The organism is Kitasatospora sp. NPDC048239 (genome assembly GCF_043202015.1).
In the GTDB taxonomy this organism is placed as follows: Bacteria; Actinomycetota; Actinomycetes; order Streptomycetales; family Streptomycetaceae; genus Kitasatospora.
Genome location: NZ_JBICZP010000011.1, coordinates 57,172 through 114,842 on the forward strand (window position 1 = coordinate 57,172; position 57,671 = coordinate 114,842).

At 74.7% G+C, this 57,671-nt stretch carries 25 protein-coding genes (2 of these 25 only partly in view); 12 read left to right on the plus strand and 13 right to left on the minus strand.

Features of this window, described 5'->3' with window-relative positions; genetic code table 11:
* The 3 genes from ACGFZP_RS26800 to ileS all read left to right on the plus strand — a co-directional run.
* Positions 1-865, plus strand: partial view of an ABC transporter ATP-binding protein gene (locus tag ACGFZP_RS26800; protein ID WP_392937764.1) — the end only. 1,016 nt of this gene lie to the left of the window's left edge; only the last 865 of its 1,881 coding nucleotides appear in the window; its start codon lies off the left edge, out of view; it ends in the stop codon at positions 863-865.
* Positions 862-2,640 (plus strand): ABC transporter ATP-binding protein, encoded by a 1,779-nt coding sequence (locus ACGFZP_RS26805; protein ID WP_392937766.1) that lies wholly within the window; start codon positions 862-864, stop codon positions 2,638-2,640. The genes ACGFZP_RS26800 and ACGFZP_RS26805 overlap by 4 nt, the downstream gene beginning before the upstream one ends.
* Before the next feature lie 421 nt (positions 2,641-3,061).
* Positions 3,062-6,289 carry an isoleucine--tRNA ligase gene (ileS, locus tag ACGFZP_RS26810; RefSeq protein WP_392937769.1) on the plus strand — a complete coding sequence of 1,076 codons (3,228 nt, stop codon included), beginning with the start codon at positions 3,062-3,064 and terminating at the stop codon, positions 6,287-6,289.
* Between the two features lie 100 nt (positions 6,290-6,389).
* Here the strand turns inward: ileS and ACGFZP_RS26815 are convergent, their stop codons facing one another.
* From ACGFZP_RS26815 to ACGFZP_RS26850, 8 genes are all read right to left on the minus strand, one after another.
* A complete protein-coding gene (locus ACGFZP_RS26815) occupies positions 6,390-7,178 on the minus strand; it encodes a JmjC domain-containing protein (protein WP_392937771.1) in 789 nt (262 codons plus the stop codon).
* A complete protein-coding gene (locus ACGFZP_RS26820; RefSeq protein WP_392937774.1) occupies positions 7,175-7,969 on the minus strand; it encodes a CmcI family methyltransferase in 795 nt (264 codons plus the stop codon). The genes ACGFZP_RS26815 and ACGFZP_RS26820 overlap by 4 nt, the downstream gene beginning before the upstream one ends.
* Positions 7,969-9,012: a DUF2817 domain-containing protein gene (locus ACGFZP_RS26825; protein ID WP_392937777.1), complete on the minus strand. Its 1,044-nt coding sequence runs from the start codon at positions 9,010-9,012 to the stop codon at positions 7,969-7,971. Before ACGFZP_RS26825 ends, ACGFZP_RS26820 begins: the two co-directional genes overlap by 1 nt.
* Positions 9,009-20,201 (minus strand): amino acid adenylation domain-containing protein, encoded by an 11,193-nt coding sequence (locus tag ACGFZP_RS26830; RefSeq protein WP_392937779.1) that lies wholly within the window; start codon positions 20,199-20,201, stop codon positions 9,009-9,011. The genes ACGFZP_RS26825 and ACGFZP_RS26830 overlap by 4 nt, the downstream gene beginning before the upstream one ends.
* Positions 20,194-29,259 carry an amino acid adenylation domain-containing protein gene (locus tag ACGFZP_RS26835; protein ID WP_392937781.1) on the minus strand — a complete coding sequence of 3,022 codons (9,066 nt, stop codon included), beginning with the start codon at positions 29,257-29,259 and terminating at the stop codon, positions 20,194-20,196. Before ACGFZP_RS26835 ends, ACGFZP_RS26830 begins: the two co-directional genes overlap by 8 nt.
* On the minus strand, positions 29,256-29,987 hold the full coding sequence (locus ACGFZP_RS26840; protein ID WP_392937784.1) for a thioesterase II family protein: 732 nt from the start codon (positions 29,985-29,987) through the stop codon (positions 29,256-29,258). Before ACGFZP_RS26840 ends, ACGFZP_RS26835 begins: the two co-directional genes overlap by 4 nt.
* Positions 29,984-31,915 (minus strand): hypothetical protein, encoded by a 1,932-nt coding sequence (locus tag ACGFZP_RS26845; RefSeq protein WP_392937786.1) that lies wholly within the window; start codon positions 31,913-31,915, stop codon positions 29,984-29,986. The genes ACGFZP_RS26840 and ACGFZP_RS26845 overlap by 4 nt, the downstream gene beginning before the upstream one ends.
* 594 nt (positions 31,916-32,509) lie before the next feature.
* The gene (locus ACGFZP_RS26850; protein ID WP_392937789.1) at positions 32,510-34,234 is read right to left on the minus strand and encodes a glycoside hydrolase family 36 protein; all 1,725 of its coding nucleotides are present in this window, start codon (positions 34,232-34,234) and stop codon (positions 32,510-32,512) included.
* A 181-nt stretch (positions 34,235-34,415) separates the two neighbouring features.
* On the opposite strand from ACGFZP_RS26850, the gene ACGFZP_RS26855 reads away from it, so the two are divergent.
* The 3 genes from ACGFZP_RS26855 to ACGFZP_RS26865 all read left to right on the plus strand — a co-directional run bounded on the left by ACGFZP_RS26855 (position 34,416) and on the right by ACGFZP_RS26865 (position 39,578).
* Complete coding sequence (locus ACGFZP_RS26855) at positions 34,416-35,426, plus strand: LacI family DNA-binding transcriptional regulator (protein ID WP_392937792.1); 1,011 nt, start codon at positions 34,416-34,418, stop codon at positions 35,424-35,426.
* Between the two features lie 97 nt (positions 35,427-35,523).
* A complete protein-coding gene (locus ACGFZP_RS26860; protein ID WP_392937795.1) occupies positions 35,524-36,408 on the plus strand; it encodes a helix-turn-helix domain-containing protein in 885 nt (294 codons plus the stop codon).
* A gap of 113 nt (positions 36,409-36,521) precedes the next feature.
* Positions 36,522-39,578, plus strand: a complete 3,057-nt coding sequence (locus ACGFZP_RS26865; RefSeq protein WP_392937797.1) for a BTAD domain-containing putative transcriptional regulator — start codon at positions 36,522-36,524, stop codon at positions 39,576-39,578.
* 63 nt (positions 39,579-39,641) lie between these two features.
* On the opposite strand, the gene ACGFZP_RS26870 is transcribed toward ACGFZP_RS26865, so the two are convergent.
* Positions 39,642-41,558 (minus strand): protein kinase, encoded by a 1,917-nt coding sequence (locus tag ACGFZP_RS26870; protein WP_392937799.1) that lies wholly within the window; start codon positions 41,556-41,558, stop codon positions 39,642-39,644.
* A gap of 296 nt (positions 41,559-41,854) precedes the next feature.
* Positions 41,855-47,779: an RICIN domain-containing protein gene (locus ACGFZP_RS26875; RefSeq protein WP_392938128.1), complete on the minus strand. Its 5,925-nt coding sequence runs from the start codon at positions 47,777-47,779 to the stop codon at positions 41,855-41,857.
* A gap of 661 nt (positions 47,780-48,440) precedes the next feature.
* Between ACGFZP_RS26875 and rph the strand changes: the two genes are divergently transcribed.
* From rph to ACGFZP_RS26895, 4 genes are all read left to right on the plus strand, one after another.
* Positions 48,441-51,107: a rifamycin-inactivating phosphotransferase gene (gene rph, locus ACGFZP_RS26880; protein ID WP_392937801.1), complete on the plus strand. Its 2,667-nt coding sequence runs from the start codon at positions 48,441-48,443 to the stop codon at positions 51,105-51,107.
* Positions 51,108-51,248: 141 nt separating this feature from the next.
* On the plus strand, positions 51,249-52,136 hold the full coding sequence (locus ACGFZP_RS26885; RefSeq protein ID WP_392937804.1) for a LysR family transcriptional regulator: 888 nt from the start codon (positions 51,249-51,251) through the stop codon (positions 52,134-52,136).
* Positions 52,137-52,296: 160 nt separating this feature from the next.
* Positions 52,297-52,677 carry a VOC family protein gene (locus ACGFZP_RS26890; RefSeq protein WP_392937807.1) on the plus strand — a complete coding sequence of 127 codons (381 nt, stop codon included), beginning with the start codon at positions 52,297-52,299 and terminating at the stop codon, positions 52,675-52,677.
* A gap of 81 nt (positions 52,678-52,758) precedes the next feature.
* Positions 52,759-53,640, plus strand: a complete 882-nt coding sequence (locus tag ACGFZP_RS26895; RefSeq protein ID WP_392937810.1) for a GNAT family N-acetyltransferase — start codon at positions 52,759-52,761, stop codon at positions 53,638-53,640.
* A 132-nt stretch (positions 53,641-53,772) separates the two neighbouring features.
* On the opposite strand, the gene ACGFZP_RS26900 is transcribed toward ACGFZP_RS26895, so the two are convergent.
* Together ACGFZP_RS26900 and ACGFZP_RS26905 are read right to left on the minus strand one after the other, a co-directional pair.
* A complete protein-coding gene (locus ACGFZP_RS26900; RefSeq protein ID WP_392937812.1) occupies positions 53,773-54,177 on the minus strand; it encodes a TipAS antibiotic-recognition domain-containing protein in 405 nt (134 codons plus the stop codon).
* A 283-nt stretch (positions 54,178-54,460) separates the two neighbouring features.
* Positions 54,461-55,093, minus strand: a complete 633-nt coding sequence (locus ACGFZP_RS26905) for a DJ-1/PfpI family protein (RefSeq protein ID WP_392937815.1) — start codon at positions 55,091-55,093, stop codon at positions 54,461-54,463.
* A 96-nt stretch (positions 55,094-55,189) separates the two neighbouring features.
* Between ACGFZP_RS26905 and ACGFZP_RS26910 the strand changes: the two genes are divergently transcribed.
* Together ACGFZP_RS26910 and ACGFZP_RS26915 are read left to right on the plus strand one after the other, a co-directional pair.
* Positions 55,190-56,143 (plus strand): helix-turn-helix domain-containing protein, encoded by a 954-nt coding sequence (locus ACGFZP_RS26910; RefSeq protein ID WP_392937818.1) that lies wholly within the window; start codon positions 55,190-55,192, stop codon positions 56,141-56,143.
* A 7-nt stretch (positions 56,144-56,150) separates the two neighbouring features.
* A complete protein-coding gene (locus ACGFZP_RS26915; RefSeq protein ID WP_392937821.1) occupies positions 56,151-56,726 on the plus strand; it encodes a DUF4232 domain-containing protein in 576 nt (191 codons plus the stop codon).
* A gap of 137 nt (positions 56,727-56,863) precedes the next feature.
* Here the strand turns inward: ACGFZP_RS26915 and ACGFZP_RS26920 are convergent, their stop codons facing one another.
* A protein-coding gene (locus tag ACGFZP_RS26920; protein ID WP_392937823.1) for an SDR family NAD(P)-dependent oxidoreductase crosses the window boundary here: on the minus strand, positions 56,864-57,671 show its 3' portion. Its footprint extends 32 nt past the window's final position; 808 of the gene's 840 nt are visible here — the last part of the coding sequence; the start codon falls outside the window, past its right edge — the gene reads right to left on this strand; the stop codon is at positions 56,864-56,866.

Sequence of the window (57,671 nt, forward strand, 5' to 3'; positions counted from 1 at the left end):
CCTCGGCGCCGTCCGGGCCCTGGACCGGCTGGAGCACGCCCGCCCGGCGCCCCGCCGGGACGCGGCGCCCGCGGTCGGACCGGTCGCGGGCGCCGTCCGCTTCGAGGACGTCTCCTTCGGCTACCCGGGTACCTCCCGGAAGATCCTCGACGGCCTGGACCTGGAGATCCGCCCGGGCGAGGTGCTGGCCGTGGTCGGGGCCAACGGCGAGGGCAAGACCACCCTGATCAAGCTCCTGGCCGGCCTGCACACCCCGACCCGCGGCCGGATCACGGTGGCCGGCACCGATCTGACGGAGCTGGACATCGAGGACTGGCGCCGCCGGATCGCCGTGGTCTTCCAGGACTTCCTGCGGTACCCGGCGTCGCTGCGCGACAACGTCGCGCTGGCCGCGCCCGAGCGGCCCGCTGACGATGCCGCCGTCCTGCGGGCGCTCGACCGGGCCGGCGCCGGGCCGCTGGTGCAGACCCTCCCGGACGGGCTCGACACCGTGCTGTGGCGCGGCGGGGAGGCCGGCCGGGACCTCTCCGGCGGCCAGTGGCAGAGCCTGGTGATCGCCCGCGCCCTGTACGGGGTGGCGCACGGGCGCCGCCTGGTCGTCTTCGACGAGCCGACCGCCAATCTCGACGTCCGGGCCGAGACGGAGTTCTTCCAGCGGGTCGTCACCGCCATCGGGGACGCCTCCGCCGTGCTGATCTCGCACCGGCTCTCCACGCTCCGGCACGCCGACCGGATCGTCGTCCTCCGTGACGGGAGGATCGTGGAGTCCGGCCGCCACACCGACCTCCTGGACCGCGACGGCGTCTACGCGGCCCTCTTCCGGCTCCAGTCGGAGCACTTCGACACCGGGGCGGCCGCGTCATGACCAAGCGACTGCGCACCGCGCGGCACCTGTTCCTACTCGGGCTGCGCGCCGACCGCGGCGGCGTGTTCCTGGTCGCCCTGCTGATCCTGGCGGCCTCGGCCTCGCTGGCCGGCACGGCGGCGGCGCAGCGCTGGATCGTGCAGGGCGCCGGGCGGGGTTCGACCTCGGCCGTCCTGGCGGCCGCCGCACTCGGCGTCGCGGTGATGACCGCGCAGAGCGCGCTCACCAGGCTGCGCCAGCTGCGCTGCGCGGACCTGGGCGAGCTGGTCGCCCGCGACCTCGACCAGGAGGTGCTGGCCGCGGCGGCGGACGTGCCGACCATCGCGCACCTCGAACACCCGGAGTACGCCAACCGGTTGACCCGGCTGCGGCAGGGCACCCGGGACATGGCCGAGACCTGCTGGTTCGCCGCCGAGACGGCCGGGGCGGTCCTGGGGCTGGCGCTCGGGGTCTGGCTGCTGGCCCAGGTCGATCCGCTCCTCCCCGCGGTGATGCTCGCGGCCGCGCCGATGCTCTACTGCACCTCCCGGGCCCGGCGGCTGGTCCGGGAGGCCCGGGACGCCTCGGCCCCGGCGGCCCGGCTGGAGCGGGAGCTGCACGAACTCTGCACCCGGCCGGCGCCCGCGGGCGACGTCCGGGTGGCCGGCAGCGCGGCCGAGCTGGACCGGCGTGCCGCGGAGCTCTGGACGGGGGCCGGGCAGGCCGAGTCACGGGCCCGGATCCGCGGCCTGCGGTGGGAACTGACCGGCTGGGTCTGCTTCTTCGCCGCCATGGCGGCCGCCTTCGCGGCCCTGGTCCGGCTCCGCGAGGAGGGCCGGGCCACGCCCGCGGACATCGTCATGCTGATCTCGCTGATGGGCCAGCTCACCCAGCAGGTGGCCATCGCCGTGTACGGGGCCGGTCGGCTCACCGAGAGCGCCCGCACGATCGACCACTACGTCTGGTTCACCGAGTACGCGGCCCGGGCCCGCCGGGGCTCCGCGGCGCCGCCGGACCGGCTGACCCGGGGCATCGAGCTCCGGGGCGTCACCTTCGGCTACCCCGGGTCCGACCGCCCGGTACTGGACGGTGTCGACCTGCGGATCGCCCCGGGCACGGTGGTGGGTCTGGTCGGCCTCAACGGCGCCGGGAAGACCAGCCTGGTCAAGCTGCTGACCGGGCTGGCCGAACCGACGTCCGGCCGGATCCTGGTCGACGGGACGGCGCTGTCGGAGCTGGACCCGGTGCAGTGGTCCGCGCGGTGCACGGCGGTGTTCCAGGACTTCGCCCGGTTCCAGACCGTGGTCCGGGAGGCCGTCGGCCTCGGCGACCTGCCGCGGATCGACGATCCGTCGGCGGTCCGCGCCGCCATCGACCGGGCCGGCGCCACGGCGCTGGTCGCCAGGCTCGCCGACGGTCCGGACACGCGGTTGGGCCCGGTGTTCGACGGCGTCGAGCTGTCCGGGGGCGAGGGGCAGAAGCTCGCCGTCGCCCGCGGACTGATGCGGCGCGACCCGCTCCTGTTCGTCCTGGACGAGCCGACCGCCGCGATCGATCCGGCGGCCGAACACGAACTCTTCCAGCGGTTCGCCCGGCAGGTACGGGAAATGATCGCGGACCGCGGCGGAATAGCGATTCTCATTTCGCACAGGTTCTCCACCGTCCGCATGACCGACCGGATAGTCGTGCTCGACGGCGGCACCATTGTCGAGGAGGGCTCCCATGACGAACTCATGAACGCATCGGGTCGTTATGCCGAGCTCTACCGGCGGCAGGCGAACGCCTACGCGGTCTGAGGCGGGCCCAAAAGCCCCAGCTCAAAGCAGTCCTGTCGGCTCGTCAGCAGGAAAATCGCGACGCCGGGCCCCGGCCATGGGGTAGCCTGTGCGCAGGAATTCCGGGATTCGATCCGGCCGATCCGAGCGGTCGGCGGCGGCCTCCCGAAAGGCCCGGCCGGGTAATTCCGGCCCCCTGGAACCGCAGGGTTCCACGACAACCGAAAAGTCCCACTGGCGTCGATCCGGCCATCACCGGGGAGCCTCCGGAAGAAACGGGCCCGAAGGCCCGGACTAGAACCGGACGGGTGCGGCCCGTCACAGCCGCCTACGAGAGGTCGCCCACCCGTGGGCGGCAAGCGGGGTGGTACCGCGGCGTCCCGGACCGGGCCGTCGTCCCCGTGCCAGCAAGGTTCGATCCCGCTGCACGAGGAGCAACACCATGGACGACCGTCCCGGCACCGCCTACCCCGCCGTCCCGGCCCATCCCTCCTTCCCCGCACTCGAACGCGAGGTGCTCGACTTCTGGGCGGCCGACGACACGTTCACGGCATCGGTCGAGGCGCGCCCGGCCGGCGAGAACGGGAGCAACGAGTACGTCGTCTACGACGGCCCGCCGTTCGCCAACGGCCTGCCGCACTACGGCCATCTGCTGACCGGGTACGTCAAGGACGCGGTGCCGCGCTACCGGACGATGCGCGGCAGGCGCGTCGAGCGCCGGTTCGGCTGGGACACCCACGGGCTGCCTGCGGAGGTCGAGGCGGAGCGCCGGCTCGGCATCAAGCACAAGTCCGAGATCGACACGATGGGCGTCGCGGCCTTCAACGACGCCTGCCGCTCCTCGGTGCTGCGGTACACGGCGGAGTGGCGCGACTACGTGACCCGCCAGGCCCGCTGGGTCGACTTCGACCACGGCTACAAGACCCTCGACCTCTCCTACATGGAGTCGGTCATGTGGGCGTTCAAGCAGCTCTGGGAGAAGGACCTGGTCTACTCGGGCTTCCGGGTGCTCTGGTACTGCTGGCGCTGCGAGACGCCGCTGTCGGCCACCGAGACCAAGATGGACGACGTCTACCTGGACCGGCAGGACCCGGCCGTCACGGTCGGGCTCCGGCTCTCCACGACCGGGACCGCAGCCGGGCCGGATGCCGGACCGGACAGCGGACCGGACAGCGGGCCCGTCGCCGGGTCGGACGACGCGCTCGACGGGGCCTACGCGCTGATCTGGACGACCACCCCGTGGACGCTGCCCGCGAACCTGGCCGTCGCCGTCCACCCCGACATCGACTACGTGCTGGTGGAGACCGACGCCGGGCACGGCGCGCGGCGCTACGTCCTCGCCGAGGCCCGAGTCCCGCACTACGCACGGGAGTTGGGCGAGGAGCCGACGGTCCTGCGCCGGCTGAAGGGAGCCGACCTGCTGGGGCTCTCCTACACCCCCCCGTTCGACTTCCTGACCGGCCGGGAGAACGCCCACCGGGTGCTGGCCGCCGACTACGTGACCGTCGAGGACGGCACCGGGCTGGTGCACCTCGCGCCGGCCTTCGGCGAGGAGGACAAGGCCGTCACCGACGAGGCCGGCATCGAGGTGGTGATCCCGGTCGACACCCGAGGCGAGTTCACCCCCGACGTGGCCCCGTACGCGGGCATGCAGATCTTCGACGCCAACAAGACCATCATCCGGGACCTCCGCGACGGGGCCCCGCACGCCTCCGGTGTGCTGCTCCGCCACGAGACCCACGACCACCCGTACCCGCACTGCTGGCGCTGCGCCAACCCGCTGATGCAGCGCGCCGTGGACTCCTGGTTCGTCCGGGTCACCACCGTCCGCGACCGGATGGTGGAGCTCAACCAGCAGATCGACTGGGTGCCTTCGAGCCTGCGCGACGGCCAGTTCGGCAGGTGGCTGGAAGGCGCCCGGGACTGGAACATCTCCCGCAACCGGTACTGGGGATCGCCGATCCCGGTCTGGGTCTCGGACGACCCGCGGTACCCGCGGACCGACGTCTACGGCTCGCTGGACGAGCTGGAGCGCGACTTCGGCGTGCGCCCCACCGACCTGCACCGGCCGCACATCGACGGGCTGACCCGGCCCAACCCTGACGACCCCACCGGGCGTTCGACGATGCGCCGGGTCCCCGAGGTGCTGGACTGCTGGTTCGAGTCGGGGGCGATGCCCTTCGCCCAGGTGCACTACCCGTTCGAGAACACCGAGTGGTTCGAGGACCACTACCCCGGCGACTTCATCGTGGAGTACAACGGGCAGACCCGCGGCTGGTTCTACACCCTGCACGTGCTGGCGACGGCCCTGTTCGACCGGCCGGCGTTCTCCTCCGCGCTCGCCCACGGCATCGTGCTGGGCGACGACGGCCAGAAGATGTCGAAGTCCCGGCGCAACTACCCGGACGTCAACGAGGTGTTCGACCGCGACGGCTCCGACGCGATGCGCTGGTTCCTGTTCGTCTCGCCGATCCTGCGCGGCGGCAACCTGGTGGTCACCGACCAGGGCATCCGGGAGGGCGTGCGCCAGGCGATCCTGCCGCTGTGGAACACCTGGTCCTTCCTCTCCCTCTACGCCGGGGCGGCGGGCCGGCGCGGCGTGCGGCGCACGGACAGCCCCGACGTGCTGGACCGGTACGTGCTGGCGCGCACGGCCTCGCTGGTCGACGACGTCACCACCGCGATGGAGGCGCTCGACCTCGCCGGCGCCTGCGAGCGGATCCGCGACCACGCCGAGGTGCTGACCAACTGGTACGTCCGGCGCTCCCGGAAGCGGTTCTGGGACGCGGACCCGGACGCCATCGACACCCTGCACACCGTGCTGGAGGTCACCGCCCGGGTGGCCGCGCCCGTCCTGCCGCTCACCACCGAGCAGCTCTGGCGGGGGCTCACCGGCGGGCGCTCGGTGCACCTCACGGACTGGCCCACCGCCGACGAGCTGCCGCACGACCCCGAGCTGGTCGCGGCGATGGACCGGGTGCGCCAGGCCGCGTCGGCCGCGCTGTCGCTGCGCAAGGCCCGCGGCCTGCGGGTCCGCCTGCCGCTGGCGCGGCTGACCGTCGCGGCCGCCGACGCCGCCCGGCTGGAGCCGTTCGCCGACATCCTGCGCGACGAGATCAACGTCAAGGAGGTGCTCTTCACCACCGACGTCGACACCCACGGCCGGTTCGAGCTGGCGGTCAACGCCTCGGCCTGCGGACCGCGGCTCGGCCGGGACACCCAGAAGGTGATCCGCGCGGTCAAGGCGGGCGAGTGGACCCAGGACGGTGAGGGCCGGGTGACGGCGGCCGGGATCGAGCTGCTGCCGGGCGAGTTCACCGAGCGCCTGGTCGCCTCCGACCCGGACGAGAGCGCCGCCCTGCCGAACAGCACCGGGCTGGTCGTGCTGGACACCGCGGTGACGGCGGAGCTCGCCGCCGAGGGCCTCGCCAAGGACGTCGTCCGGCTGGTGCAGCAGGCCCGCCGCGACGCCGGCCTCGACGTGTCCGAGCGGATCGCGCTCACCCTGGACGCCTCGGACGACGTGCTGGCGGCGGTGCAGGCCCACGAGGCGTTCCTGGCCGCGGAGGTGCTGGCCACCTCCGTCGCCTACGCCGAGGCCCCGGAGCCGACGCTGGTCGGCGCGGTGGCGGACGGCGGCCAGGTGAAGGTCCGGGTCCACCGGAGCTGACGGCCGGGCGGCCCGGGGGGCGGGGCACCACGCACCCGCTCCCCGGGCCGCCTCCGGACCGGGCGCGGCCGCACCCCGGCCACCCGCACCGGCCCAGCCGCTACGCGGGCGGCAGGGGCCGGAGCCCGTCCGGCAGCCGGATCGTCCCGGGCTCCCGGAAGGCCGTGCCGGGGGCCGCGTAGGCGCAGGCGAGGTGCAGGGTCGGCTCCCCCACCGGAACCACCTCGTGGAACCAGCCCGGCGGGACGTACAGCACGTCGCCCGCCGTCAGGTCGCCCTCCCAGTACAGCCCCGCCCGCACCTCGCGCAGACCCCGGTGATCGCCCGACTCCTCGCCGCGCGCGGCCGCCTGGAGGCCCTCCTTGTAGGCCGACGACTCCGGCCCCCGCACCGCCGGACGGGTCGGCCGGTAGACCCGCCAGTGCTTGCGCCCTTCGAGCTGCAGCACCAGGTTGTCGGTGTAGTCGTAGTGGAGCGCCAGGCCCTTGTTGTCGCTCCAGGCCGCGTAGGCGTTGATGTAGACGGCCCCGCCGGCGCTCGACAGCTCGGCCGCGACGGCGGCCAGCGGCGGATGGACCTCTTCGAGGGCCTCGACCCGCAGCGTCGCCCCCGGCAGCCGGGTGCGGAGGTCGGCGAGCGCCGTCGCACGCGGCGCCCGCCAGATCGACTCGCCGTTCGTCAGCACGCAGACCCGGCTGAGGCCAGGCCCGGGCAGGTCCAGCGCGTCCCGGATGGCCTCGCTCCCGGCGCCTTCGAAGCACGAGGTCGCGAGGATCCGCTCCAGGTCGCCCCAGGTCAGCAGGGCGGCGAGGCCGGGCACCGCGGCCCGGACCGGCTCCGCGCCGCGGATCGGCAGTCCGGCCGGGAACACCGGCAGCAGTGAGGTCACGCCATCCTCCGCATGATCGAGTCGACACAACTGGTGGTGTTGCGGCCGAAGAAGTCGGTGTAGCCGGTGTCCACGGCGTACTCCCCCGGGTGCGCCGCGTCGAAGGCGGCCAGCTGCTCCGCCTTGCCCACGCTGTCCTCGACCACGAGGTAGTCGCCCTCCCGCAGCCTCGGGTGGACGTACCCGAGGACCTCCGCCACCCCGACGTGGGCGTCCTCGAACACCAGCCGCGGCCCGGCCGCCAGCACGTCCGAGGCCAGCACCTCGCCGATCCTTCGGGCGTCCCCGACCACGAACTCCACCGCCGGGTGCGAGACTTCGACCGGCTTGAGGTCGAGCGAGACGATCCGGCACGGGAAGCCGATCGACGCGGCGAGGTCGGCCAGCCAGAGCGCGCTCGTCCCGGTGCCCGAGCCGATCTCCAGGATGGCGGCCGGCCGGAGCTCCTCCAGCAGCATGGTGGTGAGCGCGAAGTCGTAGACGCTCTTGAACAGGTGGCCGCCGCGCCAGCGCATCGGCTGCGCCGTCCCCTGGCTCATGATCAGGGTCTCGTCCGGGAGTTCGCTCCGGCGGTGCGGGTCGAGCCCCTCCCGCCGGACGCCCGCCCGGACCGTCCACGGCACGAACCGCCCCTCCCGCCGGTCCGCGAGGTGGTGCTCCAACCGCGCCCGCCACGCCGGGTCGTGCTCCTCCTCCTGCCGGATCACCCTCCGGTCGTAGTAGGTCGGGACACCCTGCTGGGTGTCCGCGACGCGGGCGTGCGTCTGCCGGATCAAGCGGTCGATCGTCATCAGCCCTCCAGGGCCTGGTCGATGAGGTGGATCCCGCGCTCCAGCACCCGTCGGCGCCAGCTCTGCGAGAGGGGTGCGAAGGCGTGCGAGAGCCGGTCCCGCGCCCACGCGGACGGCCGGTCCCCGCGCCCGCCCCAGAACCAGGCGCGATTCTCCTGGTGCAGCGCGGACAGCACGGCGGTCGAGGACACCGACCCGAACTCCGCCGCGCACAGGGTGTACCGGACGTCCGGCAGCAGGGCCTCGCACCACGGGCCCAGCCCGCCCTGCACCCGGTAGTGCCGGACCGCAGCCAGCGCCGGCCGGGCGTCCGGGCCGAACCTGGCGACCAGCTCGTCCGCCGCCGGGGTGCCCTGGAGGCGCGGCAGCAGCAGTTGCAGCTCTCCGCTGCGGCCCAGGCCGGTGTGGATGTCCAGGTGCAGCACCTCCGCCGCGCCCTTCGTCCACGCCGGGAGGGCCTCGCGGAGCAGCGGCTGGAGCGAGGCCGGCCCGGACCCGCCGTAGAACAGGCCGCGCTCGTTCTCGTACTGCCCGCCGCCGACGGCCTGCAGCAGGGGCCGGCGTCCCATCCGGGCCAGCGCCACGAGCGCCTTGGGCAGCAGCGGGTCCAGCCGGCTGGCCGGCCGTTCGGGGGCCAGCCAGCCGCCGACCCGGTCCCACTGCGGCGGCGCGCCCCGGTACGGCTCCCCGGCCGGCAGGAAGTTCCGGTTCAGGTCGATGTTGTCCTGCTCCACCCGGCGCTGCCAGGCGAAGCCGAACGGGTTGAGCAGGTGCACCATCACCAGCCGGGTGTCGCCGCCGCGGTACGCCTCCAGCCAGGCCCGCTGGATCGCGGAGCCGGCGACGCCCTCGACGCCGTGCAGGCCGGAGGAGACGACGACGCAGCGCCGGGCGTCGGCGGGGCCGATCAGGGCGACGTCGACCGAGAGCTGCTCGCCGCCCGGTCCCAGCCCGCCGTGCGGGATCCGGTGCAGTTCGCCGTGGCGTTCCGCGAGCGCACGGAACGCCCCGGCGGCCGACGGCCAGTCGTACAGCCAGGTCATAGGAGCTCCCGAAGCAGGGTGTCGAGGTCGTGGTCGGGCCGGACGCCGAGTTCGGCCAGGCGGCGCCGGCTCTCCGTGCTGTCGAGCCGGCCGCCGCGCGGCCCGAGCGGCCCGAGCGCTCCGGCTCCCAGCGAGCCGCGCAGGTGGTCCAGGTACCGCGCCAGGGGGTGCTCCGGTTGGTCGGCGACGGCCGACTCGACGCGCCGCAGCCACTCCTCGGGGGCGGCCGCGGTCAACGCCCCCGGCTCCGCCCCCGCCGCGGCCGCCAGCTCGGCGAGGGTCGGCGCGGCCTCCTGGTGGTGCCAGGTGCGCGGCGGCGTGCCCAGGGTCGCGGCGATCGCCGCGGCGGCCACCCGGCGCCGGACCACCGGCACGACGAGGTCCGCCGATTCCGGGTAAGCGCCGACCGCCAGGCAGCCCCGCACCAGGGCCCCGAAGTAGTCGTCGGCGCCCGGGCGGGCGTCGGGCACCAGGGCGACCCGGTGGACGTGGGCCCGGCCGCCTGCCGCCGCGAAGGACCTCACCAGGCTCTCCCCGACCCACTTGCTCTGTGCGTAGCCGGAGCGGCCCGGCGGGTCCGCGGGCGGGGGCGTGTCCTCCTGCAGCGCAGCCCGACCGTGCTCGCTGAAGACGGACAGGCTGGACACGTAGTGGAGTTCGGCCCCCCGGGCGCACAGGTCGAGCACCCGGCGGGTGCCCTCGACGTTCACCGGCGCCAGCGCGGCGTAGTCCTTCGCGAAGGAGACGTCGGCCGCCGCGTGCACCACCGTGCCAACGTGCTCCCGGGCGCCGCGGCCGAGCGAGTCCAGCCCGCCGGGCCAGGCGAACGCCCGGTCCGCGTGCGCCTCCAGGCCCTCCGCGCGCAGCACGGCGGCCAGCCGGGAGTCGGCGTCGCCCCGCAGGAGGCAGTGCACCTCGTGCCCGCGGTCCAGGAGTTCGGCCAGCAGGGCCGTTCCGAGTACTCCGGTGGCGCCGGTCAGCAGCACCGGGCCGGGCGAGGGCTCGGCGACCGCCCCGCGCCAGACCGCGTCGGCGCGGAGCCGGTCGGTCAGCGGCGCAGGCCGCGCGCCTGGATCGGCCCGGCCTGCGGGCCCGGCAGGATCCGCGGGTTCGGGCCGCAGGAGCGCGGAGAGGCCCCGGGGGGTCGGGTCCGCGAAGAACCGGCGGACCGGCACCCGCCGGCCGAGCTCCCGCTCGACCCGGCCGAGCAGCCTGATGGCGAGGACGCTGTCGCCGCCGAGGGCGAAGAAGTCGTCGTCCGGGCCGATCCCGTCCCGTTCCAGGACGGCACGGACCAGACCCAGCACCGCGTCCCCGACCGGGGTGCTCGCCACCGGGTCGGGCCCGGGATCCGGCTCGTGGTCGAGCGCCGGCCGGTCCACCTTCCCGTTGGCGGTGAGCGGGAGCGCCTCGATCAGCCGCAGCGTCCGCGGGACGTGGGCGTCCGGCAGCGACCGGGCCAGGTGGGCCCGCAGCTCGGCCCGGTCCAGCGTCGTCACCACGTGGGCGACCAGCTGCCGCTGTCCGGACCGGCCCTGCGGGGCGGTCACCGCGGCCTGGCGCACCTGCGGGTGCTCCAGCAGGACGGCCTCGATCTCGCCGAGCTCCACCCGGTGGCCGCGGACCTTCACCTGGCTGTCGCGCCGGCCGAGGAACTCGATCGTGCCGTCGGGGCGGTAGCGGCCCAGGTCCCCGGTGGCGTAGTACCGTTCGCCCGTCCCGGGGTGCCGCCAGAACGCGGCGCGGGTGCGGTCCTCGTCGCCCCGGTAGCCGAGGGCGACGCCGAGCCCGGAGAGGTGGATCTCGCCGGTGACCCAGTCCGGGCGCTCGTGGCGCCGGCCGTCGAGGACGTGCACGCCCTGGTTCCGCAGCGGGCGGCCGTACGGGACGCTGGCCCAGTCCGGGTCGTGCTCGCCGATCTCGTGGGCGATGGACCAGATCGAGGCCTCGGTGGCGCCGCCCAGGCTCACCACCCGGCAGCCGGGGGCGACGGCGCGCAGCCGGTCCGGCAGGGTGACCGGGATCCAGTCGCCGGAGAGCAGCACCAGGCGCAGCCCGGGCAGCCGTGTGCCGGTCGTCTCCAGGTGGCCGACCAGCATCTCCGCGAGGGCGGGGACGCTGTTCCACACCGTGATCCGCTCGCCGGTGAGCCGCTGCGTCCAGGCGGCCGGGTCGCGGGTGGAGTCCGGGTGGGCCACGGCGCCGCCGGCGAGCCAGCTGCCGAAGAGGTCGAACACCGACAGGTCGAAGTGGAGCCCGGAGACCCCGAGGACGCGGTCCCCGTCCAGCCCGAAGCGGTCGCACAGGTCCGCGATGGTGTTCGTGGCGCCGGCGTGTGTGATCTCGACGCCCTTGGGCTCCCCGGTGGATCCGGAGGTGAAGAGGACGTAGGCGAGGTCCTGCGGGCCCACCGGGACGTCCGGCAGCTCGCAGCGCCCCCACCGGTCGCCGTCGTCCAGGGCGACTGCGCGCAGGCCCGCTCCCCAGTCGCCCGGTGCGACGGCCAGTTCGGCGCCGGCGGTCCGCAGGACGGCGTCGATCCGACGCTGCGGCCAGGCCGGGTCCACCGGGACGAACGCGCCGCCCGCGGCGAGCACGCCGAGTGCGGCCGCGGCCTGCCGCCAGCCGTGGCGCGACTCGACCGCCACCGTGTCGCCGACCCGCAGCCCGGCGGCGACCAGGCGTGCGGCCACCGCCGATGCGGCCGAGGCGAGTTGACGCCTCGTCAGGACCTCTCCGTCGGGGGCCACCAGGGCCGGGGCGTCCGAGTCCGGGCGGCCGAGCAGGGTCTCGTGGAGCAGGGCCGGGCCGGTGCGCGTCCAGCGGGCGCCCTGGGCCGCGGGCCGCAGCCGCGCCTGTTCGGCGGGGACCTCGGGGGCGGGTGCCCGCCAGCCGTCCTCCGGCAGCGTGCGCAGGGTCGCCTCGAAGGCGGCCATCATCGCCTCGACCACGCCGGGCCGGAACAGGCCGTCCACGAAGTCCCAGGTGCTGACCAGTTCGCCGGCGTCCTCCCGCACCTTGTGGTCCAGCCACACCTGTGAGGTCTGGGTGAGCGCGTACACCACCTCGCCGAGGCTGCCGCGGGCCGGTACGTCGAGGCCGAGCGTGCTGGTGAAGACGACGGGGAAGGTGTGCGGCCGGCCGAGCCGCCGCAGTGCGCGCACGCAGCGGACGGCGTCGCGCGCCCGCCCGTCGAGCGCCTCCCAGAGCCGGCGCTGCACGCCGGTCGCGAACGTGCCCAGGTCCGCCGCCGGGGCCGCCCGGACGAGTCGGGCGCTGGTGAAGTCGCCGACCACGCGGTCCACTTCGGGGTGCAGCGGGGGCCGGTCGAAGAAGGTCACGCTGATCGCGAAGTCCGGGTCCTCCGCCCAGGCGCCGAGGATCCAGGCGTAGACCGCGAGCAGGGTGCCGGCCGGGGTGAGGCCGTGGGCCGCGCCGGCCTCCCGGACGGCGCGCCAGGTGTCGGCGTCCAGCCGCAGCTCGCGGCGGTCGAAGCGGACGGTGTCGAGCCCGGCCTGGTCGACCGCCAGGGGCAGCAGCGGGCCGGCCGGGAACGTCGGCGCCAGTTCGGCGAACGCGGCGTCGTCGGCGGTCCGGTCCTCGGCCGCCAGGGCCAGCGCCAGGTCGCGGTAGCTCGGCCCGGGCGGGGGCAGCGGCCGGTCCTCCAGGAGCGCGGTCAGCTCGCGGGCGAGGAGGTAGACGCTGTGCGCGTCGGCGACGAGGGCCGGCACGCTGAGGTGGATCCGGGTGCGCTCCCGCAGCCGGGACATCCAGACCCGCACCAGCGGCCAGTCGGCCGGGTCCTGCCGGTGGTGCGAGCGGGCCTCGCGGCGGGCCCGCAGTCCGGCATCGGGGGCGTCGCCGAGGTCCTCCACGAGGATCGGGAACTCGCCGGGGTCGGTGATCACCCGCTGGGTGCCGTCCGGCTCGAACACCGCGCGCAGCATGGCGTGGCGGGCCACCAGGGTGCGGATCGCGGCCGCCACGCGCTCGGCCGGGATCCCGGTGTCGATCTCCACGTAGCCCTGGGTGCCGACGCTGCCGAGCTCCAGGTCGTCCCGGCCGCCCACCCAGTAGGCCTGTTGGAGCTCGGTGAGCGGGAACGGCTCGGCGGCGGCCGCGGGGTCGGGCACCAGCACCGCGGCCGTGGCCGGGGCGGGTTCGGCGCCCCGCAGCGCCGCCTCCAGGGTGGCCACGGTGGGGTGGTCGAAGAGGGTGCGCAGCGGCACCCGGACGCCCAGTTCGTCCTCGATCCGGCGGCAGAGCGCGATGGCCAGCAGCGAGTGTCCGCCGAGGGTGAAGAAGTCGGCGTCGGCGTCGGGCACCGGCGTGCCCAGCACCTCCTCCCAGACCGCCGCGAGCCGGAGCTGGACCGGGCCGGTGAACGCGCCGGCGGGCAGCGGCGCCCAGCCGGTGGCGGCGAGGGCGGCGCGGTCGAGCTTTCCGTGCCGGGTCAGCGGCAGTTCGGGCAGCAGGATCCAGCGAGAGGGCAGCAGGTGGGCCGGGAGGGCGGCCGCCAGTTCGTCGGACCAGGCCCGGGCCCGCGCCTGGTCCGCCTGGGCGGCCCGGTCGCAGCCGGCGGCCGGGACGATCCAGGCCTCCAGGGTGTCGTCCTGGTGTCGGCAGGCGGCCGCGCGGACGCCGTCCAGGGCGTGGAGCGCCGTCTCGATCTCGCCGAGCCGGACCCGGTGGCCGCGGACCTTGATCTGGTCGTCGGAGCGGCCGAGGTAGACCGTCCGGCCGTCCGGGAGCAGCCGGGCGAGGTCGCCGGTGCGGTAGCCGTCGGCGGTGAAGGACGGGTGTCCCGGATCGCCGAGGTAGCCGGCGGCCAGTCCGGCGCCGGTGAGCACGAGCTCGCCCGGCTCGCCGACGGCGGCGCAGGCGCCGGTCGCGGGGTCGCGGATCCAGGCGCCGGTACCGGTGATCGGGCGGCCGATCGTCGGTTCCGCGGGTTCGGTGTACTCCTCGAAGAAGGCGTTGGAGGTGCTCTCGGTCGGGCCGTAGAGGTTGCACACCCGGTCGACCCGGTCGAGGAGGGCGGGCAGCAGGTCGGGCGCCAGCACCTCCCCGCCGAGGTTGACGGTGCGTACGGTGGCGGGGAGCGGGCCGGCGCCCAGCAGGGCCCGGAGGGCGGAGGGCACGGTGTAGACGAGGCTGACCGGGGCCGGCGGCGGGCCGTCCAGCAGGGCGGTCAGGTCGTCGACGACCACCACCGAGCCCGGGCCGGCCAGCGGCACGTAGAGGCCGAACACCGACATGTCGAAGCGGATGGGGGCGGTCAGCAGCGCACCGCTCAACTCCGCGTCGGAGTAGGCCGTGCGGGCCCAGCCGATGAGGGCGCGGACGCTGTCGTGGCCGACGGCGACCGGCTTGGGCACCCCGGTCGACCCGGAGGTGAAGATCACGTAGGCGAGGTGGCGGCCGGACGGCTGCTCCGTGCGGGGCGGGCCGCTCTGGTCTGGTGCCAGCCGGGGCACCTCCACCTCCGTGTCGGCCACCGCGAGTGCCACGTCGGCCAGTCGGAGCTCCAGTCGGCGCCGGGCCGCGGGGGTGCGCGGGTCGAGCGGGACGGCGGTGCAGTCGGCCCACAGGATGCCGTAGAGGGCGACCAGCATGTCCGTTCCCGGCCGCACCTGGACGCCCACCCGGGTGCCGGCCGGTACCCGCGAGCGGATCGCGCCGGCCAACCGCTGTGCGGCGTCCAGCAGTTCGGCCCGGGTGAGGCTGCCGTCCGGTCCGCTGACGGCCACCGCGTCCGGCGCCTCGGCGGCGTGCCCGGCGAACGCGGCCAGCAGGTGCGGGCCGGCCGAGTACCGCGGCCGGCCGGCCTCGATCCGGGCCGGCGGCCGAGCCTGCGGGCCTGCCAGCAGGGCGTCCAGGGCGGTCCGCAGGCCGTGCACCAGCCGCTCGGCCTCGGCCTCGCGGATCAGTCCGGCGTCCACCTCCAGCTGGAGCGAGAGGCCGTCCGGGTGCTCGGTCGCCACCAGCGTGAGCGGGAAGCGCGCCCGCCCGCCCGGCAGGTCGATCCTGGTCCAGCGCACCGGGCCGCCGGAGCTCACCTCGGGCAGGTTCTGGTGCAGCAGCGCCGCGTCCAGCAGCGGATCGGCGCCGGCCTGCCGTGCCCGCCCGTGCCGGGCCGCCAGCCGGGCGTACGGCACCGCGTGGTGCTCCAGCGTCTGCCGGACCTGTCGGCGCAGTCCGCTCAGGCCGCTCAGCCCGCCGTCCGCGCCCAGCCGGGCGCGGAACGGCAGCAGGTTCACCAACGGGCCGACGACGCCTTCGAGTTCGGGCCGGTCGCGGTTGGCGTGGTGCAGGCCGATCAGCAGGTCGTCCTGCCCGGACACCGCACCGAGCGCCTGGGCGAAGGCGGTCAGCACCACCTCGAACGCGGTCGAGCCGGAGCCCCGGCACAGGGCCCGCAGCGCGGCCGCGTCCGCGCCGTCGAACGGCACCGGGTGGACGGCGCGCCGGCCGTCCGGTACGCCGCCGCCCAGGCGCGGGCGCGGCGGCAGGTCGCGCAGGGCGGCGTCCCACCAGTCCTCCTGGTGCTTCAGCTCGCCGCGCTCCTCGCGCGCGGCCTGCCAGGCCGCCCAGTCGCCGGCTTGCAGCGGGGCCGGGCCGGACAGGCCGTTCAGCAGTTCGCCGGCCAGCACCACCGTGGAGCTGCCGTCGGCGACGGCGTGGTGGCAGGCGAGTAGCAGCACCCGGTGCCCGCCGGTCACCTCGAAGAGCACCGCCCGCACCAGCGGGGCCTTGGTGAGGTCCACGCCCTCGTCCAGGATCCGCCGGGCCTGGCGCAGCGCCTCGGCCTCGTCGGCCACCGGCCGCACCTCCAGGTCGACGGTGGCGTCCTGCTCCACCACCTGCACCACCCGACCGCGCCGCTCCTGGAGCGAGGTGCGCAGGGCCTCGTGCCGGGCGGCCACCTGCCGGAGCCGCTCCCGCAGCTCGGCCGGGTCGAGTGCGCCCTCCAGGCGGACCAGGGTGGGGATCATCCACGTCCCCGGTGTGTCGGAGAGCTGGTCGAGCACCCACAGCTGCGTCTGGAGCGGGGCGGCCGGGAGTTCGGCGGAGCGCGGTCCCGAGCGCCGCACCGGCGCCTCGACCAGCTCGCCCAGGAGTTCGACGCCCGCCAGCACCTTGTCCTCCGGTACCCCGAAGTCGATCAGGCAGGCGACCTCGTCGGCGCCGGCCTCGGCCAGCTCGGCCAGCCGCTCGCGGCACCGGTCGAGGTCGCCGACCAGCCCGCCGGAGCGCACCATCCGCTCGGCGGACCGCCGCGCCAGCGCCGTCACGTCGGCCTCGGCGGGCCGCAACCCGCGATCCTCACCGCGCGCGTGGGCCTGTTGCAGCACCAGGTTGCGGCGCGCGTAGGCCGTGTAGGCCTCGGTCGCGCACTCGCGAGCCTCCTGGTCGCGGGCGCCGACCAGGGTGTGGGTCATCACCGTGACCCGGCCGCCGCCACCGCCGGCCCGGCGGTAGCGCGCCGCCCGCTCGGCGAGTTCGTCCAGCGACTTGTAGTTGAGGTTGGTCAGGACGTGGTGCCCGGCGGCGCCCGCGAGTTCGAAGGTCTCCGCGGACTGCGCGGTGAGCCAGAGCGGTAGCCGGCCCTGGACCGGTCGCGGCCAGGTGCGGACGGTCAGGATCTCGCCGTCCGGGCCGGGGAGCTCCACCTGCTCGCCCGACCAGAGCCGGCCCAGCAGGTCGATCCGCTCGGCCAGCCGCTCCCTGCGGTCGTGGTAGGCGTCCGGGGCCAGCACGAAGTCCCGCTGGTGCCAGCCGGAGGCGATGGCCAGGTCCACCCGGCCGCCGGAGAGCTGGTCCACCACCGCCCACTCCTCGGCGACCCGGACGGGGTCGTGCAGCGGCAGCACCACGCTGCCGGCCCGGAGCCTGATCCGGCGGGTGCGGGCGGCCAGGAAGGCCGCGAGCACGGACGGGTTCGGGTAGACGCCGCCGAACTCGTCGAAGTGCCGTTCCGGGGTCCAGACCGCCTCCAGGCCGAGCTCGTCGGCGCGGACGGACGCCTCCAGCATCAGCCGGTAGGCGGCGGCCGGGTCCTCGGCCCGGCCGGCGAAGAAGAACAGGCTCAGGCCCGGCCACCGGCGGGCCGGCACGGCGGCCCGGTCGGGGCCGTCCGAGCGCCAGTCCCGCCGGGCCCGCGGGATCGGGCCGGCGGTCGCCGCGCCGGGGGCGGCCGCCAGCGCGGCGGCGAGGGCGCGGGCGGCGGGGTGCTCGAAGAGCAGCTGGAGCGGGACCCGGCGGGACAGCCGGGCCTCCAGGCGGCCCGCGATCCGCAGCGCGTCGAGGGAGTGGGCGCCGAGTTCGAACAGGGCCCGGTCGGGATCCACCGGGGATCCGACCACCTCCGCGAAGACGGCGAGCACCGTCTCCAGCACCGGCTCCAGCACCGGCTCCAACGCAGGTTCCAGCACCGGCTCCGGCTCCCGGGCCTGCACCGACACGGCGGACGGCTCCAGGGCGGGCTCCGCCGACCCGATGGCCGGCCCGGACCGCAGGGCGGCGCGGTCGACCTTGCCGTTCGCGAGCAGCGGCAGCCGGTCCAGGCAGTCGACCCGGCGCGGGAGGAACCCGGCCGGCAGCCGGGCCGCCAGCTCGCGCAGCAGCACGCCCGGGTCGAGCGTGCCGGGCGTCACCCAGGCGTGCAGCCGCACCTCGGCCCCGTCGCCCACCGCGAGCACCTCGGCCGCCGCCACCCCGGGCAGGGCGGCCAGCACGGCGCGCACCTCGCCCGGCTCCACCCGCACGGCGCCGATCTGCACCTGGTCGTCCCGGCGCCCCAGCACCTCGATGCAGCCGGACGGCCGGCGGCGGCCGAGGTCGCCGGTGGCGTAGCTGCGGCCCGCGGCCGTCTCGCGGAACGCCCCGGTGTCCTCGCCGAGGTAGCCGCGTGCGACCGCGTCGCTCGCCAGGACGATCTCGCCCCGGGCCCAGGGCGCGTCGTCGCGCCGCCCCTCGGCGTCGACGATCCAGGCCTCGGTGTCGGCCACCGGCAGGCCGGCCGGCACCGGGGCCGTGCGGGTGCCGCGGTCGGCGAACCACTGCAGCCCGGTGCTGCTCTCGCTCGGCCCGTAGCCGTTCACCAGGACGCAGCCGGCGGGGGCGGCGGCCTCGAAGAGGTCGAGGTCGGAGGGCAGCAGGCCCTCGCCGCCCAGCACCACCAGCCTGATCCCGGCGGGCAGCCGCTCCTCGGCCAGCAGCCGGAACAGGCTCGGCGTGGTGTGCAGGACGGTGGCGCGGGGCAGGATCCGCTCCCGCAGCTCCCGCAGGCCGTGGCGCCTGGGCGAGCCGAGGAGCAGTGTGGCGCCGACGGTCGCCGCCGCGAAGATGTCCATCACGGCGGCGTCGTAGGCGAAGGACGCGGTCATGCAGAGCCGGTCGCCCGGCCGCAGCCCGATGGCGGCGGCGTACCGCCGGGCGTGCGCGTACACCCCGGCGTGGGTCTGGACGACCGCCTTGGGGCGGCCCGTCGAGCCGGAGGTGTGGAGCAGGTAGGCGGTGGTGTCGGGCGCCGGCGGCGCGAGGTCCGCCGGGCCGGACGGCGCGTCCGCCGGCCTCGGGTCGACGGTCCGGGCGCCGGCGTGGGCGATCCGTTCCCGCCGGCGCGGGTCGGTGCCCTCCAGCGGTACGTAGGGCCGTCCGGCCAGGACGCAGCCGAGGATCCTGGCCACCGTCCGCGGGTCGGTGTCGCCGACCAGGGCGACGGGGCCGGGCTCCTCGGCCGCGACCGCGACCGCGCGGGCGAACTCCCGCGCGGTCGCCAGGACCCGCTCGGCGCTCCAGCCCTCGTCGCCGTCGTCCACGGCCGGGCCGGCGGCCAGGATCGCCTCGGCCAGGCTGTCGGCGTCCGGGGGCGCCGTGTGCACGCGGGCCCGCAGCCGCTGCTGGGTCAGCCGCTCCCGGCGGCCGAGCAGTTCGGCGGGCTCCTGGTCCATGCCCTCGGCGAGGTCGACCAGCCAGGCCGCCAGCCGCTCGCCCAGGGCGTCGAGCGCCGCGTCGGTGAGGCCTCCGGGCGGCGCGGCCAGCCGGAGTTCGATCCGCTCGCCGGGTACCACGGCCACCACCAGCGGGACGTCCGCCTGTTCGTGGACGGTGACGGCCCGGACGGCCAGCGGGGAGTCCTCGATCACCGCGCGGTCGAGCGGGTAGTTCTCGACCACCAGCACCGACTCGACCGGGCCGAGCCCGGTGGAGCGCGCGACCTCGTCGAGGGCCTGCCAGCCGTGCCGCCGGTCGAGGGCCAGCTCGCCCTGGAGCCGGGTGAGGAAGGCGTGGACCGTCTCGCCCGCGGCGAAGCGCACCCGGCAGGGGACGGTGTTGACGAGCATGCCGACGATCCGGTCGGCGCCGGGCAGGTCGGCGGGGCGGCCCGACACCAGGGAGGTGAAGGTGACGTCCTGGAGGCCCCCGGGCTCCGCCAGGCAGGCCGCCCAGGCGGCCGCCGCCAGCGTGCCCAGGGTGACCGCGCGGGGGCGGCACAGCTCCCGGACCAGCTCGGACTCCTCGGCGCCCAGCAGGATCCGGCGCTCTCCGCCGCCGCCCCCGCGCTCGCCGGCGACCGGGGCCGTGGCCGCACCCGCGAGCCGGGCGCTCCAGTGGGCGCGGGCGGGCTCCGGGTCGGCGGCCCGCAGCCAGCGGACGAAGTGCGAGAACGGCACCGCCGGCGCGGCGGGATCGGCCCGCCCGTCGAGCGCCGCCCGGTACCCCTGGTCGATCTCGGTCAGGATCCGGCCCAGGCTCCAGCCGTCCAGCAACAGGTGGTGGAAGGTCCACACCAGGACGGCGGAGTGCGGCAGCAGTACCAGGACCAGGCGGAACAGCGGCGGACGGGTGAGGTCGAAGCCGCGGGCGCGTTCGGCGGCGGCGAGCGCGTCGAGGTCGGCCTCACGGCCGTCGCGCCAGTCCTCGACCCGCCACGGCAGCGCCGCCTCGGCGTGCACGACCTGCTGCGGCTCGGAGAGGCCGGCGTGGTGGAACGAGCTGCGCAGCACCGGGTGGCGCCGCGTCAGTTCGGCCCACGCCCGGTGGAGCGCGTCCGGGTCGGGCACCGCCCCCAGGGCGATCCGCAGCTGTTCGACGTACGCCCCGGAGCCCGGCTCCAGTACCGCGCGCACCAGCATGGCCTGCTGCAGCGGGGCAAGCGCGTGAATGTCCTGAATCCTAGTCATCTGTCTTCTCCAGGCCGGCCAGCAGCCGCTGTAGTTCCTGATCGTCGAGCCCGCTGTCGGGGAAGTCGTGGGTGCTGGCGGCGGCCCGGCCGGTGGTGGCCAGCAGCTGTGTCAGCGCCTCGTCCAGTGCGGCCAGCCAGCTCTCGCCGTCGCCGCGGTGGCCGAGTTCCACCTGCAGCACGCCGTCGCGGTGGAAGAGCGTGCAGCGCCGTTCGTTGGGGCGGGGGAGGTCCGCCGAGCGCAGCGGGAGCCCGGCCGCCCGGACCAGTTCGAACCGGTCGGAGGCCTGGTCGTCCAGGCGGCCGAGCGGGTTGACGGCGAGGGCGGTGGAGCCGCCGGAGGCCGCGTGGGCGGCGCCCAGCGCGAGGCCGCCCTCGGGCATCGCCCGGAGCAGGCCCTTGACCTGGACGAGGACCTCGGCCGGCGTCCCCGGCCGCAGGGCGAGCGGCACCAGGGTGGTGAGCCAGCCGACGGTGCGGTTGAGGTCGACGCCCCGCAGGCTGCGGCCGTGGCGCTCCAGCTCCACCGACCAGTGCCCGGTGGAGGCGCCGTCGGCCCAGGCCGCGGCGGCGAGCAGCAGCTCCTCCCGGGTGCAGCGCAGGGTGCGCAGGGCCGCCGCCGTCTCCTCCTCGCCGGCCTTCGGGAAGGCCCTGGTGGTGACGAGGGCCTCGCCCTCGGTGCCCGCCGCGGGCGCCTGTGCCACACCGGGCAGCGCGGGGGCGGGCAGGGCGGCCACCGCGTGGCACCAGGCGGCGTACCCGGTGGCCTCCGGCGCCGGCTCCGGCCGCTCGCCCGCCTCCAGCGCGTCCAGCGCCTGTTCGAGGTCGGCGACCAGGACCCGCCAGGACTGCGCGTCGACGATCCAGTGGTGGGCGCAGAGCACGAGGCGTCCGGGGAGCAGGGTGGCGCGCAGCAGCGGCCCGTCCGGCGGGAACCCCCGGCAGGCGTCCGCGACGCTCCCGCCCTGCTCGACCAGGTGCCCGCCGCCGGTCTCCGCGCCGAGGGTCGAGGCGAGCACCGGGTGCGCCGCCACCACCGCGGCCAGCGCCCGGTCCAGCGCCCCGGCGTCGAGCGGCCGGAGCAGCCGCAGGACGACCGCCTGGTTGAAGTGCCCGGGCAGGCCCCTGGCCGTCAGCCAGGTCCGCATCGGTCCGGGCGGTGTGGGCCCCTCGGGCAGCGGCTGTTGCGGCTCGGCGGGGGCGAGTTCGGCGCCGATGCCGCCGAAGGTGGCGTCCCGGGCGATCGCCGCGACCGGCAGCCTCCAGCCGGCCCGGGAGACCTGCGCGCACAGGCGCAGCCAGGTCACCGAGTCGCCCCCGGCCATGAAGAAGTTGTCCTCCGGGCCGGTCGGCGGGGCGCCCAGCAGTTCGGTCCAGGCCTTGGCGAGCACCTCGGAGTCGGTGGGGAGCGCGGCGCGCACCGCCGGTTCCGCGGGTGCCCGCGGCAGCAGGGCGGCCCGGTCGACCTTGCCGTTGGCGGAGAGCGGGAGCGTGTCCAGCAGCCGCCAGGCGTACGGCACCATGTACGGCGGCAGCCGGTCGGACAGGCCCCGGTGCAGCTCCTCCTCGGTCGGGCCGCCGGGGGCCACCACGAAGCCCACCAGTCGGCGGTCCCGCTGCGGGTCGCCGACGGCGAGGACCACCGCCCTTTCCACGCCGGGCAGTTGCTCCACCGTGTGCTCGATCTCCCCCAGTTCGACCCGGTAGCCGCGGATCTTCACCTGGGAGTCGTCCCGGCCGAGGATCTCGATGGAGCCGTCGGGCAGCCGGCGCCCGAGGTCGCCGGTGCGGTAGCGGCGCACCGCGTCGTGGACGGGGAACCGTTCTGCGGTGCGGGCCTCGTCCTGCCAGTACCCGTCGGCGAGGCCGCGTCCGCCGATGAAGAGCGCGCCGGTGACGTGGACGGGGCACGGGCGGAGGTGTTCGTCGAGCACCTCGAAGGTCTGGTTGGTCAGCGGCCGGCCGTAGGGGATGCTCGACCAGGCGGGGTCGACCTTCTCGATCCGGTGGGCGATCGACCAGATCGAGGCCTCGGTGGCGCCGCCGAGCGACCACTGCCGGGCCTCGGGCGCGATGCCGCGCAGCCGGTCCGGGAGCTGGAGCGGTATCCAGTCGCCGGAGAGCATGACGGTGCGCAGCGCGGGGAGCGGGACGGCCGGGTCGGCCTCCCAGGTGTCGACCAGCATGCCCATGATCGAGGGCACCGAGTTCCACAGTCGCACCTGGTGGGTGTGCGCCGTGGCGGCCCAGTCGCGCGGGTCCGCGCGGTCGCCCGGGTAGACGACCGCCGCGCCGATCCGCCAGCTGCCGAAGAGGTCCCAGACCGACAGGTCGAACGCGAACGGGGAGACCGCGAGCACCCGGTCCCGGTCGGTGAGGTCCATCCGGTCCGCGATGTCGGCGAGGGTGTTCACCGCCGCCTCGTGGCGGATGACGACGCCCTTGGGGCGGCCGGTGGTACCGGAGGTGTAGATCAGGTAGGCGGTGTCGGCCGGCGCCGGCAGCCGGCGGGCGCGGCCGGCGGGCAGGGTCTCGAAGGCGATCGCGCCGGGGCGGGCGCCGTCGAGGTCCAGCACGCAGTCCGGCAGCGCGTCTTCGAGGATCCTGTCGACGCGCTCGGCGGGCTGTGCGGTGTCGACCGGGATGTAGGCCGCGCCGGCGAGCACGATGCCCAGGGCGGCGACGGCCTGGCGCCGGCCGTGCGGCAGCAGGACGGCCACCCGGCCGCCGGCCGGCACGCCCCGGGCGAGCACGGCGGCGGCGACCCGCTCGGCCTCCTCGACCAGCTGGGCGTAGGTCAGGGAGCGGTCGGTGTCGACCACCGCGAGGGCGCCGGGCGTCCGGGCGAGCGTCGCCAGCACGCCGTCCGCCAGGGTCTGCGCGAGCACCGGGCCGTCGGTCGCGTTCGCCTCGTCGATCAGTCGGCGCTGGTCCTCGGGCAGCAGCTCGGGGGCGGGCGTGCGCCAGGATCCGCCGGCCAGCTCGGCCAGCAGGGCGGTCCACGCCCCGAACATGCCGTCCAGCACCTCCGGCCGGAACATCTCCTCCACCGCGTCCCAGTTGAAGTGCAGTTCGCCGCGGTGCTCGTACACCTGGAGGTCCAGCCACACCTGCGGCGTCTGGGAGATGCCGTCGACCAGCTCGCCGAGCCAGGCCCAGTCGAAGGCGCGGCCGAACCCGGGGGCGGTCAGGGCGCTGGTGAACACCACGGGCAGGCCCGTCGCGTCGAGCCGCCCGGACCGGCGGGCCGACTCGCGGGCGAGGTCCACGCCGGAGACGGAGCCGTGTGCCAGCTCCTGCCAGAGCCGGGCCTGGACGTCGCGGGCGTGCCCCTGGAAGTCGTCCCACCGGCAGTCCATCGCGTGCGGCAGCACGGACGTGAAGTCGCCGAGGATGCGGTTCACGTCGGGGTGGACCGGCAGCCGGCGGAACACGGTGACGTTCAGCGCCAGCCGGTCCTGGGCCCCCCAGCGCGCGAGCACCCAGCCGAAGGCGGCCAGCAGCGCGGCCGACGGGGTGACGCCGCTGTCGGCGGCCCGCTGCCGGAACGCGGACCAGGCCGTGTCGTCCAGCCGGCCCTGGCGGCGGACGAAGCGCGAGCCGGTGCGCTGGGCCAGCGGCAGCCGGGGGGCCTCCGGCAGGCTCTCCAGCTCGCCCCGCCACCACTCCAGGTCGGCGTCCTTGACGACGGTGTCCACGCTGAGCACGTAGTCGCGGAAGGTCAGCCCGAGCTCCGGCAGCTCCTCCCCGGGCCGCTCGTAGAGCTCCCTGAGCTCGTCCACCAGGACCACCCGCGACCAGGCGTCGCACACCCAGGCGTCGATCCCGACGTGGAGCCGGACCTCGTCCGGGAGCAGGCTGGCCCGGACCTCGATCAGCGGCCACTCCTCCAGCGGGCGCACCCGGTGGCCGAGCTCCTCCCGCCACCGCCGCAGACCGGCCTCGGGGTCGGTCGGCGGGTCGGCCGGCGAATCGGTCAGTGGGTCGGCCAGCGGATCGGCCCGCGGGCGCAGGTCCTGGACCCGGATCCGGAACGGCGGCGTCTGCGCCAGCACGTACTGCCGTCCGTCCTCGGTGGCGACGGTGCGCAGCGACGGGTGCCGCTCCACGAGCCGTTGGAAGGCCTGCTCCAGCCGCTCCAGGTCGAGGCCGGCGGGGCAGCGCAACTCCCGGTAGGTCTGGGCGGCCGCGCCGCCGAGCTCCAGGAAGTCCCGTCGCCCGACCCAGTACGCCTCCTGGACCCTGGTCATCGGGAACGGCTGGTGGGCTTCGTCCGGCGCGCGGACCAGCTCGGGCAGGTCCGCCCCGGCCGGGCCGGAGGCCGAGGGCAGCCGGCGGACCAGTTCGCGCGGGGTCCGGGCGGCCAGGACGTCGGCGAGCGGGACGTCGCGGCCGAGCTCGCGGGCGAGCGCGGCCACCAGTTCGAGGGCCTTGAGCGAGTGGCCGCCGTGGACTAAGAAGTCGGCGTGCACGTCGAGTTCCGGCTCGCCGAGGACGGCCCGCCAGACCGTGAGCACGGCGGCCTCCAGCGCGTCCGCCGGCGGTTCAGCGGCGGCGGGCGCCGCGGGGCCGGGCGCGGGCAGGGAGCGCAGGTCGACCTTGCCGTTGGGGTGGACGGGCAGCCGCTCGCAGGCCACGGCGAGCTCGGGGACGAGGGCCCGGGGCAGCCGGTCGGCCAGGTCCGCGCGCAGGTCGTCCCAGCCCCGGTCGGCGGCGAACCAGGCGACCAGGCGGTGGTCCCCGTCCTCCCCCGGTTCGGCCCGGACGGCGGCCTGCCGGACTCCGGGCAGGCCGCCGAGGAGGTCCGCGACCTCCTGCGGGTCGACGGCCACGCCGTGGACCTTCACCTGGCGGTCGCCGCGTCCGAGGATCTCCAGCGTCCCGTCGAGCCGGGCCCGGCCCAGGTCGCCGGTGCGGTAGACGGTCTCCCCGCTGCCGAACCGGTCCCGGACGAACCGCTCCGCCTGGGCCTGCGGCGCGTTGGCGTACCCCCTGGTCGCGAAGGGCGTCCTGATCACGATCTCCCCGGACTCGCCCAGGCCGCACGCGGCGCCGGCCCGGTTGACCAGCGTGACCGCGGTCTGCGGCAGCGGCCGTCCGATCGGCTGCACGCCCAGCGGCGGCCGCTGCGGCACCCGGTGGAACACCTTGGTCTGGGTGGTCTCGGAGGGGCCGTAGAAGTTCAGCACCTCGTAGTCGCCGGGGAAGTGCCGCCGGAACCGCTCCACCAGCGCGCCGCTCAGCGGCTCGCCGGCCAGGAAGACGCTGCGCAGCGCGGGCAGCGGGGTGGGCTCCGCGGTCGCCAGCCAGGACCGGGCCAGCGTCGGCACCAGGTGCAGCCTGGTCACTGCGCGGGCGGCGAGCAGCGGCACCACGTGGTCGCCGCCGACCCGCTCCGGGTCCTCCAGCAGGTGCAGGACCCCGCCGGTGCCGAGCGGCAGCCAGAGGTCGCGCAGCGCCATGTCGAAGGCCAGGTTGGTGAGCAGCACGAAGCGGTCCCCGCCGTCGACGGCGAACTCCCGCCGCTGCCACTCCAGGAAGTGGCCGAGGCCGCGGTGCGTCCCGACGATCGCCTTGGGCGCGCTCGTCGTCCCGGTGCTGAAGACGACGTACGCGGGCGCGCCGGGGTCGACCGCCACGGCCCGGCCGGGCCGGGTGCCGATGTCCAGCACCCGCCCGAGCGCGGCGTCCCGGGCGTCCCGGCCCTGGGCGCGGAGCACCAGCGCGGCTCCGGACTCCCGCACCATGGTGCTCAGCCGTCCGGCCGGGAGCCGCCGGTCCAGGTGCAGCACGGCGCCGCCGGCGAGCATGGTGCCCAGCGCGGCGGCGACGGTGTCGAAGCCGGCGCTGCCGAGCACGCCGACCACGTCGCCGGGGCGCAGGCCCGCCTCCTGGAGCGTGCCCGCCGCCGCCAGGGCCCGGGCCTGCAGCTCTCCGTACGTCCAGGTCGACGCGCCGCGGCGCAGGGCGGTGCGGTCCGGGTCGACGGCCATCACCGACGCGGGCACCGAGGGGACGTCGGGCCGGGTCGACGGCGCCGTCAGCAGGGGGAGTTCCCGCTCGGCCCGGGCGGTGCGCAGGGACCAGCCCAGACACGGGGTGTCGGCCGCGGCGAGCAGGGCGTCCAGGGCGAGCTGCACCTGGTCGGCCAGCTCCTCGGCGGTCTCGTCGCCCAAGTAGGAGCGCCGGCGCAGCAGGTGCAGCCGCAGACCGCCGTCCTCCACCGCGGTGATCGTGAGCGGGGCCTTGGCCTGCGGCGGGCAGCTGTCCAGCGAGGTGCCGTGCACGGTGAGGGCGCCGACCCGCTCGGGTACGTGCAGGTGGTCGAAAACCACGTCGACCTGGGCCTGGTCCCCGGGCAGGCCGAGTCGGCCCGGCAGGGCCTCCAGCGGGACGGACGAGTGCCCGCGCAGCTCCTGGAGCTCCGCGGTCAGCCGGCGCACCAGTTCGGTGCCGGTGACGCCGTCGGGCAGCCGCGCCACCGCGCGCTGCACGGAGACCAGGCAGCCGACGGTGCGCGTCCACGGCGGGGTGCGGTTGGCGAAGGGGATGCCGACGACGACCTCCTGCTGGCCGCTCAGTCGGGCGAGGACGACCGTGACCGCGGCCAGCACCAGCACGGCGGGGGTGGTGTCGAGTTCGCGCGCCAGCCGGCCGAGGGCCTCGGCGCCGTGCAGGCGGCGGGAGGTCAGGGCGGCCTCGGCGCCGCCCGGTTCGGCCCAGGGCAGGGCGGTGCGGCCGGCGGAGAGCCGGTCGCGCCAGAAGTCCAGGTCGGCGCCGTCGTCACCGGCGGCCAGCGCCTCGCGCTGGGCCTGCGCCCAGGCGAGTGCGGACGGCGGGGCCGGCGGCAGCGGGCGGCCGGCCAGCAGTGCGTCCAGCTCCTCCAGGAGCACCCGGATCGACCAGCCGTCGACCACCCGGTGGTCCCAGGCCAGCTCCAGCCGGTCCCCGCGGAGTTCCGCCGTGAACGGGTGCCCCGCCTCCGGGTCGGGCCGCCCCGCCGGGGCGCTCCACGCCGTCCGGTGCTGGCGGCCGTGCTCGTCGGGGCCGGCCGTCGCGAGCCCGGGGTGACGGCGCACCAGCTCGGCCAGGGCCAGCTCGACGTCCGCGCCGGTCGGCACGCCCACGGTGATCCGGACCGCGGGCTGCGCGTCCGGGGACAGCTGGGAGAGCAGCCAGAGGCCCTCCTGCTGGAGCGAGAGCGGCGCGCTGTCCGGCTCGGGCGGGGCCGCGGCGCCCCGGGGGGCCGTCCCGATCAGCCCGGCCTGGGCGCGTAAGGTGCCGGCCGCGAGCAGTTCGGCCGGCGTGAGCCGCACGCCGAAGCGGTCGGCCACGCGCACCGACAGCTCCACGGCCAGGACGCTGGCCCCGCCGGCGGCGAAGAAGCTCTCGTCGGCGGAGCGGACCTCCGCGCCCAGCAGGTCCCGCCACAGCTCCGCCAGGGCCTCCTCGACCGGGCCGTCGAGACCCGCGCCCCGGGGTGCCGCACCGCCAGGGCCCGCGCTGCTCGCGGCCGCTCCCGGTGCGGCCGCGTCCACCGTCCACCGGTGGCGGACCGGCAGCTCCCCCGCCGCCCAGGCGTCCCGGCAGGCGGAGCGCTGGAGCTTGCCGCTGGTGGTCCGGGGCAGGGCGCGGCCGCGGACCACCAGCACCTCGTCGGGTTCGAGGGCGAGCCGCTCGCGGAAGGCCCGGCGGACCGGCTCGACGGCCTCCCCGGCGGCCCGGCGCACCTCCACCGCGACCACCATCCGCTCCCGGCCGTCGCCGCCCGGCGCGGCGAAGGCGCAGGCGGCCAGCACCCCCTCCGCGCCGGCCGCGATCTCCTCCAGGTCGGACGCGTGGTGGTTCTCGCCGCGCAGGATCACCACGTCCTTGGACCGGCCGCGGACGTACAGTTCGCCGTCCCGCAGCTCGCCCAGGTCACCGGTGCGCAGCCAGCCGCCGCGTCCGTCGGCCGTGCGCGCGTCGAACGACCCGTCCCCGGGCCGGCCGTGGTAGCCCCCGGCCACGCTGGGGCCGCGCACCCAGATCTCCCCGACGCCGTCGACCGGTGCGCCGTCGCCGTCGACGATCACGACCTCCTCCAGCGGGCGGCCGCAGCTCACCCCGGCCGCACCCGTCCGGGGGGCCGTGCCGACCGCGTGGGAGGCGACCAGCAGCGTGGACTCGGCGAGCCCGTAGCAGGGCGTCAGCGCCTCGGCCCGGAATCCGTGGCCGGCGAACGCGTCCGCGAACCGCTCCAGCGTGCGGGGCGAGATCGGCTCGGACCCGGTGAAGGCCACCCGCCAGCGGCTCAGGTCGACGCCGGCCAGCCGCGCCGGGTCCACCCGGTCGGCGCTCCAGGCGTACCCGAAGTCCGGCCCGCCGCTGGTCGTGACGCCGAAGTCGGAGACGGCCCGCAGCCAGCTCCCGGGCCGGCGCACGAAGTGCTCGGGGGCCATCAGCACGGTGTGCAGGCCCATCCGGAGCGGGTGCAGCAGCGTGCCCACCAGGCCCATGTCGTGGAAGAGCGGCAGCCAGCCCGCGACCACGTCGGTGTGCCGCTGGTCGAAGGCCCGCTCGATCGCGGAGAGGTTCGCCTCCAGGTTGGCCGTGCTCACCCGGACGCCCTTGGGGGCGGAGGTCGACCCCGAGGTGTACTGGAGTACCGCGAGGTCGGCGGGCTCCACCCGGAGGTCGGGCTCGCCCGCCAGGTCGGGCACCGCCGCGTCCGCGAGGTCGAGCCGGCTGAGGACCAGCCCGCACCCGGCGTCCGCGACGATGCCGCGCAGCCGGTTCCTGGTCCGGGTGCCCTGGTCCGCGGGGGCGGGCACCGCGACCCGGCCGGCCAGCAGGACGCCGATCAGCGCGGCGACCAGCTCCGGACCGGTCGGCAGGGCGACCAGGACCGGGTCGCCGGGCGCGGTGCGGCCGCGGACCTGTCGCGCCACACTGCCGGCCCGGTCCATCAGTTGACGGCGGGTCAGGGTGAGCGGTCCGGTGTCCGGCGACAGGAGGGTGGCCGCAGGCGCGTCCGGTGCCTGCTCGGCCAGGGCGACAGCCCGGTGGAGGAACGTCACGACAGTCTCCCAAGACAGGTGCGGGTGATCCGGTCGGCCACGGCCGGCACGTCGAGGACGGCCAGGTGCCCGCCCGGATGGCGGTGGAAGGCGGTGGCGCCGCGGGTGAGGGCGGCCCAGCCGCGCCATCCGTCCTCGTCGAGCGGGTCGTCCACTCCCACGAACACGTCGAACGGGATGTCCAGCGGCGGACCGGTCGGCGCCCGCACGCTCGCCGCCAGGGCCAGGTCGCCGCGCAGCGCGGGCAGGAAGAGCGCGAGCGCGCCCGGGTGGTCCAGGACCTCCGGCGGGACGCCGCCCCAGAGCCGGGAGGCCGCCCGGGCCAGCTCGGCGTCCCCCAGCGCCAGCAGGTCGTCGTAGCTGCGCGGGGTGCCGGGCGCCGTCTCCCCCGAGAGGACGAGCGCCCGCGCGGCGCCGGGCACCGCGGCGCACAGGCCGTGCGCCAGCGTGGCCCCCAGGCTGTGGCCCAGCACCACCAGGGGCATCGCGGGCAGCGACCGCAGGGCCCCGGCCAGGGCGTCGACCGCGTCCGCCGCCGACGCCGGCGCGGGCTCGGCCAGCCGGTTCTCCCGCCCTGGCAGCCTGGCCACCCGCACCTCCACGTCGGCGGGCAGGCCGGCGGCCCAGCGGAACCACACGGCCGTGCCGCTGCCCGCGTGCGGGAGGATCACCAGCCGCCTGGTCGCCCCGGGCCGGTCCGCGGCGGGCAGCCAGAGGTCCGGGTTCATCCGACGGCCCGGATCGTCCGGCGTCCGTCCAGCGGCCAGCCCGCCCGCAGACGGCTCGCCTCCAGCACGTCCCGGGCGACCAGCCGCCAGGCCTCGGCGCGCGGCACCCGGGCGATCGCCAGCCGCTCTCGCATCCGCTCGGTCTCGAAGGCCAGGACGTCCGGCGGCAGCGGCACCCCGCCGGGGTCGATGACGCGGACGGCGCCGTTCGTGTCCCGGCCGGTCAGCAGCCGGCCCGCGTTGTACCTGCTCGGCGAGAACGGCACGTCCAGCACGCCGGTGGCGAACGCATCCTCGACGCAGCCCCCGACGTCCCCCGGGCGCAGTGCGAGCACCGCCTCCAGCAGGTGCCGGGCGGTCCGCTCGATCCGGTGCGCCTCCATCCCGTCGAGGGATCCCTGGTCCGCGGCGGCCAGCTCCAGGCCGGCGGCCGCCAGGGCCAGTCCGCGCGCGTTGTCGCGGACGTCGGGGATCCGCAGCGCCTCGGCCGGGGTCTTCACCACCACCCGGTCCGCCCGGGCGAGCGCCGCCGTCCGGGCCGACTCCCGGATCAGCTGCTCGGCCTCCTCCCGGTCGGCCGGAAAGGCCCCCATGAACTGGTGGAACACGGTGGCGACCCGCACGCGGCCGCCCCGCCCCAGGTACTCCCGCCCGAGCCGTCCCATCACCTCGACGGCCGCCACGTCCTGGGCGCGGCTGCCCTGTTCCGCGTAGGCCAGCGACACCGAGCGCACCCCGGCCCCGACCGCGAGCAGGCCCTCCAGGATGTTGGTGCAGATCGCGAGCGCCGGGGGGATCAGGGTGGCGGTCAGGGTGCCGAAGAACTCGCGGTCGAGCACCACCCCGAGCTCCGCGTACCGGGCGGTGAGCTCGTCCACGTAGCGCCAGCGCGCCAGCGACACCGCGAGCGGGAGCTCCGCGTAGTACGGGATGTTGTAGCAGATCGGACCACCCTCGAAGGCCGTCACGCCGCCCGCGTAGCTCACCTCCGCCAGCAGCCGCGGATCGCGTGCGCTGTGGCGGGTCTGCAGCGGCACCGGGCAGGCCGCGCTGATCCTGCGCAGCGTGTCCACCCCGTGGTTGACGACCGGGAACCCGTTGAGCGCGCCGCCGTCCCGGGCGACCTGCTCGACCTCGGCGTAGCGCCCGTCCCGGGTCAGCGAGTCGACCTGGAAGGACAGCACCTCCGCGCCCGCCGCGTGCAGGTCGGCGAAGAGCTCCTGCTGGTCGCCGCTGCCGCGCACCCCCGAGCGCGGGTGCAGCAGCGTCCGGGCCGCGCCGCCCTGCAGCAGGGCGAGTGAGGGCCGCGCGGCGAGCACCTCGGCGTTGGCCTCAATGTCGCGCGCACCGGCGCCCGTCGGCCACTGGGCGAGGACCTCCGCCCGGCCCGCCGGGTCCGGGCCCGTACCGCGCCCCGGGCGGGGCGGGGGCACCGGAGGGGCCGACGGGCGCGGGGTACATCGGGCCCGGCCGGCGAGGTCCTCGGCCAGTGCGGCGACCACCTCGTCGGTGTCGACGAAGCCGCCGTACACCCGCGCGAACCCGCGGGCCAGCAGCTCCCCGGTACGCCCGGCGACCGCCGGGAGCCCGCCCAGGTACCAGAGGCACCCTCCCGGCAGGGCCCCGACCTCGCGCAGGTAGTACTCCGCGTGCCCGTCCATGTTGGAGATCAGCACCGCGTCGCAGTCGTCCGCCATCGCGGCGAAGCGCGCGAAGTCGTTCTGGATGCCGAGGTCGACCACCCGGAAGCCGGCCGCCTCCAGCGCGTTGCGGAGCACGAAGAGGCCCACCGAGTGGGAGTCAGCGCCCAACCCGCCGAGCACCAGCGTCGCGCCCTGGGCCGTGCCCTTGACCGTCTCCTTGACCGCGCCCTGCAGCGCGCCGTGCACCGTGCTCTGAACCGTGCCTTGTCGAGCCACTTCAGACACTCGCCTCTCATCGTCAAGACTCGTTGCTGTCCGTGCACGGTGCGCTGCGCACCGTTTCGTTCCGCGCTGTTCTGTTCGGTTTCGCCCTGCTCTGCTCTTCCTGGCTTCGCTTCCTGGCTTCGCTTCGCCGGGCGCCGGCTTTGTTTTCGCGCCGCCCGGTGCGTCGGGCGGCGGGCCGGAATACACGGCACAGGGCCCGCGTGGGAATTCGGATTCGGGCGTGCGGGAGCGGCGAATTCGACGGCGGTGGAACCCGTGCCGAATTCACGACGGAATCGCGGGGGAATGCATGCGAAACGGCGGAGACCTGCCGATCACACTGGCATGGAATCGGCTGCGGCGGCGCAGCCGTGATCGCGCGCCGGCGGCAGACGGAATGCGTCGGCGGCGGGATCCCCGTATCCGCGGAAAGGGATGACCCGGGGATTTCCCGAGCAGCGGCGCCGGGCAGGTCGGGATCCGGGCCGAGCAGAGCCCGGGCGGCGCCGGGCCCGCCCGGCAGGGGCGCACCGGGCGGGGGCGGTAGGCGGGGTGGATGGCGGGCGGTGGGCAGTGGGCAGTGGGCGGCGGGGCCGGGCGGGGCCCGCGGCCCGGTCAGGCCGCGGTGTCGGCCAGCGAGACCAGGCCTCCCGTCGGCACCTCGACCACGACGGTGCCCCGGCCGAGATCGAGCGGCCCCTCCCAGAGCACCTGCCCCCGCGCGTTCCGGACGGTGGCGGCAACCTTTCGGAGCGGACCGCCGGAGAGCGTCACCTGGCTGTCGGCATCGGCGTTGGCCAGCAGGAACTCCGACCACCCCGCCACCGGGACGTCCACGACCACCGGCGCGTAGCGGGCGACCACCACCGTCCGGCCGTCCCCGGCCCGGACGACCGGGTAGCCGAGCTCGGGGCGGGACGGCACGAACTCACCCTGCTGGAGCACCTCCGCGTACTTCCGGAAGAAGCCCAGCCAGAAGGAGACCGCCTCGATCTGCTCCGGGGTCTGCTCCGTCAGGTCGACCGAGATCTGCGGCACCGAGAACAGGACGCCGATCAGCTGCGCGGCGATCTGCTCGGCGCTCTCCTGCGGGTGCCACATGACCATGTCCGCGTGCACGGCGAGCGGACCGGCCGTCAGCCGCAGGTCGATGGTGCGCCTGCGGTTCTGCGTCGTGGACAGCGGGCAGTCGACGGCGCGCACCATGGTGGCGTACGGCCAGAAGCCGTGCCCGACGTAGGGCTGGCGGCTTTCCAGCAGGACGGACCCCCGCACCTCGGACGCCTGCGCCACGATCTGCCGGAGCAGCTCGGCCACCGCCTCGCCGACGTCGGCGAAGTCCGCGTCGGGGCCCGCGGGCGGCGCGCCGACGGAGGTGAACCGCTCCAGGAAGTCGAACTTGAACCCGTCCATCCCCCACTCGGCGATCGCCCGGACGGTCGTCTCCACCAGGTGCGCACGGACCTCCGGATAGCGCGGGTCGAGCACGATCGCGCGCAGCGGCTCGACCCGCTGGAGCGCGTAGGGCTGGAACTTCTCCCAGACCGAGCTCTCCTGCCCGACCAGCGGCAGGCCGTACCAGAGCAGGTACGCCATGCCCAGCGACCGGACCCGTGCGACGTGCCCGGCGGTCTCCGGCAGGGACAGCGGCTCCCAGTCCCCGCAGTGGCCGAAGGCGCGGGCGCGGTCGGTGGTCATCCACCCGTCGTCGACGATGATGCTGTCGCAGCCGATCCGCTTGGCGAGGGCGGCCTGCCGCTCGATCCGCTCCGGCGAGACCTCCTGCATCAGCGCGTACCAGGTCGAGTAGACCGGCATCCGGGCGACGTCCGGAATGCGCCGGTCGCTCCCCGGCCACCAGCCCACCAGGTCCTGGAGGCAGCGGGCGAAGTGCCGGCCGGACCGGTCGATCCGCAGCCGCAGCACCTTGTCGGACTTGACCCAGAAGCGGAAGTCCCCCGTCGCCTCGACCACCCCGCTGCCGATCACGGCCTCGGCCTGCACCGCCGCGAACGCGCACAGGGCCCGGTCGTGCTGCCCGATCAGGGCCGCGACGGGCGCGCCGCGGACGAAGGAGACCGGTGTCGGCGCCGCCCAGGCCGTGGGCAGCCAGTAGGCGTCGTTGTTCGTCGGCGTCCAGTAGGCGGTGGCCCCGGTGCAGGGGATCCGCCACTCGACCCGGACCTCCCCCTCGCCGCGGACCTCCAGTTCGAGTACTCCGTTCCCCACGTCCACGGGCCCGGACTCGGTTCCGATGATCCGCAGGTCCAGATCCCCCACCCGGATCTCGTGCGGCACGTCGGCGACAGCCGGGGCATACGGTTCCCACACCTCGGTCATGCGGCTCCAATCCCTGTGTCCCGTGAGCGCTCACGTGAGCTGTCACGGGTCATGCTCGTCGATCGCCGCAAGCAAAGTCAAGGCTCCATTTCGCGCCGGTAAACCCACCGGTGAGCGCACGGATAAACTGTCCGACGCTGCGGCAATCGCGGCGAAACCGACCTTCAGGAGGAGAGCGCGAATGTCCCCGTCGTCCGCCAAACGGCCCACCATCGAGGACGTCGCGCGGGCCGCGGGAGTCTCCCGCCAGACGGTCTCCCGCGCCATCAACGACAAGGGCGAAATCGACCCCCGGACCAGGGAACGCGTCCTGGAGGCGGCCCGTGCGCTCGACTACCGGCCGAACCGCTTCGCCCGCGGGATGATGCGCCGCGACACGCTCACGCTGGGCATGATCCTCCCCAACCTGACCAACCCGTTCTTCCCCGAGGTCGCCGACGGCGTCATGCACTCGGCCGAGGCGGCGGGCGCCCACGTCGTCATGGTCGCGACCCGGGCCACCGAGGAGGGCGAACTCGCCGCCCTCGACCTCATCGACCGGCAGACCGACGGCTTCGTCGGCTACCTCCACCACCCCGCCGCACTCGCCAAGGCGCGGCAGCTGGGCATACCGTTCTCCGTCTTCGGCTGGGAGGCCGAACTCCCCCCGGAGACCCGGTCCTTCAACCGCGTCGACATCGACTTCCGGGACGGCGCCGCGCAGATCCTGGCGCACCTCACCGCCCGCGGCCACACCCGGATCGGCATGCTCGACCTGGGCAGGGACCGACCCCGCAGCCCGCGCGGCCTCCTCTTCGGCGAACTCGCGGCGCCCCTCACCCCCGGGGACCACACCACCCGGATCGTCGGCTCGGGCAACTCGATCGCGGGCGGGCAGGAGGCGATGGGCCGCCTCCTCGACGCCCACCCCGACACCACGGCCGTCATCACCTACAACGACGTCATGGCGGTCGGCGCCCTCCTCGAACTCGAACGCCGGAACCTGAGCGCCCCGCAGGACTGCGCCGTCGTCGGCTGCGACGGCCTCATCCTCTCCGAGATCACGAGCCCGCCGCTGACCACGCTCCACATCGACAAGAACCTCCTGGGCGCCCGCTCGGTGGAGCAGGTCGTCGCCCAACTCGCCGACCCGGCCCGGCCGGCGGCCCACGCCCTCGTCCGCCCCGAGCTCATCGTCCGGGCCTCCAGCTGACCGCCGAGGTCCGACCACGCCACGGCGGCAGGATCGCCCGTCCGGTCGTCGCGCCCGGGCCGTAGTGCCGCGGACGGACCTCGCGTAGCCTGCCGATATGCGGTACGCCGGTTCCGCCCGTGACACCACCGCGTTGTGGGACATCGCCACCCCGTCGCGGCCCGGTCGGCTGCCGGGGGTCGCCATGGCCGGATTCCGCTCCCGGACCACCGACTTCGTCGAGCTGGGCGTGGTCCCGTACCCGGCCGTCACGGTGGCCGTCGACCTGGGCGACGGGCTGTTCGGCGTCGACGGCAGCGGCGGCACCGGCAGCAGCGACGGCAGCGGCACCGGCGGTCGGGGGCTGGGCGGCAACGTCGTCGTCGGGCTCGGCGCCGGCGGCGTTCGAGGCCACGGCCAGGACGTCGAGTGCCTACAGGTGCGCCTGTCGCCGCTGCTCGCGCACACGGTCCTGGGCGGCTGTACCGAGTGGGGCACCACGGTGGTGTCCCTCGACGAGCTCTGGGGCCGCGACGCCTCGCGCACCCAGGAGCGGCTGCGCACCGCCGGATCATGGCAGGACCGGTTCCTGATCGCGGAGGCCGCACTCGCCCGACGCCACGAGGCCGGCCGGCCGGTCGCCCCGGAGGTCGCCTTCGCCTGGGGGCGGATGCTGGCGGCCCGGGGAGCGGTCCGGGTCGAGCTGCTGGCCACCGAGGTCGGCTGGAGCCGCAAGCGGCTGTGGTCGCGGTTCCGCTCCCAGATCGGCCTCACCCCCAAGCAGGCGGCCCGCCTCGTCCGTTTCGACCATGCGGCCCACCGTCTCGCGGCCGGGCACAGCGCCGCCCTGGTGGCGGCCGAGACCGGCTACGCCGACCAGTCCCACCTCCACCGGGAGGTGCTGGACTTCGCCGGGGTGACGCCCGGGGCCGTGGCGGCCGCACCCTGGCTCGCGGTCGACGGCGTCGCGTGGGCCGCCCCCGGATACCTGTCGGCGACCTGACGCACAGCACCGCCCGCCCGCCGCCGCCCCCCTGAGCGGCGTTCTCCGGCCAGGGGTGAGGCGGTCGGTATCATGCGGCCGGGGGTTCGTCTGCGTCCGGAGGGGGACGGTCGGTGGGTGGTTTGCGGTTCGCGGTACTGGGACCGGTACGGGGGTGGCGGGACGGCGGCGAGCTCGCGCTGGGCTCGCCGCAACAGCGGAGCCTTCTGCTCTCGCTGCTGCTGAGGGCCAACCACCCCGTGTCGGCCGGTCAACTCGTCGACGACCTGTGGGGCGAGGAGCCGCCCGCCAAGGCCACGGGCGTGATCCGGACGTACGTCCACCGCCTGCGCCGCATCCTCGGGCCCGCCCCGCTGACCTCGCTCGCCGGCGGCTACCTGTTCACCATGGATCCCACGGGGCTGGACATCCACCGCTGCGAGGAGCTCGTCGGCGCGGCGAAGGAGCTCCGCGCCGCCGGGGAGCACGCCGACGCCGCAGCCACCCTCCGCTCGGCGCTGGCCCTCTGGCAGGGCGAGCCGATGTCCGGGCTCTCCGGCCCCTATGCGGAGCGCCAGCGCGGCGAGTGGGCCGAACGCCGGGTGACCGTCCTGGAGTCGTGCCTGGAGGCCGAGGTCGAGGCCGGACCGTCCGGCGAGGCCGTCGCCGAACTGACCGCGGTCACGGCCGAACACCCGCACCGGGAGCGGTTCTCCGAGCTGCTGATGCTCGCCCTCTACCGCACCGGGCGGCAGGCCGAGGCTCTGAGCGTGTACCGCGCCACGGACCGGCTGCTGCGGGCGCAGCTCGGCGTCGCCGCCGGACCGGGCCTGCGCGAGCTGCAGCGCCGGATCCTGGTGGCCGACGCCACCCTCGCGGCGCCCCCGCCGCCCCGGCCCGGTGGCACCGCGGGCCGCCTGCCGCACCAGACACCGGTCCGGCCGGACCGGGTGCCCGTGCGACCCACCCAGGTACCGGCCGACCTCGCCGACTTCACCGGCCGCGAGGCGCAGACCGAGGCGCTGCGGACCGCCCTGCTCGCCCCCCACACCGTGCCCGTCGCGACCGTGTCGGGCCTGGGCGGCGTGGGCAAGACGGCCCTGGTCGTCCATGTCGCGCACGGGCTGGCCGCCGACTTCCCCGACGGCCAGCTCTACGTCGACCTGCACGGGACGGACGGCCGCCCGGCGCTGCCCGAGGAGGTGCTGAGCGCCTTCCTCCGTGCCCTCGGCGTACCGGCGGACGCGCTGCCCGCCGGGCTCGCCGAACGCTCCGCCCAGTTCCGCTCGCTGCTCTCCGGCCGACGCGTGCTGGTGGTCCTCGACAACGCCCGGGACGCCGAGCAGATCAGGCCGCTGCTGCCCGGCCGGCCCGGCTGCGCCGTGCTCGTCACCAGCCGGGCCAGGCTCGGTTCGCTGCCCAACGCACACGTCGTCGTGCTGCCGGCCTTCGCCCCGGAGGAGGCCCTCGACCTGCTCGGCCAGGTGGTCGGCGGACAGCGGCTGCAGACCGAGGCGGACACGGCCGGGGAGCTCGTCCGGCTCTGCGGCCACCTGCCGCTGGCCGTGCGCATCCTCGCCGCCCGCCTCGCCTGCCGACCGGACTGGACCATGGCCCAACTGCTCGACAAGTTGTCCGAGAACCGCCGCCGACTGGACGTGCTGCGCACCGGGGACCTCGCCGTCGAGTCGGCCTTCCGCTTCGGCTACGACCAGCTGACACCCGACCAGGCCCGCGCCTTCGCTCTGCTGGCGGTGCCGGACGTGCCCGATCTGTCGCCGGGCGCGGTGGCGGCGGTGCTCGGCCTGCCCGAGCACGAGGCCGAGGAGCTGGCCGAGTCGCTGGTCGACTGCTCGATGCTGGAGACCGCGCCCCCGGACCGCTACCGGTACCACGACCTGCTGCGCACCTTCGCCCAGCGGCTCACGCCGGATCCGGCGGGCTCGGGAGCCGCGGGTTCGGGGACGGGCGCGGCTGCGGGCTCGGGAGCCTCGGGTTCGGGAGCCTCGGGCTCGGGAGCCTCGGGCTCGGGAGCGGAGGCGGAGGCGGACCGCCCGGCCGCCGTCCTCACCCGCCTGGCGGTCCACCACCACGCCGGCACCGTCGCGGCCCTCGGCCCGTCCGCCACCCGTGCGGCCCTGTCCGGCGCCGGTGCGCCGCAGGCCCCCGACGCCCGCGCGGTGGCCCGCGGTCGCGGTGAGTTCCACGGCATCGGCGCCCTGGTCGGCCAGTACGCCGGGCTTCCCGCGCCGGACCGGCTCGATCTGGTGGCCGAACTGCTGCTCGGGTGCAGCCTGTTGTGCGAGACCGGCCAGGCCACCCGGCCGCTCGGGCACGCGGCCAAGGTCCTGCTCCAGGCCGCCGTCCGGCAGGGCGACCGGACGGCCGAGGCCAGGGCCCGGCTGGTGCTCGGCCGGCTGCTCACCGAGGTCGGCTCCGAACCGGCCGCGCTCGGCGAGCTGTTCAGGGCCCGCGACCTGTGCACCGCCCACGACCTGCCGGGGCCGCTGCTCGCGCTGTCCCACGCCTCACTGGCCGCCCTGTTCGTCCAGGTCGGCCGGCCGGGCGACGCGGTCGACGCCTTCACGGCGGCGATCCCGGTCTGGGAGCGGCTCGGCGACCGGCGCTCGGTGGCGGTCGAGCTGCTCAACCTGGCCGGAGCGTTCACCGAGCTCGGCCGGTTCGAAGCGGCGGTCCGCGTCGTCGACCAGTCCCTGCTGATCTGCCACCAACTCGCCGACCACGAGCTCCAGGCGCTCGCCCTCGACTCGCTGGGGACGATCGCCCACGACCGCGGCGAGTTCGAGCTGGCCCTGCGCCACCACCGCGGCGCCCTGGCCCTGTTGCGGCCGGACGACCGGCGCCGGACGGGCCGGACGCTGCTGCGGCTCACCGAGTCGCTGCGAGCCGTCGGCCGCAGCGAGGAGGCGGTGGAGGCGGCCGACCGGGCGGTCGAGGTGCTGACGCTCGACGGCGACCGCCGGGGGCGGGGGCTGGCCCTGGCGGCACTCGGTGACGCGCTCGCCGACCGCGGCGCCACCGAGGACGCGGCCCGGGCCTGCCGGTCGGAGGCCTACGACATCCTGGCCTCCATCGGCTCCCCCGAGGCCGACCGGCTGCACGCCCTGATCGGCCTCGGCCGGCCCGCCGACCAGCCCCGCCGGCAGTGGCCGTCCTGGCTCCCGGCCTGACCGCCGGGCGAGCTCCCTCCAACTGCCCGGGTGACCAGGCTCAACCGGCGGCCCGACGGCTGCTCAGGACAGCGTCCACACCTGGTTGCCCGCGTCCGAGCAGGCCGACATCCGGGCCCACTGGGCGATCCCGTCGGACGTCAGGCACTCCTTGGTGAAGGCGTTGACGATCTGGTGGCCGCCCGGCACCGGCACGAAGGACCAGATCTGGTTCTCGGCGCCCGGCGGGTTCGTCCAGATCTGCACGGACCCGGTGCGCCAGTCCAGGTCCAGCACCTTGGTGAAGTTGCTGGAGGCGTTGCGCAGGTAGTACTTGCCCTCGGCGACCTTGTCCAGCCGCCAGGTCTGGGCCAGCGTGCCGTTGATGAGGTAGGTGCCGACCAGGTTGCCGTCCCGGTCCGCGGAGCTGGAGTTGTCCAGCGCGCCGCCGGTGCCGGTGATCTGCACCAGGGAGGGCAGCTGCGGCTTCGGCGGCTGGGTGGGCTGCGTCGCCGTCGCGGACGGCGTGGGCGTGGCCGTCTCGTGCGAGGTGGGCTGGGCCGAGGGGCTGGGGGTCGGCGCGGGCGTGCCGGGCTCCTGACCCCCGGCCGGCGCGGCGGGGGAGGGATCCGGCGCACCCGGCCGGACGGGCGCGACCACGGGCGGCGCAGGCGCCGCGGCGTCCTGGCCGCCGGCGGACCCGGCGGAGGACGGATCCGGCGCACCCGGCCGGACGGGCACGACCGCGGACGGCGCAGGCGCCGCGGCGTCCTGGCCGCCGGCGGACCCGGTGGACGACGGATCCCCCAGCCGGACGGGCACGGCCGGGGTCGGTCCGGCCGACGGATCGGGCCCGGGCCCGGGTGCGGGGCTCTCGCCCGCGCCCGGTCCGGCCGACGGCGCCGAAGCCGCCGCCTGGACGGGCTGCTGTCCGGCGAGCCTGCGGTCGGTCGCCGCCTGCACGGGTACCCCCGGGCCCGCGAGGCCGACCGGCGGCGCGGCGACGATGTCCGGTGCGCCGTCCCGGTCGGGCGGGATCACCGTCGCTCCGGCCGCCCCGGCCACGCAGACCAGCGACAGCGCCGTCACCCCGACCAGCCCGCGCAGGCGCAGCCGGGCCCGCGCGGCGCGTCCGGCGGACGGCCGGGGCCGGGCCGGGGCCGCGGGCACCGGCTCCCCCGCCCGGACGATGGCCTTCTCCACCGCCGCGGCCATCGTCGCCGCGTCGGACCAGCGCTGGCCGGGCTCCTTGGCCATCGCCCGCTCGACCAGCGCCCACACCGGCGCGGGCACGCCCTCGGGACGCGGCGGCACGGGCGTCGTCAGGTGCTTGAGGATCACCTCGAGGGCGGTCTCCCCCTCGAACGGCAGCCGTCCGGCGAGGCACTCGTAGAGGACGACGCCCAGCGCGTAGAGGTCCGCCGAGGCGGTGACCGTCCCGGTGGAGGCCTGTTCGGGCGCCTGGTAGGCGGCGGTGCCGAGCACCATCCCCGGTACGGTCAGCCGGGCGTCGCAGCCGGGCCGGGCTATGCCGAAGTCCGCGATCACCGTCCGGTCGGCGCGGACCATCAGGTTGGCCGGCTTGATGTCCCGGTGGACCACGCCGGACTCGTGCGCGGCCTCCAACGCCTCCAGCACCTGGAGCGCCATCCGGAGGGTCTCCGCCACCGGCAGGGCGCCGCGGCGTTCCAGCACCGCGCTCAGCGGCTCCCCGTCGATCAGCTCCATGACCAGGTAGCCGACCGAGCGCAGCCCGTCCGCGGCGCTGTGCCCGTAGTCGTACACACCGACGATGCCCGGGTGCCGCAGCTGCGCCATGACGCGGGCCTCGGCGTGGAAGCGCTCGGCGAAGCCGGGTTCGTCCAGCAGGGCCGGCTTCACCACCTTGACCGCCACCCGGCGGCCCAGGACCTCGTCCTCGGCGAGCCATACGTCGCCCATCGACCCGCCGCCCAGCCAGTCCACCAGCCGGTAGCGGTCGCCGAGTACGGTGCCACGCATGGTTCTCCCTGAATCAAGCCCGAGGACCGGTGCGCATCCGCGGACCGGCCCGGTTCCCTGGGCGCGCCCTGGTCCGGGGCGCCGTCCGCAGATCATGGCACCGACAAATAACTAATGACTTGCCATCATATGAATCCCGCCGGGCCCAGACCATTTCCCGCCCCTACACCCCCCGCCCCAGCCGTCCCCAACGGTGGTCCAAGCTCGAAAAAGGGCCGGGCGGCCCGACGGGTACGTCGGACCACCCGGCCCTGGTCTACTCGATCACTCCCCGGGGAAGTGGCCTCCTGGTGGGGTCAGGTGCAGTGGATCTTCTGGCAGTTCGGCGTCGGGATCCTGTGCTGGACCCCCTGCTGCCACTGCAGGCGCGGGATGGAGGCGGCCAGCGCCAGGATGAGGTCGAGCGAGGCCTGCGCGAGGTTGAGCGGAATGCCGGCCGCCGCCAGGGCGCGGTCGTCGACCCACCAGATCGTCAGGGTTCCGGACGGGTTGACCTCCAGCCAGGCTGCAGTGTGGCCCTCGGTTCCGGAGCCCCAGCAGACCCGGCCGCCGTCGCCGTAGACGACGAAGTTGCCGTCCTGCTGCATGGTGGCCCGCCGACCGCACCCGGTGCTGCCCGGTGCCGTCCACTCCACGGCCGAACTCGTCTGGCCGGTCCAGTCGCTGACCCAGCTGTAGACGAGCTCCAGCGTGCCGTCGCCCTTCATCTGCAGGGTGGTCCACTGGTCGGCGTTGCCGCTGGTGATCGCGGCGCCGCGGCAGAGGTTCCAGCCCTTCCACATCCAGCCGCCCCGCTGCTCGGCGCCCTGCGGCTGGCTTCCGCAGTTGTCCGGCTGCGAGCCGCCACCGCCGCCGCCGGTGTTGCCGCCGCCGGTGTTGCCGCCGCCGGTGTTGCCACCGCCGCCACCGCCGGAGCCTGCGCCCGGGGTCGGGCCGGCCTGGACGTTGTCCAGCCGCCAGCGCTGCTTGTCGGAGCCGTCGCAGCGCCAGACGCCGAGCTGTTCGCCGGCGTTGTTCGCGGTCAGGCAGCCGCCGTCGGTGTCGCTGACGAGCCGGTACCAGCCGTTGCCGGCGTCCTGGAAGGTCCACCGCTGGTTGGCGTTGCCCGCCTGGTTCTGGATCAGGTGGGTGCGGTGGTTGCCCGGGTCGTGGTCCAGGACCATGCCCTGGCCCGGGGCGGCCTTGCCGTCCGTGAGCAGGGTCTCGATGATCCAGTGGCCGTTGCCGGAGTCCCAGAACGCCCACCGCTGGGCGGGGTTGCCGTTGCCGCCCAGTGCCTTGACCGAGGTGCCCGAGGCGGTGTTGCCACCGTCGAGGTCGGCGACCAGGCCGTTGTTGTTGGACCGCAGGGTCGCGACCTGGCTGTTGCCGATGTTCGGCCGGATGACCGGACCGGTGACCGGGCCGGTGGACGGGCCGCCCGGCTGGGGCTGCTGGGGTGCACTCGGGCCGTTCCCGATGTTGTCCAGCCGCCACTTCTGCCGGTTGCCGCCGTCGCACGGGCTCACGGCGAGCGCCTCACCGGGGTTGTTGGCGGTCAGGCAGTTGTTGTCGGTGTCACTGGTGATCCAGAACCAGCCGCCTCCCGCGTCCCGGAACGCCCAGTGCTGGTTGGCGTTGCCGTCCATGGTGCGGATCAGATGGGTGCGGTGGTTGCCCGGGTCGTGGTCCATGACCATGCCCTGACCGGCCGCCGCCTTCCCGTCGGTCAGCAGCGTCTCCAGGATCCACCGGCCGTTTGCGGTGCTCCAGAACGCCCAGCGCTGTGCCTCGCTGCCGTTCGGGCCGAGGGCCTTGATCGACGTACCGGAGTTCGTCACCCCGCCGTCGAGGTCCGCGACCATCCCGTTGTTCGCGGAGAGCAGGGTCGCGACGCGGTTGTCCGCGACCCCGGGGTTGACCACCGTACCCGTGGCCGGGCTGGGCGGGTTCGGTCCCTGGGCGGGTCCGTCGAGCCGCCACCGCTGCCGGTCGCCGCCGTTGCACGGGCTCACCGCGAGCGCCTCGCCCGGGTTGTTGGCGGTCAGGCAGTTGTTGTCGGTGTCACTGGTGATCCAGAACCAGCCGTTGCTGGCGTCGTGGAAGGCCCAGTGCTGGTTGGCGTTGCCGTCCATGGTGCGGATGAGGTGGGTGCGGTGGGTGCCTGGGTCGTGGTCCATCACCATGCCCTGACCGGCCGCCGTCCTCCCGTCGGTCAGCAGGGTCTCCAGGATCCACCGGCCGTTGCCCGCGTCCCAGAACGCCCAGCGCTGCGCGTCGGCGCCGTTCGGGCCGAGGGCCTTGATCGAGGTGCCGGAGCCGGTGTTCGCACCGTCCAGGTCCGCCACCATTCCGTTGTTCGCCGAACGCAGCGTCGCCACCAGGTTGTTGCGCACTCCGGGGTTGACGACGGGCGCGGTGCCCGGGTTCGGCTGGTTGGGCTGACCCGGCTGACCCGGCTGACCCGGTTGGCCGGGCGGGTTGGGGCCGTTGGAGACGTCACCGAGGCGCCACTTCTGGCGGTCGGATCCGTCGCAGGCGCTGATGGCGAGCGCCGCACCGGGGTTGTCGGCGGTGAGGCAGTTGTTGTCGGTGTCACTGGTGATCCAGAACCAGCCGTTGCCGGCGTCCCGGAACGCCCAGTGCTGGTTGGCGTTGCCGTCCATGGTGCGGATGAGGTGGGTACGGTGGTTGCCCGGGTCATGGTCCATGACCATGCCCTGGCCCGCCGCCGTCTTCCCGTCCGTCAACAGGGTTTCCACGATCCACCGGCCGTTGCCCGCGTCCCAGAACGCCCAGCGCTGCGCGTCGCTGCCGTTCGCGCCGAACGCCTGGATCGAGGTGCCCGAGCCGGTGTCGGAGTTGTCGAGGTCCGCCACCATCCGGTTGTTCGCGGAGACGAGGGTGGAGACCTGTCCGGTACCGATACCGGGGTTGACCACCGGACCGGCGCCCGGCTTCGGCGCCGGCGGCTGCGCCGCACGGGGCGGCACCACGCCCAGGCCCCAGCGCTGCGAGTCGCTGGCGTTGCAGTCCCAGATCTGCAGGGCGGTGCCGTTCACGGCGTTGCCGCCGGTCACGTCCAGGCACCTGCCCGAGACGGGGTTGACCAGCGAACCGTCCTTGCCCTGCTGCCAGTTCTGCGCGGCGGTGCCGTTGCACTCGTACAGGCCCACCCGGGTTCCGCGCGCGGTGAGGCCCCCGGACACGTCCAGGCACTTGCCGAAGGTCTTCAGGACGAACACACCACTGCTCGCGGACGGGGTCCACTGCTGGGCGGCGGTGCCGTTGCAGTCGTACAGCTGGACGGGGGTGCTGTTGGCGGTGTTCCCGCCGGTGACGTCCGCGCACTTGCCCGGGAACGCCGAGTGAACGGCCACCGCACCCTGGTTGCCACTGCCGCCGCTGCCACTGCCGGTCGGTCCGGTCAGCCACCACTTCTGGCGGTCGGAGCCGTCACAGGTGGTCACGGTCAGCGGCTGCCCCGCGGCGGCGGAGGTCAGACAGCCGCCTCCGGCGCCGTTCGCGACGGTCGTCCAGCCGTTGCCGGCGTCGGCGAACCTCCACTCAAGGCTCGGCCGGCCGGCCGCCGCCTGGAGCGCCGTCTGGTGGGTGCCGGTGTCGTGCCCGAGAACCATCCGCTCCTCCGGACGGCTGCCGCCGTAGGTGAGCCGGCTCTCGATCAGCCAGTTCCCGTTGCCGCGGTCCCAGAAGGCCCAGCGCTGGGAGTCGGTCCCGTTCGGCTGCCACGCCTGCACGGGCGTCCCCACGGCGGGCACGCCGCCGCGCACGTCGGGCACCAACTGGGCGTCGGCCGCCGAGGCGAGGCCGATGCCCAGTGCCGGATCCGGCCGCTGCCCGCCGCCGGGACCGCCGCCGGGACCGCCCGCCGGACCGCCCGGGCCGAAGCCCCACGGGGGGAGGCTGGGAAGCCAGGGGAAGCTGGGCAGTCTGATACCGGGAAGCGAGGGAAGCGGACCGCCAGGGGTGCCGCCGTTCGAGCCCCCGGGATCGGTACCCGGATCCGTACCGGGGTCGGTACCGGGGTCGGGGGCACCCGGCTGGTTGCACTGCCCGGGTGCCGGGTCGGTCGGAATCGGCCTGTTCGGCAGGTTGGGCAGCCCCGAGACCGCGGGCCACGGCGTGGACGCCTGCCCGGGAAGAGCCGGCCACGGCACACCCGGGAAGCCCGGGATCGACGGCCAGGTCCAGGACGGGAAGCCGGGCAGCGACGGCCAGGCGCTCGTCGGCAGGTTCGGCGCACCCGGCCAGGAGATGGCGGGCATGTCCGGGTGGCCCGGCCACGGGATGTCCGGAAGGCCCGGCAGAGCAGGCCACCTCACGTCCGGGTTGCCCGGGACGGTCGGCCACTTCAGCTCGGGGTGACCGGCGACACCTGGTGCCGCAGGCCGGGGCTGCCCGGGGATGACCACGTCGCTTCCGGAGTCGGCTCCCGGGGCGGACGGCGAAGGCAGGATCGGCCAGGGCACGTCCTTGGTGCCGGGCATCACCGGCCACGGGAGGTTGGGGAAGCCGTGGACGGCCGGCCACTCGCCGCCTCCCGCACCCACCCCCGGCCAGGTCGCCGGCGGCAGCTTGGGCGCTCCCGGCCAGGCCACCGCGGGCAGATCGGGACGCCCCGGCATCGGCACGTCCGGGTAGCCCGGGACGGAGGGCCACGGGATGTTCGGCGCGCCGGGAAGCGCGGGCCAGGTCAGCTCGGGGTGGCCCTTGACGGTCGGCCACGGCAGGCCCTGGTAGCCGGGAACGGTACGACCGGCGCCCGGAACCACCGGGTCCGCGGGCGCGCAGGGCACGGACAGGTTCCACTTCTGCGCCGCGCCGCCGTCACACGGCCTGACGCCCAGTCCGGTGGACTGCTGCCCCGCCATGGTCAGGCACTGCTGGTCGGCCGCACTGACGAGGCTGAACCCGCCGTCGCCGGCGTCCTTGAACGTCCACTGCTGGTCGGCGCTGCCGTTCGGCCTGCCCGCGGCGTCGTTCCGCAGCGACGACACCGAGGTGTTGTGGCTGTACGGGTCCTGCTGCAGAACCAGGCCCGGGGCGAGCGCGCTCTCCAGCGCGAAGCGACCGGTCGACACCTCGCGCAGCCGCCAGTTCTGCGAAACGGTGCAGTTGCGCGCGTACGCCTGAACCGCCGTGCCGCTGGACGGCACGCCGCCGCGCACGTCCAGGTTGAAGGTCGGGCTGTAGGCCGAGGCCGAGGCGGTGAGCTGGTACGTCGCGCCGTCGAGCGGCCGCGGGCGGCCGCCGGGGGTGCCGGGCGCGGCGGCGGGAGCGGCAGCGGAGGTACTACCGGGCGCGCCGCCGCCATCGGACGCCGGATCCGCCGAGGCCGTCCGCGGTGCCGTGCCGGTGGCGCCGGCCAGCGCGACCGACCGCAGGGTGGCCGGTACGGCCGTCGCCACCGTGGTGGGCTTCACCGGGCAGCTCGGATCCTCGGGTTTGGGCTGGCCGAGACACGCCGCCCGGTCCGCCGCCTCGGGTGCGATGGTCACGACCCGTGCCTGCGGTCCCCAGCCGTATTCCAGCAGGTTCGGAAGGAGGTCCCGGGACGGCGCCTGCGCCTCCACGTTCACCACGGTGTCCAGCTCCGTGACGGGGCCCTTCTCCTGCCAACCCGCCTCCGTGCGGACGTACGTCTGGATCACCTTCGTCGCGGAGACCACGAAGCTGCCCGGTATCCGCCCGACCGCGGCCCATTCCATCTCCTGGCCGGCGCTTCCGGGGGTGTTCCGGAACTGGAAGGGTACGAAGAAGAAGCGCTTGTCAGGGCGGATCTTGTAGACCCAGCCGATCTTCGCCGCCGCCTCGTTGGGCCCCTCGTCACTGCCGAGCCGGGAGAATCCGCTGTGCCGGGCGGCGAACTCCTTCGCCACGTTCTCATTGGACGACGTGCTCACGTAGCCGGAGTTGACGGTGCTGTACCCGGAGACCGGATCGCCTGTGACATGGCGGGGCACGGAGTAGTCCGGCGCGTTCACCGCGACGCCCTTCGCGGTGAAACCCTCCTCGAACACCGTGTCCGGGTCGATCCCGTCCGCCGCCCAGTCCAGTTCGGGAACCGTCCCGTCGGCCTTGCCGCTCCGCAGGTTCAGCCCCACCCCGCGGTACACGAACTCGGGCAGCTTCCCGCTCGTGTCAAGGCACGGATGCAGGTACGGCGGTGCCTCGACCGCCTGCGCGGTCGGCGCGACGGCGCCCAGCAGAGGGAGCGTCATCACCCCCGCAATCGTCGCGGCCACCAGGGACCGGAGTCTGGAACCGAAGAAATCCCGGCGCATGGGCGTCGGAAACCTCACCTTCACGTCAACATTCAGACCAACCCGGGCCGAGACGGCCGCGGGCTCGCACGAACGTAGAGATAGGTGATCAACAACGCGTATACGCCCCGTCAACGCCCACCCGCCTGCCCGCCTACCCGCCCGCCCGCCCGCCCGCCCCGGAGCATGGGACGTCCGCCTGGGCCGGCGACGCGTGTGGGCTGTAGGCGGCGTGTGTCGCTGCAAGGGGCGCGTGTCGCTGGAGGCGGCGCGCCGCCGCTCAGCGAGAAGCTTGTCGGTTCCAGCGGACGGCAACCGGCAGGAAAAAGGAAAGGCAAGGAGATGCGTCTCTCCTCGCCACTCTCAACGTATAACCCACCGGGGGGCTTGCGGCAAGACCCCGGTCACCGCGCAGAATCCTTGGCCGAGGCCACAACCTGCGGAAATGAGGGCACGACGTGCGGGTGCTGTTGTCGACACACGGAGGACGCGGTGACACCGGTCCGGTGCACGCCGGTCCGGTGTACGTCGGTCCGGTGTACGCCGCTCCGATGATGGGACCGGCAGTGCGATCGGCCGGTGGGGTGCGCCGGGACACCACGGCCGCGGAGGTAGCGCGATGACCGGGCAGTACGTGCTCGATCTTCGGGAGGTCGACCGGACGCAGGTCGCGATCGTCGGCGGCAAGGGCGCGCACCTGGGCGAGCTGTCCCGGATCGAAGGCATCAGTGTGCCGGCCGGCTTCTGCGTGACGACGGAGGCCTTCCGGCGGATCATGGCGCAGGCGCCGTCGATCGACGATCGGCTCGACCGGCTGTCCCGCCTGGACCCGGACGACCTGGAGGCGGTCCGCACGCTCAGCGCGGAGATCCGCCGGACCATCGAGACGATCGCCGTCCCGGGCGATCTCGCGACGGCGGTCACCGACGCGCTCGCCCGGCTCGGCGGGCAGGCCGTCTGCGCCGTCCGGTCCAGCGCGACGGCGGAGGACCTGCCGACGGCCTCCTTCGCCGGCCAGCAGGACACGTACCTGAACGTCGTGGGGCCGGAGGCGGTCCTCCGGCACGTCAGCCGGTGCTGGGCGTCGCTGTTCACCGAGCGGGCGGTGACCTACCGCCGGCGCAACGGCATCGACCACCGCACGGTCCGGATGGCCGTGGTCGTCCAGCGGATGGTCTTCCCTGATGCGGCCGGCATCCTGTTCACGACCGACCCCGTCACGGGCAACCGGCGGACCGCCACCGTGGACGCCGGCTTCGGCCTCGGCGAGGCCCTGGTCTCCGGCCTGGTGAACCCGGACGTCTTCAAGGTGCGCGACGGCGTGGTGATCGCCAGGGCGATCGCCACCAAACCGCGCGCCGTCCACCCCCGGCCGGACGGCGGTACGCACGAGGTGGCGATCGACCCGCGGCGGCAGGAGCAGCCGGCGCTGACCGATGCCCAGGTGGTGCGGCTGGTGCAGCTCGGGCGACGGATCGAGGCGCACCTCGGCCTCCCGCAGGACATCGAATGGTGCCTGGTCGACGACGACTTCCGGATCGTTCAGAGCCGGCCGATCACCACGCTGTTCCCCGTCCCCCAGGCCGGCGACCAGGAGAACCACGTCTACGTCTCCGTCGGCCATCAGCAGATGATGACCGACCCCATGAAGCCCCTGGGGCTGTCCATGTGGCAGCTGACCGCGATGGTACCGATGCACGAGGCCGGCGGGAGGCTGTTCGTCGACGTCACCGGGCGCCTGGCCTCGCCCGCGAGCCGCGTCGGCCTGCTGGACCTCGTGGGGAGAGGCGATCCGCTGGTCAGGGACGCGCTGGAGACCGTCCTCGACCGCGGCGACTTCGTTCCGTCGCTCCCGGACGCCGGTCCCGCAGGGCCCGGGAGGCCGCCGGCGGGCGGCGCGTCGGCTCCGATCGAGACCGACCCGGCCATCGTCGCCGAGCTGATCGCGCGCAACCAGGCGTCTCTCGCCGCCCTGCGGCGCGACATCCGGACGAAGACCGGACCGGCGCTGTTCGACTTCCTGCTGGGCGCCTTCGAGGAGCACAAACGAGTCCTCGGTGATCCGCTGAACATGCAGGCGATCATGGCGGGGATGGAGGCCACCTGGTGGCTCAACGACAGGCTGCAGGAGTGGCTGGGCGAGAAGAGCGCGGCCGACACGCTCACGCTGTCCGCCCCCGACAACGTCACCTCGGAAATGGGGCTGGCGCTGCTCGACGTCGCCGACGTGATCCGCCCTCATCCGGAGGTGGTGGCGTTCCTGCAAGGCGTCCAGCACGAGGGCGTCCCGGGTGAGGGCACCCAGCACGAGGGCGTCCAGAAGGGGGGCTCCGCGGGCGAGGACTTCCTGGACGGGCTGGCGAAGCTCGCGGGCGGGCCCGAGGCGCGCGACGCCGTCGAGGCCTACCTCGACCGGTACGGCATGCGCTGCGTCGGCGAGATCGACATCACGAGGCCGCGCTGGCGCGAGCGCCCCGGCACACTCGTGCCCCTGATCCTCGACAACGTCAGGCTCTTCGCGCCGGGCGCAGCCGGGCGGCGCTTCGAGCACGGGCGGCAGGAGGCACAGAGGAAGGAACGGGACGTCCTGTCGCGCCTGCGGGCCCTGCCGGACGGCGAGCGGAAGGCCGACGAGACCAAACGGATGATCGACCGAGTCCGGACCTTCATCGGGTACCGGGAGTACCCGAAGTACCACATCGTCAGCCGCTACCTCGTCTACAAGCAGTCGCTACTGAAGGAGGCCGAGCGCCTCGTGCAGGCCGGCGTGCTCGATGAGCCGGAGGACGTCTTCCACCTCACGTTCCAGGAGTTCCACGACGTCGTGCGCACCGGGCAGGTGGACGGCCGGCTCATCCAGGGGCGCAAGGAGGCGTTCCGGTCGTACGAGGCGCTCACACCGCCCCGGGTGCTCACCTCGGACGGCGAGGCCGTCGCCGGCGCCTACCGGCGGGACGACGTGCCGGCCGGCGCCCTGGTCGGCCTATTGGTCTCCGCCGGGACCGTCGAGGGAAGGGCCCGCGTCATCCTCGACATGGCGCAGGCCGATCTCGAAGCGGGCGACATCCTGGTCACGGCCCACACGGACCCCAGTTGGTCACCGCTGTTCGTCGCCGTCGCGGGCCTGGTGACGGAGGTGGGCGGCCTGATGACCCATGGCGCGGTGATCGCGCGGGAGTACGGCCTGCCGGCCGTCGTGGGCGTGGATCAGGCCACCCGGCTGATCCGGGACGGGCAGCGGATCCGCGTGCACGGAACCGACGGGTACGTCGAGATCCTGCACTGACGGATGGTGACCTTCCGGGCGCCGCGCGGTGCTGGGCGCGTCCGGCCCGACCAGGGGTCCGGGTCGGGTCGACGCCCGCGGACCTGGAAGGATGGGCCATGGCGGTCCGCCGTGCGGACGTCACGGGGTAAGTGGGGGCATGTGGAACTGCGTGACATCGAGATATTTCTGACCCTGGCCGAGGAACTGCACTTCGGCCGGACTGCGGAGCGTCTGCACGTCTCCGGGGCACGGGTCAGCCAGGCGATCAAGAAGCAGGAGCGCTCGATCGGCGCGGAGCTGTTCGCCCGGGACAGCCGCAACGTCCGGCTGACCCCGATCGGTGAGCAACTGCGGGACGACCTGCGGGTCGTGCACCAGGGGCTGACACAGAGTCTGGCGCGGGCCCGGCTGGCCGCCCGGGGCAAGACGGGCACGCTCCGGGTGAGCCTGTTCCCTGCCAACATCCAGGAGCTGCGCCGGTACTTCGAGACCTTTCGCACCCGCCACCCGCAGTGGGACCTGCGGCTGCGGATGTCGGCCTACGCCGATCCCTTCGGCCAGCTGCGCAACGGGGAGGCCGACATCCTGGTCACCTGGCCCGCCGTCCACGAGCCGGATCTGACTGTTGGTCCCACCCTCTTCTCCGAGCCGAGGGCGCTGGCCGTGGACCACGAGCACCCGCTCGCGCGGTGGTCCACGGTGACCCTGGAGGAGATGAGCGACTTCCAGCACGTGAGCGTCAACCCGTCGCCCGACTACTGGATGGACCACTACGTTCCGCAGCACACGCCCCGAGGCCGGTTCATCGACCGGGGCGCCGTCGTGAACAACATCGAGGAGATCTTCATGACGGTGGGCATGCAGGATGCGGTCGCCCTCTTCCCGGTACATGTGGCCCGCTACTACCCGCGCCCGGACATCGCCTACCTGCCGGTCAAAGGGCTGGAGCTGCTTTCGTACTCGCTGGTGTGGCGGACCGAGTCGGAGAACGAGATGATCCGCTCCTTCGCCCGCGTCGTGCGCGACCTGGGGCCCCTGCCCGACTGAGGCGTGCCGGTGAGCCGCCTTGTAGGCGGCGGCGCCGCGTGGGAGCGGAGATCGTCAACACCGGGGTTAACGACCGTTGCGACAGTCGCTGTTGATCCCCGCACCACCGCGCCCGAAGCTTGATCCATCCCAACGATCGAGCACGAGAGAGGGGTGCGCGATGAACGTCGTGTCCTCCGCGGTGTCCCTCACGGTCACCGACCCCGCCGCCTCCAGCCGATTCTTCACCACCCACCTGGGGTTCCGTGAGGTCGTGGTCGACGAGGACGTCGTGGAGCTCTGCCGTGACGACGCGGCCGTCGACCTCGTCCTGGTGCGGCGCGACCTCGAACAGCACGGGTTGGGCCAAGGGCCGACCGACGTGATCGTGTCGCTCGCGGTCACCGGCATCGCGGCCGAGTACGAGCGGCTGCGGAACGAAGGGGCCGGCCTGGCCGTGACCCTCCAGCAGGAGCCATGGGGCGAGCTGGTGGTGCGGGTGACCGACCCCAACGGAGTGGTCGTCCAGCTCACCGAATGGGTACCGCCGACAGGCGCCTGACCCCCCGGCCGCCCGACTGCCCGACTGCCCGACTGCCCGCAGCACAGCCCAGTTCATCCCTATCTCTACGACGGAGACACCTTGTCCGTTCGCATCACCGCACTGACCGACCCCGAGACCGGCCCGTCCGGCCACCGTCTGGCGTGGCTGGCATCCGACGCCGACGGAATCCCCGTCGGGTCGGCGTTCCTGCGCCTCTTCACCAGGCCCGGGCAGGAGCACCTCGCCGAACTGGACCTCCAGGTCCATCCGGCCGAGCGGCGCAACCGCGTCGGCTCCACACTCCTGGACGCGGCCGTCGCCGCCGCGCGCCGGGACGGCCGGCGCTGTGTCATCACCCAGGCCGAGGCCGGCTCCCCCGCCGACCGGTTCCTGCCGGCCCGGGGCTTCCGCACGGTCCTGACCCTGACCTTCACCCGGCTGCCGTTGGCCGAGGCGGACATCACCGCCCTCACCGGGATCACCGAACAGGCGCACCCCGGCTACCGGCTGGCGTCCTGGGAGGGCACCGTCCCCGACGGCCTCGCCGAGACGTTCGTCGCGTCGCGCCACGCCATGGACGACATGCCGATGGGCGGCACCGACTTCGGCACGGTGACCTGGGACCTGGACCGGGTCCGGGCCGCGGCGGCGGCCGTCGAAAAGCGTGGCAACCTGCTGCACACCGTTGTCGCCATCGACGAGTCGGACGGCTCGATCGCCGGGTTCACCGAACTGGTCGTCCCCGGCGACGGCAAGGGTGACGGCCAGCACTACGGCACCGGCGTCCTGCCCGAGCATCGCGGGCACGGCCTCGGCCGCTGGATGAAGGCCGCGTCGATCCGACACGCCCGCGAGCGACACCCCGACCTCGGCGGCCTGCTCACCGACACCGCCGACAACAACCCGTACATGCGCCACATCAACGACGCACTCGGCTACGCACCGACGCACACGACATTCGAGTACCAGCTCGACCTCTAGAGGCCCCCGGGGCCGGGCCATCGCCCTGGCCCGCCCCGGCGCGGCTGCCCGCCGACCTCACCGCGATGGCACCACATGCGGCAAGCACCATGCGAGTGCGCCCCCACCCTCCACGAACCGGGCGCCAGACAGCTACGCCGAAGCCCCGGATCCCGCCGGTGAAGCGAACCCGACTCCCCGTTCAGCAAATATAATCATTGCATCACCCAGGAATTCCACCATCCCAGGGTGGTAGGAATTATGGAACTCCCTCATGGCATCGTCTTCCGCATAGAAGAGCGCCATGCCGATGTAAGCCCTGCTGGTGGGGGTGTAAAATCGGCAGGCTATGTCAAAGTGCCTGAGAACGAGCTCCTGAGTCTTCGGGTCTCCGGGCAGGGAGTCGTCCAGGCAAGCCGCGATCTCCTTATAGAGCACGTCCCAGTCCTGATGGACCTGTCCTCTGTCCACGTGCTCCCAGTTGTTGGTCTCGGCAAGGCTCTTCGCCTGCTCTCCGGCCAGCGACCGGCGGCACTCATCTGCGTACTGACTTTCCATGGCACCACTTCTCATTCCTGCGCCTCTTCAGCAGGCAGCTGAAGAGGCGGCCAACATGCCAGACATTCAGGCCGAACAGTGGCACACACCCGCCGGGTCGGCAAGCCAATTTGAGCCTGGATCCGGGCCACCGGCGTAGCAGGTCGTCGGCGAATTAGGTCGACACCTGACTCGTGATCACATGTTCCGATGGGTAAGCAGGCTGGGGGCTCCGGTCCCCCACTGTCCAGCACCGGCGGCCTGTGCCGATCCCTGACTCCGGTGACCGACACCGGCCTGCGTTTCACCCGACGCCGCGCTCGCCTGCCGCTCCCCGGCCCAGGCGTGGCGCGGTCGTCCACGTGTATTCCATCTGACGGGCGGTGCGATGTGCGAGCTGCTCGCCGAAGAGCCGGCTCACGATGTGCAGGCTGGCGTCGATGCCGGCGCTGATTCCGGCAGAGGTGACGATGTCGCCGTCGTCGACCCACCGGAGGTCAGTGCACACCCGGATGTCCGGCCAGCGCCGGGCCAGTTCGTCCTGGTCCTCCCAGTGGGTCGTGGCCGGACGGCCGTTCAGGCCCCCGGTGGCGGCCAGCAGGAAGGCCCCGGTGCAGATGCTGAACGTCAGCACGGAGGTCTTCCGGCGCCGGGCCAGCCAGTCGATGACGTCCGTGTCCGTCTCGACCGCCGTGGTGACGCCGCCGGGGATCACCAGCACGTCGAACGGGGGATCCTCGTCGAGAGTGTGATCGGCCACGACCTTCAGTCCGCCGCGGGCGCGGACCGGCCGGCCGGTCGCCGCCACCGTCAGGACGCGCAGCAGGGGCTCGTCGGCGGCGGTGCGGGCCAGTCGGCCGGCGGTGCTGAAGACCTCGAAAGGGCCTCCCATGTCGAGGACTTCGACCTCGTCGAAGACGAGCATGCCGAACGTCATCGGAGCAGTGGTATCAGGTGCCATGCCCACAAGGTTCGGGCCTCGCGGACACCCTGCGACAGTGCCGGAAACGGCGCTCACCGCTAGGATTCCGCCATGGCCCACCACCGGATCGCCTGCCTCGCCTTCGACGGGATGGCCCCGTTCGAGCTCGCCACGGTGGCCGAGGTGTTCGCGGTCTCCCGTCCGGAACTGGACGTGGGGTGGTGGTACCGGTTCGAGCTGTGCGCCGAGGCGCCTGGGCCGCACCGGGTCGTGGGCGGCTTCGACATCGTCGTGCACCACGGACTGGACCGGCTCCGCCACGCCGACACCGTCATCGTCCCGGGGGTTCCGGACGTGCGCCGCGACGTCTCCCCGCCGGTCCTGGCCTCGCTGCGGGACGCCTCCGCGCGAGGAGCACGGATGGTTTCCATCTGCAGCGGCGCATTCGCTCTGGCCGCCGCGGGTCTGCTGGACGGCAAGGAGGCAACCACGCACTGGCGGCACGCCCCGCTGCTCCAGGAACGCCATCCGGAGGTGAAGGTCAACGCGTCGGTGCTCTACGTCGACCACGGATCCGTCATCACCGCCGCCGGCACCGCCGCCGGAATCGACGCCTGCCTGCACCTCGTCCGCAAGGACCACGGCGCCGACATCGCCGCCCGGGTGGCCCGCCGCATGGTCGTGGCCGCGCACCGCGAGGGCGGCCAGGCCCAGTTCGCGGAGCATCCGGTGGGCAGAGCGCCGTCCGACGACCCGATCGGCCGGGCGATGCGGTACGCGCTGGACCACCTGCACCGGCGGCTCACCGTCGACGAACTGGCCGTCGTCGCTCACCTGTCGGTGCGGCAGTTCGAACGCCGCTTCGTCGAGGCGGCCGGTCTGCCGCCGGGACGCTGGATCACCGACCAGCGGATCCGGGCCGGCGCCGTACTGCTGGAATCCACGGACCAGCCGATCGACACGGTGGCCGGCCGTGTGGGCCTGACCGTCGCCGGCTTCCGCCACCACTTCCGGGAGACGATGAGCATCAGCCCCTCGACCTACCGCCGCCAGTTCCAGCGCTGACGGCCCCGTGTCGGGCGCCCTCCGGTCCCCCGCACAGCCCGCCCCGACCGCGTCCACCAGCACCTCCCCCGGCGGCGGGCCGACCTCGGGCCGACCTCGGGCGGGCCGGGGAAGGGCACACGCCGTCCACCGCCGCGCCGGCGGCTCCACCGGAGCCGGGAGGACCGCCGAGTGCCGGACCGCGGACCTCACCATCACCGCCGCGAACCGCACCATCACCGGCGACGGCGACAACACCGTCGTGGTCGAGCTGAAGAACCACAGCGGCAAGGACTGCACGCTCTCCGGGTACGCGGGCGTCGACCTCAAGACCTCCGCGGGCACGCTGTCCGCGAAGCGCTCAGGCGAGCCGGTCGTCACGGGCGTCGTGCCGAACGGCAAGTCGACGCACTTCGGTATCAGTCACCCGGCCAACACCTCGGGCGGCTCCGGCGTCCGGATCACCGGCCTGGTGGTGACCCCGCCGGACGAGACCCGAGCGGTCACCCTGCCCTGGCCGGGCACCGGCTCGCTGCCCGTCACGGACGGCAGCGGATCGCCGGTGAAGATCGGCCCGATGGGAAGCGCCGGCCAGGGCGAGTGACCGCAGGGCCCCGGCGCCGGCTCCCCCACGGCAGGACCGGAACGACGTCCACCGGCCGGCCGGAACGGACGGGCGAACGGGTCATGCCCGTACGGGTGCGGGCGGCCGGGGCGGGCCGGACGGCCTGGTCACGCATGTCATGCCGCGGCCCTGTCGGCGTCCGCGGCCGCACGGGGGTCCATGGCCTGCGCGGCCTCGTTGTCGAGCACCTTGCGGGTGATGCGCTCCGCCATGGCGGCAACCAGCGTCCGGGGCCGGCGTGGTGTCAGGTGGCCGCCGAGTGCGTTGCCGAGGCCGGGGGTCACGTAGGCGCGGTCGCGGTCGAGTGCCGCCAGCGCGGCCCGTACGACCGGTTCGGGCGTGGAGAACTTTCCGGTGACGGCGGCCTTACGGGTGCCGATGGTGTCAAAGAACGAGGTCTCCACCGGGCCGGGGCAGACCGCCAGGACACGGATGCCTCGGCGCCGGTATTCCTGACGCAGGGCCAGGCTGAAGTTGAGGAGGAAGGCCTTCGAGGAGCCGTAGGTCGCGAAGTAGGGGGCGGGCTGGTAGGCGGCCGTGGAGGCGACGTTGACGACGGCACCCCCTCCGCGCTGCAGCATGCCGGGGATCAGTTCGTGGGTGAGGTCCACCGGTGCCACGACGTTGACCATCAGCTGGTCGTGGTCACGTCGGCCGGGGATCTCCTCGAAGCGGCCGCAGGTGCCGAAGCCCGCGTTGTTGACCAGGAGGTCGACGGTGAGGCCCCGGTCGGCCAGCGCGGAACCGATCCGCCGGGCCGCATCGGGCTCGGCGAGGTCCTGGACCAGGACCTCGGCGCGGACGCCGTGCTCGGCCCGGAGGCGTCCGGCGATTGCCTGGAGCCGGTCGCCGGAGCGGGCGACCAGGACCAGGTCGTGGCGGCGTGCTGCCAGCTGCGCGGCGAACTCCGCGCCGAGGCCCGAG

Coding starts and splice junctions, on each gene's coding strand:
- rph (WP_392937801.1), top strand. CDS start 48,441: ATGACCGGGCAGTACGTGCTCGATCTTCGGGAGGTCGACCGGACGCAG.
- ACGFZP_RS26825 (WP_392937777.1), bottom strand. CDS start 9,012: ATGACCTGGCTGTACGACTGGCCGTCGGCCGCCGGGGCGTTCCGTGCG.
- ACGFZP_RS26860 (WP_392937795.1), top strand. CDS start 35,524: ATGCGGTACGCCGGTTCCGCCCGTGACACCACCGCGTTGTGGGACATC.
- ACGFZP_RS26820 (WP_392937774.1), bottom strand. CDS start 7,969: ATGACGATCGACCGCTTGATCCGGCAGACGCACGCCCGCGTCGCGGAC.
- ACGFZP_RS26875 (WP_392938128.1), bottom strand. CDS start 47,779: ATGACGCTCCCTCTGCTGGGCGCCGTCGCGCCGACCGCGCAGGCGGTC.
- ACGFZP_RS26905 (WP_392937815.1), bottom strand. CDS start 55,093: ATGACGTTCGGCATGCTCGTCTTCGACGAGGTCGAAGTCCTCGACATG.
- ACGFZP_RS26890 (WP_392937807.1), top strand. CDS start 52,297: ATGAACGTCGTGTCCTCCGCGGTGTCCCTCACGGTCACCGACCCCGCC.
- ileS (WP_392937769.1), top strand. CDS start 3,062: ATGGACGACCGTCCCGGCACCGCCTACCCCGCCGTCCCGGCCCATCCC.
- ACGFZP_RS26840 (WP_392937784.1), bottom strand. CDS start 29,987: ATGAACCCGGACCTCTGGCTGCCCGCCGCGGACCGGCCCGGGGCGACC.
- ACGFZP_RS26900 (WP_392937812.1), bottom strand. CDS start 54,177: ATGGAAAGTCAGTACGCAGATGAGTGCCGCCGGTCGCTGGCCGGAGAG.
- ACGFZP_RS26850 (WP_392937789.1), bottom strand. CDS start 34,234: ATGACCGAGGTGTGGGAACCGTATGCCCCGGCTGTCGCCGACGTGCCG.
- ACGFZP_RS26805 (WP_392937766.1), top strand. CDS start 862: ATGACCAAGCGACTGCGCACCGCGCGGCACCTGTTCCTACTCGGGCTG.
- ACGFZP_RS26830 (WP_392937779.1), bottom strand. CDS start 20,201: ATGACTAGGATTCAGGACATTCACGCGCTTGCCCCGCTGCAGCAGGCC.
- ACGFZP_RS26870 (WP_392937799.1), bottom strand. CDS start 41,558: ATGCGTGGCACCGTACTCGGCGACCGCTACCGGCTGGTGGACTGGCTG.
- ACGFZP_RS26855 (WP_392937792.1), top strand. CDS start 34,416: ATGTCCCCGTCGTCCGCCAAACGGCCCACCATCGAGGACGTCGCGCGG.
- ACGFZP_RS26910 (WP_392937818.1), top strand. CDS start 55,190: ATGGCCCACCACCGGATCGCCTGCCTCGCCTTCGACGGGATGGCCCCG.